The sequence below is a fragment of the Microbacterium dextranolyticum genome (assembly GCF_016907295.1).
In the GTDB taxonomy this organism is placed as follows: Bacteria; Actinomycetota; Actinomycetes; order Actinomycetales; family Microbacteriaceae; genus Microbacterium; species Microbacterium dextranolyticum.
Map to the genome: position 1 here is coordinate 2,109,281 of NZ_JAFBBR010000001.1, position 57,671 is coordinate 2,166,951.

The 57,671-nt window shown below is 66.7% G+C and carries 45 protein-coding genes and 1 tRNA gene (2 of these 46 running past the window's edge); 17 read left to right on the top strand and 29 right to left on the bottom strand.

Features of this window, described 5'->3' with window-relative positions:
- A protein-coding gene (locus tag JOE64_RS09785; protein WP_204964077.1) for an AAA family ATPase crosses the window boundary here: on the bottom strand, positions 1-1,296 show its start. Its footprint begins 2,397 nt before the window's first position; only the first 1,296 of its 3,693 coding nucleotides appear in the window; the start codon lies at positions 1,294-1,296; its stop codon lies beyond the left edge, outside the window.
- A gap of 237 nt (positions 1,297-1,533) precedes the next feature.
- On the opposite strand from JOE64_RS09785, the gene JOE64_RS09790 reads away from it, so the two are divergent.
- Positions 1,534-2,106, top strand: a complete 573-nt coding sequence (locus JOE64_RS09790) for a methylated-DNA--[protein]-cysteine S-methyltransferase (protein ID WP_204964078.1) — start codon at positions 1,534-1,536, stop codon at positions 2,104-2,106.
- A 59-nt stretch (positions 2,107-2,165) separates the two neighbouring features.
- Here the strand turns inward: JOE64_RS09790 and JOE64_RS09795 are convergent, their stop codons facing one another.
- On the bottom strand, positions 2,166-3,788 hold the full coding sequence (locus JOE64_RS09795; RefSeq protein WP_204964079.1) for a monocarboxylic acid transporter: 1,623 nt from the start codon (positions 3,786-3,788) through the stop codon (positions 2,166-2,168).
- Positions 3,785-4,135, bottom strand: a complete 351-nt coding sequence (locus JOE64_RS09800) for a DUF485 domain-containing protein (RefSeq protein WP_204964080.1) — start codon at positions 4,133-4,135, stop codon at positions 3,785-3,787. The genes JOE64_RS09795 and JOE64_RS09800 overlap by 4 nt, the downstream gene beginning before the upstream one ends.
- A gap of 131 nt (positions 4,136-4,266) precedes the next feature.
- Between JOE64_RS09800 and JOE64_RS09805 the strand changes: the two genes are divergently transcribed.
- On the top strand, positions 4,267-5,124 hold the full coding sequence (locus tag JOE64_RS09805; protein ID WP_204964081.1) for a LuxR C-terminal-related transcriptional regulator: 858 nt from the start codon (positions 4,267-4,269) through the stop codon (positions 5,122-5,124).
- 40 nt (positions 5,125-5,164) lie between these two features.
- On the opposite strand, the gene JOE64_RS09810 is transcribed toward JOE64_RS09805, so the two are convergent.
- On the bottom strand, positions 5,165-5,392 hold the full coding sequence (locus tag JOE64_RS09810; protein WP_204964082.1) for an RNA-binding S4 domain-containing protein: 228 nt from the start codon (positions 5,390-5,392) through the stop codon (positions 5,165-5,167).
- Positions 5,393-5,539: 147 nt separating this feature from the next.
- On the opposite strand from JOE64_RS09810, the gene JOE64_RS09815 reads away from it, so the two are divergent.
- Positions 5,540-5,899, top strand: a complete 360-nt coding sequence (locus tag JOE64_RS09815) for a histone-like nucleoid-structuring protein Lsr2 (RefSeq protein WP_204964083.1) — start codon at positions 5,540-5,542, stop codon at positions 5,897-5,899.
- A gap of 270 nt (positions 5,900-6,169) precedes the next feature.
- On the top strand, positions 6,170-7,759 hold the full coding sequence (locus JOE64_RS09820) for a catalase (RefSeq protein WP_204964084.1): 1,590 nt from the start codon (positions 6,170-6,172) through the stop codon (positions 7,757-7,759).
- Between the two features lie 4 nt (positions 7,760-7,763).
- Here JOE64_RS09820 and JOE64_RS14700 read toward each other — a convergent pair whose 3' ends face one another.
- The 4 genes from JOE64_RS14700 to JOE64_RS09840 all read right to left on the bottom strand — a co-directional run bounded on the left by JOE64_RS14700 (position 7,764) and on the right by JOE64_RS09840 (position 12,415).
- Positions 7,764-9,176: an excalibur calcium-binding domain-containing protein gene (locus JOE64_RS14700; RefSeq protein WP_204964085.1), complete on the bottom strand. Its 1,413-nt coding sequence runs from the start codon at positions 9,174-9,176 to the stop codon at positions 7,764-7,766.
- A gap of 152 nt (positions 9,177-9,328) precedes the next feature.
- On the bottom strand, positions 9,329-9,652 hold the full coding sequence (locus tag JOE64_RS09830) for a hypothetical protein (protein ID WP_204964086.1): 324 nt from the start codon (positions 9,650-9,652) through the stop codon (positions 9,329-9,331).
- A 621-nt stretch (positions 9,653-10,273) separates the two neighbouring features.
- Positions 10,274-11,526, bottom strand: a protein-coding gene (locus tag JOE64_RS09835) for an IS3 family transposase (protein ID WP_204964087.1) whose coding sequence is annotated in 2 segments (ribosomal slippage) — positions 10,274-11,244 and positions 11,244-11,526 — 1,254 coding nt in all. Because the reading frame shifts where the segments join, the coding sequence is not laid out codon by codon here.
- A gap of 52 nt (positions 11,527-11,578) precedes the next feature.
- On the bottom strand, positions 11,579-12,415 hold the full coding sequence (locus JOE64_RS09840) for an NAD(P)H-binding protein (RefSeq protein ID WP_204964088.1): 837 nt from the start codon (positions 12,413-12,415) through the stop codon (positions 11,579-11,581).
- Positions 12,416-12,498: 83 nt separating this feature from the next.
- On the opposite strand from JOE64_RS09840, the gene JOE64_RS09845 reads away from it, so the two are divergent.
- Complete coding sequence (locus JOE64_RS09845; protein ID WP_239531741.1) at positions 12,499-13,179, top strand: TetR/AcrR family transcriptional regulator; 681 nt, start codon at positions 12,499-12,501, stop codon at positions 13,177-13,179.
- 185 nt (positions 13,180-13,364) lie between these two features.
- Here the strand turns inward: JOE64_RS09845 and JOE64_RS09850 are convergent, their stop codons facing one another.
- The 3 genes from JOE64_RS09850 to JOE64_RS09860 form a co-directional block, all read right to left on the bottom strand.
- The gene (locus tag JOE64_RS09850; protein WP_307821518.1) at positions 13,365-14,981 is read right to left on the bottom strand and encodes a DNA/RNA helicase domain-containing protein; all 1,617 of its coding nucleotides are present in this window, start codon (positions 14,979-14,981) and stop codon (positions 13,365-13,367) included.
- Between the two features lie 112 nt (positions 14,982-15,093).
- Positions 15,094-15,414, bottom strand: coding sequence for a nucleotide pyrophosphohydrolase (locus JOE64_RS09855; protein ID WP_204964090.1), 321 nt, complete (start codon positions 15,412-15,414; stop codon positions 15,094-15,096).
- 52 nt (positions 15,415-15,466) lie between these two features.
- Complete coding sequence (locus tag JOE64_RS09860; protein WP_204964091.1) at positions 15,467-16,357, bottom strand: hypothetical protein; 891 nt, start codon at positions 16,355-16,357, stop codon at positions 15,467-15,469.
- A 148-nt stretch (positions 16,358-16,505) separates the two neighbouring features.
- On the opposite strand from JOE64_RS09860, the gene JOE64_RS09865 reads away from it, so the two are divergent.
- Entirely contained in the window at positions 16,506-17,507 is a 1,002-nt protein-coding gene (locus tag JOE64_RS09865) for an IS481 family transposase (RefSeq protein WP_204964092.1), read from the top strand.
- A 9-nt stretch (positions 17,508-17,516) separates the two neighbouring features.
- Here JOE64_RS09865 and JOE64_RS09870 read toward each other — a convergent pair.
- Positions 17,517-18,381, bottom strand: a protein-coding gene (locus tag JOE64_RS09870) for an IS5 family transposase (protein WP_204964308.1) whose coding sequence is annotated in 2 segments (ribosomal slippage) — positions 17,517-18,035 and positions 18,037-18,381 — 864 coding nt in all. Because the reading frame shifts where the segments join, the coding sequence is not laid out codon by codon here.
- 413 nt (positions 18,382-18,794) lie between these two features.
- Between JOE64_RS09870 and JOE64_RS09875 the strand changes: the two genes are divergently transcribed.
- The 4 genes from JOE64_RS09875 (at position 18,795) to JOE64_RS09890 (ending at position 22,910) form a co-directional block, all read left to right on the top strand.
- Entirely contained in the window at positions 18,795-19,871 is a 1,077-nt protein-coding gene (locus JOE64_RS09875) for a type I restriction endonuclease (protein ID WP_204964093.1), read from the top strand.
- 135 nt (positions 19,872-20,006) lie between these two features.
- Positions 20,007-20,153, top strand: a complete 147-nt coding sequence (locus JOE64_RS09880; RefSeq protein WP_204964094.1) for a hypothetical protein — start codon at positions 20,007-20,009, stop codon at positions 20,151-20,153.
- Between the two features lie 160 nt (positions 20,154-20,313).
- Positions 20,314-21,615 (top strand): ISL3 family transposase, encoded by a 1,302-nt coding sequence (locus JOE64_RS09885; RefSeq protein WP_204962472.1) that lies wholly within the window; start codon positions 20,314-20,316, stop codon positions 21,613-21,615.
- Between the two features lie 107 nt (positions 21,616-21,722).
- A complete protein-coding gene (locus JOE64_RS09890; RefSeq protein WP_204964095.1) occupies positions 21,723-22,910 on the top strand; it encodes an IS481 family transposase in 1,188 nt (395 codons plus the stop codon).
- Positions 22,911-23,281: 371 nt separating this feature from the next.
- Here the strand turns inward: JOE64_RS09890 and JOE64_RS09895 are convergent, their stop codons facing one another.
- Positions 23,282-23,893, bottom strand: a complete 612-nt coding sequence (locus tag JOE64_RS09895; RefSeq protein ID WP_204964096.1) for a hypothetical protein — start codon at positions 23,891-23,893, stop codon at positions 23,282-23,284.
- A 113-nt stretch (positions 23,894-24,006) separates the two neighbouring features.
- On the opposite strand from JOE64_RS09895, the gene JOE64_RS09900 reads away from it, so the two are divergent.
- On the top strand, positions 24,007-24,186 hold the full coding sequence (locus JOE64_RS09900; RefSeq protein WP_239531742.1) for a MerR family transcriptional regulator: 180 nt from the start codon (positions 24,007-24,009) through the stop codon (positions 24,184-24,186).
- A gap of 276 nt (positions 24,187-24,462) precedes the next feature.
- On the opposite strand, the gene JOE64_RS09905 is transcribed toward JOE64_RS09900, so the two are convergent.
- The 8 genes from JOE64_RS09905 to JOE64_RS09940 form a co-directional block, all read right to left on the bottom strand.
- Positions 24,463-26,577 carry a hypothetical protein gene (locus JOE64_RS09905; protein ID WP_204964097.1) on the bottom strand — a complete coding sequence of 705 codons (2,115 nt, stop codon included), beginning with the start codon at positions 26,575-26,577 and terminating at the stop codon, positions 24,463-24,465.
- Positions 26,574-27,590: a hypothetical protein gene (locus JOE64_RS09910; protein ID WP_204964098.1), complete on the bottom strand. Its 1,017-nt coding sequence runs from the start codon at positions 27,588-27,590 to the stop codon at positions 26,574-26,576. Before JOE64_RS09910 ends, JOE64_RS09905 begins: the two co-directional genes overlap by 4 nt.
- A gap of 349 nt (positions 27,591-27,939) precedes the next feature.
- Complete coding sequence (locus tag JOE64_RS09915; protein ID WP_204964099.1) at positions 27,940-30,681, bottom strand: AAA family ATPase; 2,742 nt, start codon at positions 30,679-30,681, stop codon at positions 27,940-27,942.
- A gap of 464 nt (positions 30,682-31,145) precedes the next feature.
- Complete coding sequence (gene drmB, locus JOE64_RS09920; RefSeq protein ID WP_204964100.1) at positions 31,146-33,056, bottom strand: MrfA Zn-binding domain-containing protein; 1,911 nt, start codon at positions 33,054-33,056, stop codon at positions 31,146-31,148.
- Positions 33,053-36,574: a helicase-related protein gene (locus JOE64_RS09925; protein WP_204964101.1), complete on the bottom strand. Its 3,522-nt coding sequence runs from the start codon at positions 36,572-36,574 to the stop codon at positions 33,053-33,055. The genes drmB and JOE64_RS09925 overlap by 4 nt, the downstream gene beginning before the upstream one ends.
- Positions 36,571-38,268 carry a nuclease-related domain-containing DEAD/DEAH box helicase gene (locus JOE64_RS09930; protein ID WP_204964102.1) on the bottom strand — a complete coding sequence of 566 codons (1,698 nt, stop codon included), beginning with the start codon at positions 38,266-38,268 and terminating at the stop codon, positions 36,571-36,573. The genes JOE64_RS09925 and JOE64_RS09930 overlap by 4 nt, the downstream gene beginning before the upstream one ends.
- On the bottom strand, positions 38,265-39,773 hold the full coding sequence (locus JOE64_RS09935) for a hypothetical protein (protein ID WP_204964103.1): 1,509 nt from the start codon (positions 39,771-39,773) through the stop codon (positions 38,265-38,267). Before JOE64_RS09935 ends, JOE64_RS09930 begins: the two co-directional genes overlap by 4 nt.
- Positions 39,774-39,778: 5 nt before the next feature.
- Positions 39,779-40,762, bottom strand: a complete 984-nt coding sequence (locus JOE64_RS09940) for a hypothetical protein (RefSeq protein WP_204964104.1) — start codon at positions 40,760-40,762, stop codon at positions 39,779-39,781.
- 70 nt (positions 40,763-40,832) lie between these two features.
- On the opposite strand from JOE64_RS09940, the gene JOE64_RS09945 reads away from it, so the two are divergent.
- Positions 40,833-41,264, top strand: coding sequence for a very short patch repair endonuclease (locus tag JOE64_RS09945; RefSeq protein WP_204964105.1), 432 nt, complete (start codon positions 40,833-40,835; stop codon positions 41,262-41,264).
- A gap of 100 nt (positions 41,265-41,364) precedes the next feature.
- The gene (locus JOE64_RS09950) at positions 41,365-42,345 is read left to right on the top strand and encodes a DNA cytosine methyltransferase (RefSeq protein ID WP_204964106.1); all 981 of its coding nucleotides are present in this window, start codon (positions 41,365-41,367) and stop codon (positions 42,343-42,345) included.
- A 2-nt stretch (positions 42,346-42,347) separates the two neighbouring features.
- Here the strand turns inward: JOE64_RS09950 and JOE64_RS09955 are convergent, their stop codons facing one another.
- Entirely contained in the window at positions 42,348-43,343 is a 996-nt protein-coding gene (locus tag JOE64_RS09955; RefSeq protein WP_271202453.1) for a NaeI family type II restriction endonuclease, read from the bottom strand.
- A 231-nt stretch (positions 43,344-43,574) separates the two neighbouring features.
- Between JOE64_RS09955 and JOE64_RS09960 the strand changes: the two genes are divergently transcribed.
- Positions 43,575-44,705, top strand: a complete 1,131-nt coding sequence (locus tag JOE64_RS09960) for a tyrosine-type recombinase/integrase (protein ID WP_204964107.1) — start codon at positions 43,575-43,577, stop codon at positions 44,703-44,705.
- Between the two features lie 206 nt (positions 44,706-44,911).
- Here JOE64_RS09960 and JOE64_RS09965 read toward each other — a convergent pair.
- A tRNA-Arg gene (locus tag JOE64_RS09965) sits at positions 44,912-44,986 on the bottom strand.
- A gap of 76 nt (positions 44,987-45,062) precedes the next feature.
- A complete protein-coding gene (locus tag JOE64_RS09970; RefSeq protein WP_204964108.1) occupies positions 45,063-45,863 on the bottom strand; it encodes a phosphatase PAP2 family protein in 801 nt (266 codons plus the stop codon).
- 98 nt (positions 45,864-45,961) lie between these two features.
- Here JOE64_RS09970 and JOE64_RS09975 point away from each other — a divergent pair, with 98 nt between their 5' ends.
- Positions 45,962-46,843, top strand: a complete 882-nt coding sequence (locus JOE64_RS09975) for an endo alpha-1,4 polygalactosaminidase (RefSeq protein ID WP_204964109.1) — start codon at positions 45,962-45,964, stop codon at positions 46,841-46,843.
- 7 nt (positions 46,844-46,850) lie between these two features.
- On the opposite strand, the gene poxB is transcribed toward JOE64_RS09975, so the two are convergent.
- Both poxB and JOE64_RS09985 read right to left on the bottom strand, forming a co-directional pair.
- On the bottom strand, positions 46,851-48,599 hold the full coding sequence (poxB, locus tag JOE64_RS09980) for a ubiquinone-dependent pyruvate dehydrogenase (RefSeq protein ID WP_204964110.1): 1,749 nt from the start codon (positions 48,597-48,599) through the stop codon (positions 46,851-46,853).
- 126 nt (positions 48,600-48,725) lie between these two features.
- A complete protein-coding gene (locus tag JOE64_RS09985; RefSeq protein WP_204964111.1) occupies positions 48,726-49,622 on the bottom strand; it encodes a LysR family transcriptional regulator in 897 nt (298 codons plus the stop codon).
- Positions 49,623-49,785: 163 nt separating this feature from the next.
- Here JOE64_RS09985 and alsS point away from each other — a divergent pair, with 163 nt between their 5' ends.
- On the top strand, positions 49,786-51,561 hold the full coding sequence (gene alsS, locus JOE64_RS09990) for an acetolactate synthase AlsS (protein ID WP_204964112.1): 1,776 nt from the start codon (positions 49,786-49,788) through the stop codon (positions 51,559-51,561).
- A gap of 105 nt (positions 51,562-51,666) precedes the next feature.
- On the top strand, positions 51,667-52,401 hold the full coding sequence (budA, locus tag JOE64_RS09995; protein ID WP_204964113.1) for an acetolactate decarboxylase: 735 nt from the start codon (positions 51,667-51,669) through the stop codon (positions 52,399-52,401).
- Positions 52,402-52,442: 41 nt separating this feature from the next.
- Here budA and JOE64_RS10000 read toward each other — a convergent pair whose 3' ends face one another.
- The 3 genes in view from JOE64_RS10000 to imuA' are tightly spaced (at most 2 nt apart) and all read right to left on the bottom strand, a layout consistent with a single transcriptional unit that may run on beyond the window.
- The gene (locus JOE64_RS10000; protein WP_204964114.1) at positions 52,443-55,928 is read right to left on the bottom strand and encodes an error-prone DNA polymerase; all 3,486 of its coding nucleotides are present in this window, start codon (positions 55,926-55,928) and stop codon (positions 52,443-52,445) included.
- Positions 55,928-57,568, bottom strand: coding sequence for a DNA polymerase Y family protein (locus tag JOE64_RS10005; RefSeq protein WP_204964115.1), 1,641 nt, complete (start codon positions 57,566-57,568; stop codon positions 55,928-55,930). Before JOE64_RS10005 ends, JOE64_RS10000 begins: the two co-directional genes overlap by 1 nt.
- Before the next feature lie 2 nt (positions 57,569-57,570).
- A protein-coding gene (imuA', locus tag JOE64_RS10010) for a DnaE2-dependent mutagenesis accessory factor ImuA' (protein WP_307821708.1) crosses the window boundary here: on the bottom strand, positions 57,571-57,671 show its 3' end. It continues 616 nt past the right edge of the window; only the last 101 of its 717 coding nucleotides appear in the window; its start codon lies off the right edge, out of view; its stop codon occupies positions 57,571-57,573.

Here is a 57,671-nt window from a genome sequence, read left to right on the forward strand (position 1 = left end):
GCGCGTCTGCGCAGACGGCTGGGGGTCGGCACCGGCGATCGTCGTGAGGGTCCGCAGGGCTTCGAGCGGCGAAACCCCCAGCTGCGCGTGGCGCTGCGTGAGGGCGTCGCGGTAGTCGCGCAGCACCGTGCGCAGCCGCACGAGCGCGTCGTCGACTTCGGCGACCTTGGGCTGCTCGGCCTTCTCGTTGCGGCCGATCGCACGGATGAGGTCACGGTGCAGCTGCGTGGGCGAGACGGCCAGAGCGGGCAGGCCGATCCCCGCGAGCCGGTGGCGGACACCCTCGAGGGTCGAGCGGCGGGCGCTGACGACGAGGACGCGCTTGCCGGCGCGGACGAACTCGCCGATCGCGTTGATGACGGTCTGCGTGCCACCCGTCCCTGGCAGGGTCTGCACGGTGAGCGACTGACCGGCGAGGATGCGCGCGAGCACGGCCTCCTGCTCGCTGTCGGCGTCGAGCAGCAGTCGGTCGGATGCCGGTGGGCGCTCATCGGGGCCTGCGGTCTCGGGGCGAGGACGCGGCAGGACCAGCTCGTCGCGGTCGGCGGCGTGGCCGGCGATCGCGTTGAGCACGGGGTGGTCGAGGTCGGCGGCGTCGCGCACCATGGCGGAGGCGACGTCGGCGAAGGTCGACACCACGAGGCGCGGAAGGACCGTGAACGTGTCGATGTGCGCGGTGAGCGCGCGCAGGTGGTCGATGACCGGCTGCGGTTTGAAGACGCCGTTGTCGTGAGCGAGGGCGGCGAGCGCGCGGCCGTCGAGGTCGATGCCGAACTGCGTGCGCACGGCGTGCACCAGCTCGGGGTTGATCGTGAACGAACCTCGCAGCTTCAGGTCGAAGTCGAGGTGATGGCGGCGGATGACGAGCGGGCGCAGCAGCACGGGGGCGGCGAAGGTCTCGTCGCCGAAGCGCCACGAGGCGATCGCGACCGCGAGGTGGACGGTGTCGAGACCGCGGGCGGTGCGCAGCTCCACATCTTTCGCCGCGATCCGCTCGGCGGCCAGCCGCGCAGTGCGCAGCGCCACTTCGTCGCGGAAGAGGTTCGACAGGAGCGTCGAGCGCCCCGTGATGAACTGCGGCAGGCTGCCCGGGTGGGCTTTCGTGATGTCGATGCCGGCGTCACCGGCATCCGTGTAGTGCAGCAGCGTCGAGCGGCCGCCGAGGTCGGCGGCCTCGTCGCGCAGCCGGGCGCGCAGGGTCTGGGCGACGTGGGTCACGACGACTCCGGGCTCCGACAGGTCGAGGTCCGTCGGGGTCACCGAACGCTCGTGCTCGGCGTCGTCTGCACCGGGCACGGGACCACCGTCTGATCGCCACACATTCGACACCCTATGCGCGCTCCCGTCCGGAAAACCTCCATCGGGCCGGGTTTCGCGGGATTCGGAGCATCGGGAGACCGCTTTTCGACCTCATGAGGAGGCGTTTCCCCTCCCGCGCACGGCTTCCCCTCCCCAGACGAGCGCAACGCGGATCGCCCCACAGATACGCCGGAGAGGAGTGACGGATGCCGCCGCGCGGCCATCATGAATGTCATGACCGCATCCGCCGCATCTCGGCCCGCCTCATACTCGGTGCACCCGACACCGATCGGCGAGGCCCTCGTCATCGTGACCGACGAGGGCCTCGCTCTGCTCGACGTGCTCGAGGTGCGCGTGGGCGCTGTGGACGATGCGCTGTCGGCGGCCACGGAGCACCTGCGCACCGTGCCCCGCCTCGACCCGGGAGCCACGGCGACGGTGACTCGTCAGCTCGACGACTACTTCGCCGGCAGCCGTCGCGAGTTCGACCTCGCACTCGACCTGCGCGGAATCGGCGGTTTCGTGCGGGCAGCGCTCGAGGCGGTGTGCTCGATCCCCTACGGCGAGGTCGCCTCGTACGCCGAGGTGGCGATCCTCGCCGGCTCGCCCGGTGCGAACCGCGCCGTGGGCACGGCGTGCGCGCGCACGCCGGTTTCGATCGTGATCCCCGCCCACCGCGTGGTGCGCAGCGACGGTTCGATCGGCGAATACGGCGGCCACCCCGAGCGCAAACGATTCCTGCTCGACCTCGAGGCCCGTATCTCGGGCCTGAAGGCCCAGCCGGTGCGAGACTCCGCGGGCGTGTAGGCCGCCCCGGACGACGACCGGCACCGGGCGCACGCTGCGCCCGGTGCCGGTGCGGCCGGTCAGTGGTCGACGGCCTTCTCGGCGCCGTACCCGGTGAGCGAGCGGACCTCCATCTCGGCGGCCTTGCCCGGGTCCTCGGCGCGGGTGGAGGTCACCGAACCCAACCATCCGAGGAAGAACCCGAGCGGGATCGAGACGATGCCCGGGTTGTTCAACGGCCAGATCGCCACGCCCACATCCTTGAAGACGCTCGTCGGCGTCCCCCAGAAGACGGGCGAGAGCGCGATCAGGATGATGGCCGAGGCGAGCCCTCCGTACATGCTCCACACGGCGCCCCGGGTCGTGAAGCGACGCCAGAACAGCGAGTACAGGATCGTCGGCAGGTTCGCCGATGCGGCGACCGCGAACGCGAGCGCGACGAGGAAGGCGACGTTCTGGCCCTGCACGCCGATGCCGCCGAGGATCGCGAGCACGCCGATCACGATGACGGTGCGCCGCGCGACCTTCACCTCGCCGTCGGGGGCGACCTTGCCCTTCTTCACGACATTGGCGTAGATGTCGTGCGCGAACGACGCCGCGGCGGTGATCGTGAGTCCGGCGACGACCGCGAGGATCGTGGCGAAGGCGACGGCCGAGATGAAGCCGAGCAGCAGCGGTCCGCCGAGCGCCTGTGCCAGCAGCGGCGCGGCGGAGTTCACTCCGCCCGGGGCCGCCTTGATGACCTCGGGCCCGACCATCGCGCCCGCGCCGTAGCCGAGCACGAGCGTCAGCAGGTAGAACAGCCCGATCAGCCAGATCGCCCAGACGACCGAGCGACGCGCCTCTTTCGCGGTGGGCACCGTGTAGAAGCGCATCAGCACGTGCGGCAGGCCCGCGGTGCCGAGCACGAGCGCGACCGCGAGCGAGATGAAGTCCCACGGATTCTTGCCGTACTGCAGGCCCGGGCCGAGGATCGCGTCTTTCGGGTCGGTGATGGATGCCGCCACCGCCGACTCGAGCAGGGTGTTGAGGTTGAAGCCGTTGATCGCGAGCACCCAGATCGTCATGACGATCGCGCCGCCGATGAGCAGGAACGCCTTCACGATCTGCACCCAGGTCGTGCCCTTCATGCCGCCGATGAGCACGTACACGATCATCAGCACACCGACGACGGCGACGACCACGGACTGCCCGACCTTGTCGTTGATGCCGAGCAGCAGCGAGACCAGTCCCCCGGCTCCCGCCATCTGGGCGAGCAGGTAGAAGAAGCAGACGGCGAGCGTCGTGATCGCCGCCGCCATCCGCACCGGTCCCTGCCGCAGGCGGAACGAGAGCACGTCGGCCATCGTGAACTTGCCGGTGTTGCGCATCAGTTCGGCGACCAGCAGCAGCGCGACGAGCCACGCCACCAGGAAGCCGATCGAATACAGGAATCCGTCGTAGCCGTTGATCGCGATGGCACCGACGATTCCGAGGAAGGATGCCGCGGACAGGTAGTCGCCGGCGATCGCGAATCCGTTCTGCGGCCCCGTGAACGAGCGCCCCGCGGCGTAGTAGTCCGCCGCCGTCTTGTTGTTGCGGCTGGCGCGGATCACGATGAACAGCGTCACGGCGACGAACGCGCCGAAGATCGAGATGTTGAGGACCGGATTGTTCTCGGCGGCGGCGGGAGCGGCGGCAGAGACGACGAGCGCGACGCTCACGAGCCGGACTCCTGCTTCTCGAGCGCCCCACGGATCTCGGCCGAGACCGGATCGAGTCGGCGATTGGCGAACGACACGTAGGTCATCGTGATGGCGAAAGTCGTGACGAACTGGCCGAGTCCGAGCAGCAGACCGACGGTGATGTCGCCCCAGACCCGCGTGGCCATGAACTCCGTCGCGAACGACGAGAGCAGCACGTACGCGAAGTACCAGACGAGAAAGGCCACCGTGAGGGGCCAGACGAAGCTGCGGTGACGGCGTTTGAGTTCGACGAAGGGCGGTGATCCCTCGACGGCGATGTAGTCGACGCCGCCGGGTGGGCGCGCATCGGTGGACGATCCGGACATGTGGCCTCCTTGCCTCATGAGGGAGTGAAGCGTGTCGCTTCGGCGCCGATCGTCGTCGATCGGGCGCATGGTATCGTCGACGCTACGAAACGGGTGACGCGGTCGTCACCCCCGGAAGTGGGTACAGAACCGTGTCAGCGATCGACCTCAAGTCCGAGGACGATCTTCTGTCGGACGCGGTCGGTGACCTCGCGTCACGCACCGGTCTGCCGGTCGCTTTCGGCGGTTTCGAACGCGAGGGTGCCATCGATGTGACGGCGGTCGTCGGCAACCGCACACCCCATCTCGCGAGTCTCGTCGTCAAGCCGACCCGCGGCCTCGGCGGTCGCGCGTTCGTCGAACGACGCCCGCGTCTCGCGCTGGACTACCGCTCGTCGCGAAACATCACCCACGATTACGATCGCGCGGTGCTGGGCGAAGGCATCTCGACGCTGTTCGCCGTCCCGATCCTGGTCGCCGGCAAGGCGCGCGGGGTCATCTACTGCGGCGCGTGGTCGCGATCGCCCTTCGGCGAGTCGGCGGCGCGCAGCGCGCTGCAGATCGCCGCCGACCTCGCGACAGAGCTGCGGGTCCGCGACGAGGTGGGGCGCCGGCTTCAGCTGGCGTCGACGCCCGAAGCTGCTGCGCCCGTGCTCGACGTGGTGATCCGCGAGGAACTGCGCGAAGCGTACGCCGAGCTGCGCCGCATCGGCGCCGAGGTCGCCGACGCGGGCATCCGTCGCCGCCTCGCCGACATCGAGCAACGCCTTGCGACGCTCTCGCGCGACGGCAGCGCGCCGATCGAGCACCTCGACGTGCGACTCTCGCGTCGCGAGACCGACGTGCTCGCCTGCGCGGCGCTGGGCCAGACCAACGCCGAGATCGCAGCGACGCTGTCGCTGCGCGAAGGCACGGTCAAGTCGTACCTGCAGGCGGCGATGGCGAAGCTGGATGCCGGTACGCGACACGCGGCGGTGACGAAGGCGCGGCGCGCCGGGCTGCTCCCCTGACGCGATTCGATGTGCGCGATCTGCGGCGCCACCCGGGAATTCAGGGGCGCACGCGCACGCGTCGACCGTCGTACTCGACGACATCGCCGTCGTGCAGCTGACGCCCGCGGCGGCGTTCGATCTGTCCATTCACGGTGACGAGTCCGTCGATGACCGCCTCTTTTCCGTCGCCACCCGAATCGAGCAACCCCGCGAATTTGAGCAGTTGTCCCAATCGAATGCTGTCGCTGCCGAGAGATATATCGGCAATCCGGCTTTCATCTGTCATGTCGACAATGATAATCGGGCAGCGACGGATTCTCGCTCTCATCGGCGTCTCTTCGCCATTGCTCCACCCCTGCGATGCCGGGGAGAATATCGATGCACGCCGGTGACATGCACCCTTTTTCGCAGAAGCGTGATTATGCTCGCTGTCATGGCTCGCAGAATTGTGCATCAACTCGTCGACGATCTGGATGGCACCGTCCTCGAAATCGGCGAAGGCGAAACCGTCCTGTTCTCTCTCGACGGCACCGCCTATGAAATCGACATCACCGAAGAGAACGCCGCGGCGCTGCGCGACCTCCTCGCTCCCTACATCGCCGCCGCGCGCCCCGTTTCGGCACGCTCCGGCGGATCGTCGCGCGGATCGAGCGCCGGCTCGCGTCGCCAGAAGCGCTCCGGCCAGCGCGATTACGCGCCGGTGCGCGAATGGGCGGCGAAGAACGGCTATACCGTCTCGGAGCGGGGTCGCGTGCCGGCATCCGTCATCGAGGCATACGACGCCGCGCACTGACGCTTCTCCGCACTCCATTCCCCGCGAAACCTCACTTGTGTACGCCTTTTCGGCGTTTTCAGGTACACAAGAGAGGTTTCGCAGGGTTTTGTGTGCGTGCTCGGCGAATTCCGACGGGCGCATGGCGTGCTCGTCGGCTGACATTCCGCACTGCGGTCCGCGTCGCGATCCGCATGGCGGGCTCGTCGGCTGACGTTCCGCACTGCGGTCCGCGTCGAGGCCGCCGTCAAGGGGGTGGATGCCACGGCGCGCGCGACGTACCGTGGCGCCATGCCTGAACTCCCCCAGCCCCATGACGGCACATCCATCCGCACCGCCCCGTCTGCCGAGGCGGAACTCGGTTCGACCACCGACACCGGTGCTCCTGCACCGAGCGACCGCAATGCCCTGACGATCGGCGCCGACGGCCCGATCGTGTTGCACGACGTGCACTTTCTGAATCAGATGGCGCACTTCAACCGCGAGCGCGTGCCCGAGCGGAACGTACATGCCAAGGGATCCGGGGCGTTCGGTGTCTTCGAGACGACCGACGACGTATCGGCCTATACCAAGGCATCCCTCTTTCAACCGGGGGCGACGACGCCGATGCTCGCGCGCTTCTCGACCGTCGCCGGCGAACAGGGCTCGCCCGACACCTGGCGCGACCCGCGCGGGTTCGCGCTGAAGTTCTACACCGATGAGGGCAACTACGACCTCGTCGGCAACAACACCCCGGTCTTCTTCATCCGCGACGCGATGAAGTTCCCGCACTTCATCCGCTCGCAGAAGCGCCGGGGCGGCAATGGCCTCCGCGACAACAACATGCAGTGGGACTTCTGGAGCCTCAACCCCGAGTCCGCGCACCAGGTCACGTACCTGATGGGCGATCGAGGCATCCCCCGGTCGTACCGTCACATGAACGGGTACGGCTCGCACACGTATATGTGGGTGAACGCCGCGGGCGAGAAGTTCTGGGTGAAGTACCACTTCCACGCCGACCAGGGCGTCGAGGGCCTCACCGATACGGATGCCACGCGCATTGCCGGCGAAGACGCCGACTTCCACCGGCGCGACCTCTTCGAGGCCATCGAGCGCGGCGAGCACCCCTCGTGGACGCTGTCGGTGCAGATCATGCCGTATGAGGATGCCCGGACCTACCGCATCAACCCGTTCGACCTCACCAAGATCTGGCCGCATGCGGACTATCCGCTGATCCGGGTGGGCACGATGACCCTGAACCGCAATCCGGAGAACTTCTTCGCCGAGATCGAGCAGGCTGCGTTCGAGCCTTCTGCGCTCGTGCCGGGCATCGGATTCTCGCCCGACAAGATGCTGCTCGGTCGCGCGTTCGCCTACGCCGATACGCACCGCCACCGCATCGGCGCGAATTACCTGCAGCTGCCGGTCAATCGGCCGCACGTCGACGTGAACACCTACACGCAGGACGGGCCGATGGCGTACGACCACAACGGGGATGCCCCGGTGTACGCCCCGAATTCGTTCGGCCGCGGCTACGCCGACGAGGTCGGCGAGGTCGACCCCGGGTGGGAGGCCGACGGGGCGATGGTGCGCCAGGCCTACACGCTTCGCGCGGACGACGACGACTTCTCGCAGGCGGGAGCGCTCGTGCGCGACGTGTGGAACGACGAGCAGCGCGCCGCGTTCGTGAAGACCGTCGCGGGCCACCTGCTCGGCGGGGTGACCGGCGACGTCCTCGAGCGGGCCTTCGCGTACTGGAAGGCCGTGGACGCGGCGACCGGCGCCGAGATCGAACGACTCGTCCGCGCCGACGCCGACCTCGGTGCACCGGGAGCGCAGCCGGATGCCGCTGTCGACGATGCGGAGAATCCGATCGTCGAGAGCGACACCCACGCGGGGTGAGGGGCTACTCGCAGGCGATGCCGTCGCCGTCGCGGTCCAGCTTGCGGGAGTACCCCGGCTCGCCGACACGGATAGGCGCAGCGCCCGCAGCCCGGGCCTCCTTGCAGTTGGCGTAGTACGCGTTCGCCGGCGGCGCCGGAGCCGGCTCCGCGGGGGCTTCGGGCTCGGCCTCTTGCACCGGCGCTTCGACGAACGGGGCGGGGTCGGCCGGCGCCGGCTCGGCGGGGGCGGGTGCTGCGGGCGGCGGAACCACGGCCTTCAACGCGTACTGCGAGGTGACACTCCCCTGGTCGGCGCACCCATCGAGGACGCGCGCCATGGCATCCCGCTCGTTCTGCGTGACCGACAGCCCGTACATCGCCTTGACCGACACCTGGCGCGCGACGTAGGCGCACTGGTACCCGGCGTTGGCGGGGAGCCATGCCGACGCGTCTCGGCCGTTCTTCGCGCCGTACGCGTCGGAGCCGACGGCGAGCACGTTGATCGCATCGTTCGCGAAGGTCGCCCGCTGGTCGGCGGAGAGGTGCTGCGCACCGCTCTGCCACGCGTTCGACAACGACACCACGTGATCGATCTGCACGAGCTTCGATGTACCCGGCCCTCGGGTGAAGGCGACCGTCGTGCCCGTGTACGGGTCGGCGAGTTGCCCCGAGGTCACCTTGCACGATCCGGAGCGCACCGGGTTCTTCAGGTCGCGCCCGAGCGTGTCGTTGCGGGTGTCGCATCCATTGCGGTCGACGTCCAGCCACGATTGGCCGAACTGTGCACGGCTGAAGCCGCTGTCGGATGCCGCGGCCCGAACGGTCAGGGTGTCGAGGATGGCTCGTGCCGAGCGCCCGTCGGTCGCGGCCGTGTCCGCGACGGTCGCAGTGGTTCCTGTGAACGAGGCCGCAGCTGCGACATCCACGTCATCGGGTGTCGGCGATGGCGTCGGCGTCGGCGAGGCCACGGCCGCACGAGAGGCGGGCTGCTCGCTCTGTGCGGCCACCGGTGTCTTCGGCGAGGGATAGATGACCCCGCTCAGCATTCCCGCAACGACGAAGACCACTGCGGATGCCGCAATCGCAGCTGCTGCGATTCCGTTGCTGCGGAAGCGCAGCCACGTCGGGGTCTTGCGCGATACGGCCACGATCGCCGTGATCAGGACGACCAGAGCGAACAGGGCGACGAGCGGCGCCAGGAAGACAAGTATGACGACGGCCACCAGGCCGCCGACGATCCATGCCCATTTCGGCAGCCGGCGAAGCCATGACGCCTTCTCACCGTCAGCATGCGGCGGCGGCGTCGGCGATGACCCGGGTGGCACCGACGCGGGCATCAGGTGTTCCGTCCACTGGGCGCCGTCCCACCACCGCGTCCGGGTGGGATCTTCAGGATCCGTGAACCATCCCGGCGGCGGCGACGTCGGCGACGTCATCGCTCGTTCCCCGTTATCCGTTCACGTGTCAGCTTTGTCGTCAGCATTCGAGTCCCCCGAACTCATCGTCGACTTCGCGCGAAGTCTGTGAGGATTATACGGATTCAATGAGAGTTCTCTCATTCCGCGGGGTGTGACAAAGCTGTCGGCAGCTATCCCCCCTGCGACGCCAGCGCTCCCAAGATGATGGGGGTTCCGTTCGCCGTGCAGGCGGAGTTGATCTTGTCGACGACGGCCTCGAAGCTCGGGTCGTCGGGCATGACACCCTCGCGGGCCAGGCTGACGGCTTCTCGCACGAGCGGGGTGATGCTCGACGTGCCCTGAGGGAACACCGACCACATCTGCTGCGCGGCTTCTCGGCGCGCGTCATGCGACGACTGGTCGATCAGCCCTTTCGCCAGCAGACCGTCCGCGTGGAACGTCACGGTCCGGACGGCACTGACGTAGCCGCATTCCCACGCCGCATCTGGCTGCACGGCGGTGGGATCATTTGCCGGGGCGGCATCGCTCGAGGTCGATGTGGAGAGAACCGGCTCAGGCGCCACGGCGGAGTGAGACGAGGTTGCGCACCCCGCAAGGAATGCGGCTATCGCCGCCGCGGATACCGCCACGATGCTGACTTTCACGAGCCGAATACGATGCGGTGCCATGCCCGAGAGCTTGGCGGAGGCAGACGCACGGCGTCAAACCGAGGTCGACGACGATTCAGCGCAGGCGCGGGTCGTCGGGGGTCGGATACGTCGGGGAGAAATTGCCCGACAGATTCGCCGGTTGCATAACGTCGGCCATGCCGCCCTTTTTTCCTCCCCACAGCGAAGGACCGCGGAGAGCGGGCAGCTGCGTGAGAACGCTGCCGGTGAAACGACCTTCGGGCGGAATGTACGGAGCCCTCGTGCGGCGCCTGGCACACCATTTCCGTATTCTCGTCCGCAGGCTCATGTCGATTCCTTTCCGCGGAACACCGGGCGCCCGTGTCGCACTGACCCCGATTTCACCGCTTCTGCTTCGAGAATTCTCTTTCGCAGAGGTGCTGTCAAGGCGATTCGCACGGGCTGGTCTGACTCGCCCCGGCGTGTCCGGAGAGCGTTTTACTGGTGTCAGCCGGCTTTTCCGACCGGTTCGTTGCGAGCGTAGTCGAGCTGCTCGACCTCAAGGGGTGTGAGGTCGTCGATGGAGCCGTGGGTGCGCTCCGTGTTGAACCACAGCACCCAGGACGCGGTTGCCGCCTCGACCTGGTCGATGTCGCGCCAGGGCCCGTCGTGGTGGATGAGCTCGGACTTGTAGAGCCCGATCTGCGATTCCGCGAGGGAGTTGTCGTAGGCGTCGCCGACGGACCCGACCGAGGGGTCGATGCCTTCGTCGACGAGCCGGTCCGTGAAGGCAATCGAGGTGTAGACGCTGCCGGCGTCGGTGTGGTGCGTGAGCCCGGCGAACCCGGTGACGCCTTCGCGGCGGCGGGTGAACAGAGCCATGTCGAGGCAGTCGAGCACGAGCGGAGTTGTCATCGAGGTCGCCGCTCTCCACCCGATGATGCGGCGGGAGTGCGCGTCGAACACGAACGCGACGTAGACCCATCCGGACCACGTCCAGACGTAGGTGAAGTCGGCGACCCAGAGCTGGTTCGTGCGGAACCGGGCGAAGTGCCGGTCGACGAGGTCGGCGGGCCTGGTCTCCCGCAGATCCGCATCCACGGGACGCTTCCGTTTCCCGCGGACGACACCGGCGATCCCGAGCTCGCGCATGAGGCGTTCGACCGTGCAGCGGGCGATGTCGTGCCCGTCGCGACGCAACCGCAGCCAGAGCTTCCGGGCCCCGAGCACCTTCCGGTGCGTCTGCCACGTGGTCAGGATGATCGGCTTCCACCTCTCGTCCGACACGATCCGCGGTGACGGACCGCGATCTCTCGCGTCGTAGTAGGTCGATGGGGCGATCTTCACGCCGTGCTGGGTGAGCACGGCGCAGATCGACTCGACACCCCATCGGAGCCCTCCGTCGGCGCGGTCCTTGTGCGCGTCGATGAAGCCGACTATCGCTTGTGTGGCCGGTCGAGTTCGGCCGCGAAGAAAGCCGAGGCCGCCTTCAAGATCTCGTTCGCCCGCCGCAGTTCCGCGTTCTCCCGCTTTAGTCGCTTGATCTCCACCGCGGCGTCGGTCGTGACTCCGGGCCGGTCGCCCGCGTCGACCTGCTGCCTGCGGATCCAGGTGCGGATCGTTTCTGGCGACCCGACGCCGAGCATCTGCGCGACAGCGGTCATCGCGGCGTACTCGCTCGGATAGTCGGATCGCACCTCGGCGACCATACGGACAGCGCGCTCACGAAGCTCGCGCGGGTACTTACTGGGACGTCCCATGAGACAGATCCTTCCAAGGAATCCTGTCTCCGGACACGCCGGGGCGAGTCAGTCAGCGGAAAAGCTCGGCGTGGTCTTCAACCCACGTCCGGAAAGTGCGCGGCGGCTTTCCGGTAATGCGTTCGTAGTCGTGAGAAACGGCCGGGGTGGCGCCGACAGCCTCTCGCCAGTCCTTGATGATCTGCCGCACCCACACGTCCGGCACATACTGAGACAGCATCGTGCTGGACTCGGCCTCGGTCTGTTCGATCACTTCCACCGGGCGCCCGATCACCGCGGCGATCGTGTCGACCTGCTGTCGAAGGGTCAGGCGCTCCGGACCGGTCAGAATCGGCGCTTTTCCGATCAGAGCGTCGCCGGTCAGAGCGACGACGGCGACGTCGGCGATATCGCGCTCGTGGACGGGCACCTGAACCGCCTCCGGGTACGGCAGCGGTACGGCGCTGTCGCCCCGCACTCCCCAGCTCCACCGGGCGGCGTTGCTGGCGAAACCACCCGGTCGAAGGAAGGTGTGGGCCACCCCGGAGCTCTCGATGGCACGTTCGACGCGGATGAAACGGGAGCCGTTGAAGTCGTCGGAGGCACCGGGGAACGTGACGGACGACGATGACAGCAGCACGACGTGCCGCACGCCGGCCTCGACGAACGCCGCGCTCAGCGCTTCGGGTTCGTCGAGGTCTGCGTAGATGAAGACCCGGTCGACGCCATCGAGCGCGGCGCCGAAGGATGCCGGCCGATTCAGATCAGCCGCGAACACCTGCACCTCACCCGGCAGCACCAGCTTCTGCGGCGTTCGACTCGTGGCGCGCACGGCGACGCCGTGCTCTCGCAGCCCCGCGACCACCGCGCCACCCACCGCACCGCTTGCCCCGACGACAAGAACCGACATGACGACCTCCTCCACAAAACGAACAGCGTTCGCGAACAGTATTCGTCACGAACACAGTTCGTGTCAACTGGTAGCCTGCTGACATGTCAGCGCAGGAAAAGCACCCGATCACGCGACGCGGACGCTCCGCGAAGCCTCCCCTCACGCCGCGGTCGATCATCGAGGCGACGATGGTGCTCATTCAGGAGCACGGAGTCGAGAAGACGACGCTGCGACAGGTGGCAGAGCGCGTCGAGACCGGACCGGCCTCGCTCTACGCGTACTTCGCCAACCGCGATGCCCTACTCGAGCACGCACTGGACGCTGCCTACGCTCAGGTGCAGCTCGTCGACGCGGACGGCGACGAACGCGGATGGCGTGAAGCGCTCGCCGGCACCATCGTCAACACGATCACGACCTTGGCGCAGTATCCGGGGCTCGGTTCCGTCGCGCTCGGCACAATCCCCGTGCTGTCCGGGGCACTCCGGCTCGCGGAACATGAGTTGATGCTCATGGACGACGGCGGAATCGCACCCGAGCGCGCCGCGCTGGGTGTCGACCTCATCGCCCAGTTCGCCGCCTCGTCCGCAATCGAACGGACCGTTCGCCGGACCGGCAACCGAGGCGACGGCGAACGACAGCACGTCCTCTCGGCCTACGAGAACGCCGACCCCGAGCGCTTTCCGCAGGTTCGGCGGCAGGCCGCGCTCCTGACCGGCCCCGACGAACGGACGAGACGCGACTTCGCGATCCGCGTGCTGATCGACGGAATCGAGGGGGCATAGGGATGGGATGAACGGCAGGTGATGCTGCCATCTGCCCTCTCCTCACGCCCACACCCTGACGGACGCGCAAACGCCCACCGTGCGGTTGGCAGGAGGATTCACGCGCCGACTGCAGCGCACGGCGGAGAATGCCCTCGACTCCGCCGAGAATGGGATTTAGCGCGGTGAGATGACGCGCCCCGCCACTACCTCAGGGCGAGCGCCCGGCCGATGTACGCACGTAGCTGCGGGTCGCACACGTAGATGTACGTCCCTCGGATCCCGCGCGTGAGAAGCACGCCGTAGATGTTGCGGACGAACCCGAGAAGGTCATCGTCCGAGTAGACGATCCCCCGCTGCTTGTTGTTCTCTTTACCCTTCGCGTCTCGGTAGGAGTCTCGATCGACGAAGAGTCGACCGGAGGCGGCGTCGTAGCGGAGGTCGCTGCCGATGATGACTCCGGCGAAGTTGAGATCGTAGCCCTGCACGGTGTGGATCGACCCGACCTCCTGGACGGAATTCGGACTGTTGATCCAGTCTTTCGCCTGACTGTTCCAGCGCAGGCTTACGCCGTCGAGTTCGATATCGAAGGCACTGTGGTCACGATTGCTCTTCCAGTCCCAGGCATAGCCGGCAACAAGACGAGCGAGCCCGTGCTCTGCGTTCCTGGCAAAGATTTGCTGACGCATCTCCGACAGATCGTCGAAGAACCGAAGGTCGTACTCGCCAAGATCAGGACGCTCGAGCGCCGAGACTTCACCGCGCAGCATCGCCCGAACGAACTCGACGTAATCCGCACCCGCGCGCACGCGCATCTGCGTTGCGAGCGGGTACCACCGGTGTGAAGCTCGAGCGCCCGCGACGAGTGCCCGCACGGTCGCCTGGGTTAGGTCTGCTGGTCGCACGGTCTGCTCGGCGTCGAGGAGATAGATCTGGTGCGCGCTCTGCGCGCGGATCCAGTCCAGCTGGGTCATCGACAAATCATCCGCGCCGAAGAGCTTCTCGTTGATGGTGATGAAGCGCTTGTTGTTGACACCGGATGACTGGTTCGCTCGCTGACTCAGCCGATGCGTCTCATCCACGATGAGAATGTCCCAGCGCTGCTCCGACACGCCAACGTCAAAGGCACTGAGGATCTGCTCCCCAGAGAGCTTCGGGGTCTTCTTGAACACTCGTTTGATCGACTCGCGGAGCGACTGCTGTGGGACGACGAATCCGATGCGGAGGCCTTTGAGTAGGTCTCGGCTCTCCGGAACGAAGAACTCAGCGAACATCGAGTCGGGCTCGATCTCGTCAGCGTCGCCGTAGTCACGGATGTCTGCGAGCAACTTCATCAAGAAGATGGCGACGATCGTCTTGCCCGTCCCGGGCTGGCCTTCGATGACGGTCGATGACGGGAGTCCGGCCTTAAGGTCCTCGAGCAGCCCTTCCACGATATCTTCCACGGCGATCGCCTGTTCAGGCGTAAGCACTTTGAACGGAGAGAGCTTGAAAAGGTCGCTGTTCTCGATCTCGGGAATCGAACGCTGGAAGATCCCCTCGTCGCGGAGTTGCTCGAAGATGTCTCGGAAGCTCTCGCGGTACACCTCACGCTCGTAGTAACGAGCGTCGATGATTCCCTCGTTCCCGTTCATGACGGTGAACTGCCCGTCCCCGGCGAGCCAGCGGATGAGGTGAGACTCGAGGTCGAGGCAGACGGACTTGTTGTATGTCTCGTCAAAGACCACACGGACGGTGCGAAGCCCGTCCTTCGCAGGGTTGGCGAGATGCTGGCGCATGCGTGACGCTGCATTGACGGTCTCACCGACGTACACGGATGCCATGCTCCGCGATTCTCCACCGTCGAGCACATAGACGACGGGCCAGTTGGTCCGTCGCTCGTCTCCGTTCGCCCACGTTACGACCGCAGGAACGGAGAACTCGAGCCGCTCGATCTCAAAGGACGTCATACTTGGCGCTCCGGCCCTTCGCTCGATCCACGGGATACTTCTCGGCCGTGACCTCGAGCTTGTCGAGCACGATGTCATCGAGGTCTAACCCCAGCCGCATGGCCAGCAACGTGCAGTAGGTCACCACGTCGGCGAGCTCACCACGCACCCGCGCAACGTCGCCCTCGTCATCCCACTGGAAGCACTCAAGCAGTTCGCCGGCCTCGATCGAGATACTCTTTGCGAGATTCGCGGGCGTGTGGAACTGCGACCAATCACGTTCGCGCACGAACTTCTCCAATGCCTGGCGTACGCGCTCACTCGTCACAATTGCGACCGTATCAGGGCTGCGAAGAGGCGCCGACCTGCTCCGAGCGGCGTCACAATGCGTGAGTGCTCACGGTGGCTCCTTCCAGCGCGCCGACTTCGACCCGGTACCAGCCGTCGAGGATCTCGACGAGAGCATCGGCGAGCAGTTCGACCCTTTCGAGCGGCATGCGCTGTGATGCGGGGCCGACGATCCAGTCGATGTAGCCGGTGGTCAACCACCGCTCGCTGTCCGCGAAGTGGCGGTCGACGGTCGCAAGCTTGCGTGCGTGCGCTCGGCCGTTCTCGGTCTTCGGGTTGACGTGAGCGGAGCTCGGGCGACGCGTGCTGAGGTGGAGTTGCTCGACGCGGTCGCCGATGACGTCGTCCCGCAGCCGCTGCACCGCGTTCACCCACGTCGGCGTCGCCGAAGGGTCGCGCGGGTAGCTCGTCGTATCTGCCTTCACGCTGATGCCGACACTGAAACGAAGAGGCACGGGCTCACCCGCCGGTGGCATGGCCCGCTGCGCGACCTGGAGCACAGCGCGCAGCTGGGCATCACCGAACTTCGGTGAATAGAAGTTGATCGCAGGCATTCCCGAACCACCGCGCCTGCTGTCGACAGTCCACCCAGACCCCAGCCTCTGCTGCGCCGGCTCGATCAGTTGACGAAGCCGAGCCTCGACGGCACTCTTTCCCGAGCGCGCCGCGCGTACTTCGGCAAGCGTGAGTCGCGACTCCGGAAAGCAGTCGAGCGCTTCTTCCCAGGTCATCACAGTGACTCGCGCCTTGCGTGGGAGCCACTCGGGTGCGTGTTCTCTCTCGAGCAAGAGCACGACCAGGTGGTCGGCGACCGTCAACTCCCGATCGACTTGGTCTTCCGTCAGCGTGTGGTCGAACTTCGCCTCAATGCCGAGGACGAAGTCTGGCTCATTGAAGATGAGGGCGATGTCGACTTTCTGCACCCCGTACTCCGCCCTGACATCGACGAAGCATCCGAGACCGGCGCCCGCTAGGTGTACTTCCCCGGGAGGTTGTGAACGGGTGAGGTAGGCGAAGACCTCCGGGCAGGATGTGGGTTACCACACTCGCATCCTGACCACGGAGGTCTTCGTGTCTCACGCTAACGCGCCTTTGACGCCGGAAGGGCGTCGTCGTCTTGCTGTCCTCGTCGTGGATCGGGGCTGGTCGTTGCGGCGGGCAGCGGAACGGTTCCAGTGCTCGCCCGCGACGGCGAAACGGTGGGTCGACCGGTATCGGGCCGGGCTGCCGTTGACGGACCGCAGCTTCAGGCCGCAGACCTCGCCGAACCGGCTCCCGCGGAAGACGGAGCGGAGGATCGTGTCGTTGCGGTTCACCCGCCGGTGGGGTCCGCACCGGATCGCGTATCACCTGGGCCTTGCCCGCTCGACGGTCGGCCGGGTGCTGGCCAGGTATGGGATGCCGAAGCTCGTGAACATCGATCAGGCCACCGGGCTCCCAGTCCGCAAGCCGACGCCGAAGCGGTACGAGGTCGCAAGACCGGGCCAGCTGATCCACGTCGACATCAAGAAGCAGGGCCGGATCCCTGATGGCGGCGGCTGGCGCGCCTTCGGCCGCGGATCGGCGCAGGACCGTGCCGCGGGATCCGTCCGTGACAAGGCCGCACGGTCAGGAGCGGCCGGCTCCCGCGGCTACCGGTATCTGCACCACGCCGTCGACGACAACTCGAGAGTCGCGTACTCGGAGATCCTCGACGACGAACGCAAGGAGACCGCGGCAGGGTTCTGGACCCGCGCGAACGCGTTCTTCGCGAGCCTCGGAGTCACGGTCACCGCCGTGATGACAGACAACGGCGCGTGCTACCGGTCACACGCGTTCGCGGACGCGCTCGGCGACGGTGTGAAGCACAAGTGGACAAAGCCGTATCGGCCGCAGACCAACGGGAAGGTCGAACGCTTCAACCGCACCCTCGCCGCCGAATGGGCCTACGCCAAGCCCTACGCCAGCGAAGCAGAGCGAGCCGCGGCATACGAGACCTGGCTGCATCACTACAATCACCACAGACCCCACACCGGGATCGGCGGCCAGACCCCCTCAGCCCGCGTTCACAACGTCACGGGGAAGTACAGCTAGGGCGTGTTGCTAAATCCATTGAAGGGCGGCTGAGAGGCAGATCCCGGCTGCGTACGAGTTGGCGGTCTTGTCGTATCGGGATGCGAGTCCTCGCCACTGCTTGATGAAGTTGAAGGAGCGCTCAATGACATTGCGGCCCTTGTAGCGTTCCTTCTGCTCATGACCGAAATCGATAGGGCGGCCCGCTCGCTTTCGGCGGTGGGCGATCTGGTCGTCGCGTTCGGGGATCGTGGCCTTGATGCCGCGCTCGCGCAACCACGCCCGGTTCTTCTTCGAGGGGTATCCCTTGTCTGCGAGCACCCGCTCGGGCCTGGTACGCGCGGGCCCTCGCCCCGCGACGTGGATCTCGTCGAGAACGTCGGTGAACATGCTCGTGTCCGCGACCTGCCCGCCAGTGAGGACGAACGCGAGCGTCCGGGCCTGCCCATCGCACACGAGATGGATCTTCGTCGTCAATCCGCCGCGTGACCGGCCGATCGCGTGATCAGGCGGCTCCGGCCCGGATTTCTTGTAACTCGATCCAGCCCCCTGTGCTGCGGGGAAGGGTTGCGCCGTGCTGGTGGACGCGAGCGATCGAGGAGTCAACGGACACGACCCACTCGATCTCGCCCTGAAGCGATGCGCGACGCTGCACGTGAGCGAGCAGATCTTCCCAGACCCCCTCGGCCGCCCATCGACGGAAGTTCTTATAGATCGTGTTCCAGCTCCCGAAGCGCTCGGGCAGATCCCTCCATGCAGAACCCGTCCGGAACCGCCACGCAGTCGCCTCGACCACCACGCGTCGATCCACGGGGGGACGCCCCCGTGAATTCGCCGGCGGGAACACCTCCCGGATCAATTCCCAAGCCTCGTCCGTGATGACATCTCGCGACACGATCCCAGCATCACCCACGCACCCCGGAACCACATTTAGCAACACGGCCTAGGTGAGTCGAGAGCTTCTCGACAAACGGGCTGTGGTCATAGCGAATCTCAGCGGCGAGCGCGCGCGTAGCGAGCGGCTCGGTCGTGTAGATGAGCGAAGTGGTCACCGGCTTCTCCTCGGGCAATCTTCGTGACGCAGCTTATCGATGCGGCCCAGAGCGAGGAGTTTGCGCGTAGCGCATCCGCTCTCACCGCTATGTCGGGCCTCCACGCAATCGCTAACAAGCGACACAGCGCCTCTCTCGGCCGTCCAATCCCATACTCCGTCGGTAGTAGACACGGCGCTCGCTGCGAAAGTGGTATCCAATTGTCCGATACGCTCGCTCGTATTCGCGCACATCAGCTTGACCATGAGGGAGAACGATGGAGTTCACGGACCGTCTCAGTGCACTGGCAACGAAGGTCAAGAATCAGGCCGATGCGATAGCTACGGAAGAGGCCACGAAGAATGCCTTCGTCATGCCGTTCATCTCGACAATCCTCGGATACGACGTCTTCGACCCGCTCGAAGTCATCCCGGAGTACACCGCCGACGTCGGTGTCAAAAAGGGCGAGAAGGTCGACTATGCGATCGTCCGTGACGGTGAGGTGCAAATCCTCATCGAGTGCAAAGCGTCTCTCGGACAACTCAAGATCGAGCATGCCTCGCAGTTGTTCCGTTACTTCTCAGTCACGAACGCACGCCTCGCCGTTCTAACGAATGGCGTCGTATGGAAGTTCTACACCGACTTAGACGCCCCGAACCGGATGGACGCGAAACCGTTCCTCGTGCTCGATCTGATGGATATCGACGAGACGCTGATTCCAGAGATCCAGAAGCTCAGCAAGGACAGCTTCGACCTGCACTCGATCATCAGCGCCGCGGAGGAACTCAAGTACGTCGGCGCGCTCAAGCGTGAGATCGCTGCCCAGTTCCGCGATCCGTCGGACGAATGGATCAAGTTCTTCACCAGCCGCGTGTACGAGGGTGCGTTCACCCAGCGCGTCCGGGAGCAGTTCACCTCGCTTGTCGGGAAGGCCTCTCGACAGTTCCTCACCGAAAGCGTCAACGACCGCCTGAAAACTGCCCTGGGCGCAACGACACTCGTTTCCAACGAGGCCCCTGTCACCAGCGAGCCGGTGGTCGAGCTTGACCTCGACCGTGACACCGAAATCGAGACGACGCTGGAGGAGCTTGAGGGCTACCAGATCGTGAAGGCGATTGCCTGCGGCGAGGTCAAGCCCAACAGGATCACTCAGCGCGATGCGAAAAGCTACTTCGCCGTTCTACTCGATGACAACAACCGCAAACCGGTCGCGCGCCTCCACTTCAACTCGAAACAAAAGTACCTTGGGCTACTCGACGCGGACAAAAACGAGACACGACATGCGATCGAGTCGCTCGACGAGATCTATCAGTATGCCGACGAGATTCGCGAGGCAGTTCGCAGATACAGCTGAATCGTCTGCCGCTCACGCAGAGGGATCGCCCCTCACTGCCGCATCCGCCACGACCATGTCGGTAACAATGGGAAGGTCAGCTTCCGCCGCGTTGTGCGCATGCACCACCTCGGCGCCGAACACCGAGGCACACCCGTGCTCCTGCTTGCCGACGACACCACCGTCACCGTCATCCACCTCGACACCGGCGAAATCGTTGCGACCAACACCATCGACCCCGCCAGAACCTACTGGCGAAACAACGAGAGAGAGCCCGGCCGATGGCCGGGCTCTCTCTCGTGAATGTCACCTATGTCGCGACTCAGATGTCTCCCATGTCGCGACTTATCAGGCTCTTCGCAGTTGAGGGTGTAGTCGAGGGTCGGCGGCTGGTTCGCGGATAGACGTCGAGGTCTTCCAGGATGGAAGTTCTCACACTGCCCATCTGCCGGAAGACCTCGACTTGCACCACCCTACGTTCGCGACCCCTGACCTCACCACGTTCTGCCGTCTCGATGAGCTCGGCCTCGAAGCCATCGGCCAGTTGATCGAGCCCGACCGGGCGGTACTCGAGTGCCGCGTCGTTGACGATGACCCGTGGTGTCGGAAGTGTGGCGCCGAGGGCGTGCCGCGCGACACCGTGACGCGTCCGCTCGCGCACGAGCCGTTCGGTCACCGGCCCACGACGCTGCTGGTGCGGGTGCGCCGCTACCGGTGCGGCCACTGCCGCCGCACCTGGCGGCAGGACACGACGAACGCGGCGGCGCGGCGGGCGAAGATCTCCCGCGGCGGGGTCGGGTGGGCGCTGAAGGCGATCGTGGTCGACCACCTCACCGTCTCCCGCGCCGCGGCAGGCCTGGGGGTGTCGTGGCACACCGCGAACACCGCGATCCTCGCCGAGGGCAAGCGGCGGCTGATCGACGATCCGGCCAGGTTCGACGGCGTCACCACGATCGGCGTCGACGAGCACGTCTGGCGTCACACCCGGTTCGGTGACAAGTACGTGACCGTGATCATCGACCTCACGCCCGCCCGCAACAAGACAGGTCCCGCACGGCTGCTGGACATGGTCGAGGGCCGGTCGAAGCAGGTATTCAAGGAGTGGCTCGCCGCCCGGCCTGCGGAGTGGTCGAGCCGGATCGAGGTGGTCGCGATGGACGGGTTCTCCGGGTTCAAGACGGCCGCGGCCGAAGAGCTCCCCGACGCGGTTCCGGTGATGGACCCGTTCCACGTCGTCCGCCTGGCCGGCGACGCGCTCGACCGGACCCGGCAGCGCGTCCAGCAAGACACCCTCGGGCACCGCGGTCACGCCGGCGACCCGCTCTACGGGGTCCGCCGCACCCTCCACACCGGCGCGAGCTTCCTCACCGAGAAGCAGACCGCGCGGCTCGACGCGGTGTTCGCCGCCGAGGAGCACGTCGAGGTCGAAGCGACCTGGGGCATCTACCAGCGCATCGTCGCCGCCTACCGCGAACCCGACAAGAACAAGGCGAAGGAGATGATGCGGGCGGTGATCGATTCCGTCAGCAGTGGCGTCCCCGCGATGCTGGCCGAGATTTGCCGGCTCGGTCGGACGTTGAAGCAGCGCGCCGCGGACGTCCTCGCGTTCTTCGACCTGGCCGGCACGAGCAACGGTCCGACAGAGGCGATCAACGGCCGACTCGAGCATCTCCGCGGCTCCGCGCTCGGCTTCCGCAACCTCGCGAACTACACAGCCAGGAGCCTGCTCGAGGCCGGAGGTTTCAGACCCTCCCTACACCCTTGATTCCGAAGAGCCACTTATCACACGGTGCCCCTGGAGGTGTCTGGGTTCACGACATAGGCGACAGGTGATCGGCGACACGTGAGTCGGTTCATAGGCGACAGTGGTGGATGTCGTCGAAGCATCGGGTCGTGGTGTTGAAGGTCGTCGCCGGGGAGCTGTCGGTCACGGCGGCCGCCGCCGACTATGGGGTGTCGCGGCAGTATCTGCACAAGCTCCTCGCCCGCTACCGGGACGAGGGCTTGGACGGGTTGGACGCCCGGTCGCGGGCACCGTTGAGTAGCCCGCACGCGGTCACCGACCGGGTCCGTGACCGGGTGGTCCAGCTACGCCGTGCACTGACGGCGGCGGGGACGGATGCCGGCCCGGTCACGATCGCCTGGCACCTGCGACAGGAAGGACCTACCGCCCCCTCGACGTCCACGATCCGCCGCATCCTGCACACGGCCGGGCTGATCACTCCCGAACCCCGCAAACGCCCGAGATCGTCCTACGTTCGGTTCGAAGCCGCGCAGCCGAACGAGACATGGCAATCCGACTTCACCCACTGGCGCCTCGCCGACGGCACCGACATCGAAATCCTGAACTGGCTCGACGACCACTCCCGGCTCCTCCTCAGTTGCACCGCCCACCGCCCGGTGACTGGACGCGATGTGGTCGACACCTTCCTCGCCACCGTCGACACCTACGGACCGCCCGCCTCGACCCTGACCGACAACGGCCGCGTCTACACCGCCCGCCACGGCGGCGGCCGCAACGAGTTCGAGTACCTCCTCGCCGCCCTCGGTATCCGGCAGAAGAACGGCACCCCCAACCACCCGCAAACCCAGGGGAAGATCGAACGGTTTCATCAGACCCTGAAGCGATGGCTGAGCGCCCGCCCCCGCGCCGCCACAGTCCTCGAGCTGCAAGCTCAGCTCGACACATTCCGGGAGCACTACAACACCGCCCGCCCGCACCGCGCACGCGACGGACAGACGCCGGCCACCGCCTACGCCACATCACCGAAAACCGCCCCAGCCGGCAACCGGCCTGATGCCACCCACTACCGGATCCGATACGACCACGTCGGCAGCAACGGGAAGATCAGCTTCAGAAGAGCCGCCCGCATGCACCACCTCGGCATCGGCGTCGAACACCGCGGGAAACGCTGCATCCTCATCGCCGACGAACACACCGTCACCGTCATCCACCTCGACACCGGCGAAATCGTTGCGACCAACACCATCGACCCCGCCAGAACCTACTGGCGAAACAACGAAAAAGAGCCCGGCCGATGGCCGGGCTCCCTCTCATGAATGTCACCTATGTCGCGACTCAGATGTCTCCTATGTCGCGACTCATCACACGGTGCCCCTGGAGGGATTCGAACACGTTTTGAGCATTCTGCATAGCGACGCAAAACGACGAAATCCGCGGAATTACGCGGATTTTTCGAAGCGCTGCAGCATCCAGCGACGTCCGAAAACAGCCAGTTGGAAATGGAATGCGGGCAAAAAGCGGGCAAGAGTCACCAGTGCTGGTGCGGTGATCAGGCGTATGCCGAAAACGAATGCGGGCAAGAACGAATTCGGCCTGCGCACAACTCGCCTCATCTGAGCAGTTTGCTCGCTCTGACGCGATCCGTCGAGCAGAGTGCGGAAATAGCTCTCGTTGCTTCAGATTGTCGTCAGCGCCCGATCGAGGGGCCAGACGGCGACGTCGGGCCGAGGTGCGGACGGGTCAGTTCCTCTTCGTCCGCCCGCATGCGGTTGTACGTCTCGCGCGCGATCAGATCGTCAGCGAGGCCGGATTCGCGTGCGCGAGCCATCATGCGCGTCGCCGTGCTGACGCTCACACTGAGCTGTTCCGAGACGAGTTTGAGGGGAGCCAGGTTCACGGACGTTGCGATTCGGTAGAGCCGCACCGCCTCGCGAACCGTCTCTTCGTAGGTGCGATCGGTACGCGACCTCACCTCCGCGAGGTACTGGCTGAGGGACTCGGCCTTGCCGCTCTCACGGGTCACGGTGACCACGCGCATCGACGAGTACGCGACGAGGTACTGCACACGCACTTCGCGCAGCGCCGCGGCGGTCGCCTCGTCGCCCTCCCCCGCGCGGTCGAGGCGGACGGATGCGGCCGCGGTGCGCCGGAGCTGCTTGTCGAACACCACATGAAGCCGGATGACTCCCGCGACGTTCGGCTCACCGGTGGCGACAGCATCCCACGCCGTGGGGATGCACACTCCGTCGCCGACGTCGATCCGCTCGCTGTCGGTGACCTCGATCTCAACGTCGCTCATGCCACGAGCCTGGCACGGTTCCCGGCTGGTGAGCAATACATGTCGCGGATTGCTCACGACAAGAGTACGGTGTGGGCAAGTGATGACACGCATTGCTCACCGAGGAGAAGGACATGAACAATTCAAGCAACTCACTCGCCCTGACGATGAAGGATGCCGCCAAGCTCGTCGGCGTGGACTACCGCACCATCAGGCTCGGCATCGAGAGCGGAACCATCCCCACGATCCAGCTCGGCCCGCGCCGGATGATCCCCCGCATCCCCCTGCTTCGAGTGTTCGGGATCAACCCCTGAAGCTGGTGACGCGGTCCCGCTGGCCGACCATTCTGGGACTTGAGCGCGGCGCTGAGTTGTGCTGCCGCGATCCTGCACGGAGAGACGGTCACGCCCGCGCGTGGATGTGGAAGACACTCTGAACGACGGAGAGAGCCGGCTGACACTAGAAACGCTCCCGGATATCCCGGGGCGAGTCAGGTTGAGCTGCTCGGTCAGTGGTGGACGTGTTGCTGCTTCGCGAATCGATCGAAGCACGCGGCGAGCGTGAAGCGTCGCTACGGCAGGCGTCCTGCGTTACAACGAGATGCCCTTCTGCTCTGCCCAGATCGCGAACTCCTCTACGAAGGCACGGTAGCCCACATTCTCGAGGTTAAGGTCCACGATGTCCCGGACGGAAAAGTCGGCAAGGTGTAGAAAGTAGACCCCGTCCTCCTTCGCGATGATATTCCGCTCGACCCCGAAATCATGGGCGGCACGGCTCGCCCGGCCCTTGGCGAGAATCGTGTCCATCACATCGGCGGGGTAGTTGGGATCGCCCTTGACCATCGATTGCCTGATGAACCAACGCGCGTTGGACTGAAACGCACCAGCGGCTGCCCAAATCTGCGGTGTCACCGTTCCATCTGAGGGTCTCGAAGCCCGGAACGATGTCCATGGGTACGCAGTCTCTGATGCAATTAGCTTGAGCAGAGAAGCGCTCGGAGGCGCGACCCGCCGGGTTACACCGCTGACTCGTTGCGTCTCAATGAACGAGGGCTGCTCGTCGGGGCTGGGTCGCAGCCGCAACTCCGGCGCCTCCGAAGCGAATTCCCCACAAGTGATATCCGCGAGGGGCCCTACGGAGAACTCTTGTGCTCCTTCCCCAGCAACTACCCGAAGCGACGGAACATTGAGGTCCGTTCGAGCGATCCCCTGAGCGAGGTAAAGCGCCTCGCCCGGACTGAACTGCGAGGTGACGGCGTGAACGTCAATTCCGGCCTCCACGAGTCGCGCCTCGACGAGAACGCCCATACCTCGCTGGTCCGGGGTTTGCTCTTCAACAGAAAGCTGGACATCATCGCGAAATTCAGCGGCATGTGACGCCACGAGGAGCGTTAGGGCTGTCGAATTTACTGCATCGAGACCCATCTCCTTCGACAACGCAAGACGCATGAGGATTGGGGAAGGAGCGACGGCGGGATCGCACCAGCTGTCACGAATCACCCTCGCGCGGATGGGATCCGTCTCCCCCAGCGTTGACGCCACCACGTAGTCTCGAAATGCCGCATTGGTGAATCGCAAGAGCGGATTGTCCAGTGTTTCGAGCCCTCCCGCAACGAACGGATGAACTCGGAACTGCTCGCGGATCTGAGTCTCAATCTCGACCCACCACGCTTCATCGGCGGGTTCCACTTCCGGCGTGATGGGAACGTCGAGGGGACGGTCGGCCATCAACAGTGAAAGTTGAAGGTCTCGCGTGTAGCTAAGACGTCCGTAGTCAGCCTTATCGGCGTCTCCGGCCCCGAAGCTCTTCGCGAACTTCTCCGTCTCGCGGTCGAGTACCTTCTGGATGATCTGTATCAGGAGGCCCCAGACGTGCTCGGTCGTACCGGCCCGCTTGATTTCGTTCAGGACTCGCATCATATTTACTTCTGGGTCGTAGAACGTTGCGAGCGCGTCCAGCACAGGAGCGTAACCGACAAACGAGTTCGCCTGAAACCAATCGCGTGCCCCAAGCGCATCCATAACCAGATCGAAGAACGCACCCAGAAAATCCTGGAGTTCTTGGGCGGGGCCAGAACCACTTGACCCGAGAGCTTTTAGCCGAACGAACGCCCTCGCCTGATCCTCCGTGAAGAACGCCACGTCGATGCGAGACACTGGAGTTCCGGTTTGCTCAAGAACTCGCGCCGTCTCGTCGATCGTATCCGGACGGCCAAGAATCACCGCTGCCGGCCGCCCGAGACCACCAGCTCCGATCAGGTCGGCCAGGTCATTGATCGCGACTCCATAATCTTGAGGGCCGTTCCCGACAAGAGCCTCATCGGCAGAATCTATGATGAGCGTCGCTCGACCAGCATGAAGTTCGGCGATCAACTCCAACGCCTGTTGGCCGCCCAGCCGACGTCCGAGGGCTCCGGTAAAGAACGCTTCACCGATCCTTCGTCCGGCCAGGTCCACGAGAGGATTCCTCGTGCGCAGCCCCAACTCGCGGGCCAGCACAGACTTTCCTACGGCGGCAGGCGCCGCAATAAGGAGGACACGTCCCTTAGATAAGTCGTCGATGGAATTACTTGCAAGAAAGTTCGGCTCGATGAACCCCGCAAGCCCGCTACGGATGACCAGTGGATCTGCGAGTGTAGTCGTCCGTGTACTTGCCGAGCCGACCATTTCGACCAGCTGGTCGAACGTCATCGGGGTTTCGATCACGACTTCTCCTCTTTGGGTCCGACTCGATTTGTAAGCCACGCCGCAGCCCGCCAACCTACCAACGCAAGCACTAGGCCCAGAACAGCCACCACGATAGCAACCCACCACTTTTGAAGCGGGACGCCCCAGACAGCCGTCGGCAACAAATTCATGCCCAAGTAGGAGAACCAAATGGACGGAAGGAGCAACGCCGCGCCGATTCTGGCGAGGAGGCGGTCGCGCGCTTGGGCGCGTTCGTCTTCGGCGAGTTGGTTCCGGTTGGCCTGTTGAATCTGCTCGCTCAAGCGAATATTGGTGACACTCGCCATGGCCGCGACCGCGGCATCGGTGCTCGCAATTGCCGCCTCCAATTGTGCAGTCGCCGTATCCCGCACGCCCTCCTGTCGTAGCAGAAAGAGCGCCCGCTGTAGCCGTGCTCTACTAGCGATCGCATGAAGGAAGCCCGCCCCGTGATCGCCTGGCTCGTACGCCCCAGGCCTCGAACCAGCATCAGCCAGCGCTTGTACTACCGCATCCAATGCGGCGTCAACGACGTGGACGCTGGACTCCTCAAGTGCCGACGCCACGGCATCGGGAACACGTTCCCAATCCAAGGGATCACGCATGGCCCGGACGAGTCGAAGAACGATCGATCGAATGGAAGAATCACCGAGGGCCGGGGTGGAGCCGTCCCACGGGCTAGGCAACGCGCCGATTGGCGCGACGCCGACGAATAGTAGCTCCGGACGGCTGACGACGTGCGTCACGTGCAGTGCGTTGCGCGAGGAGCCCATCAAGCCAATTGTCGATACCTCGGCATGCTTCCTGGTGGCGCTTCCCAGTTGGAGTTGTAGTTCGAGGGCTAGAACATGCGTGTCTATGTCCTTGCGGCTCGGCGCATCGGGGAAGTAGCGGAGGACGATCGCACGACCGTCGGGCTGAAGGAGGTCGGCGCCGACTGCGCCCGGCGCCACCTCTCGTACACCTGCCCCGGACACGACGTATGCGCTGTTGAGGCCAGCGGCGGGATTCATGCTTTAACCACGGCGGCGCCGGCGCAAATACCGACCGCGTCAAGCGAGATCCAGTGAATAAAGCGCCGGACGGGAAGAACGTCAGACACGCGTTGGATCCACGCCCTCAGGCGTCGCGAAGCGGCAGAGCTGAACCTCTCGAACACACGATCTCCAGGGATGCTAGATGCGCGTCTATCATGCCATCTTCCCGCCTACCCGAGGAGCCCGACCCTCCTGCGCAAAGCTCAGCATCGCCTCAAGTCATGTAGGGCGGTCGCTAATGCGAAGCGCGCATCTCACGTCGTCGGCGGCCCTGTGTAGCTGGTCATTCTGCGTGCTATCGAGCACCCTCCATCGCGGGTAAGCTTCACATCCCCATCCCCCACCCCGCACTCGGCGTCCCAACCACCGGTCCGGTCTCGATCACCGCATCGCGCTCCCTCGCGGCTCGCTGCAGCTCCGCCACCGCCGCGCGCACCGCATCCTGCATCGTCAACTCGGGCGTGCCGCGCTGCATCGAGTCAGCGAGGCAGTCGCGAGCCTCGGCATCGGTCCGCGCAACGACGATCGCGGCGTTGTGCACCCGCCCGCGGGTGAGGCCGACGTAGAGCCCCGCGGCATCCACACCGGGACCGACCACCGACGCGTCGGCCGTGTCACCCTGCACGCCATGCACGGTGGACGCGTACGCGAGCTGCAGGTGCTCGCGCGCGTAGTCGGCAGACACACGCGCCAGCTCGCCACTGTCGCCCACCGACACGAGGTCGACGGACTCGTCGCGGATCTCGCGAACGATCCACTGTGCACGGTTCTCGACGCCGGTGCGCCGGTCGTTGCGGCGGGTCTGAACGGTGTCGCCCACGAGGAGGCGCTGCTCCCCCATCCCCCAAGCGACTGTGCCGGAGTCGAGTTCGCCTTCCTCGACGCGCCGCTGCTGGATGGCGTCGTTGATGGCATCCGCTTCGGCATTCGTGCCGGACACGAGCGTCACTCGCTTGCCGCGCGCATGCCACTCGAAGTACGCCTCGATCATCTGGTCGCGTGCTGCGTCGAGATGATCGACCCGGTCGACGTGACCACTCCCCGCGAGCTCGCGCGCCACCGACAGCGCCTGCTCGCGTTCGCCCGCGTTCCGCAGCCGTAGCGTGAGCGCCGCGTAGTCAGGATCGCGGAACCGGTGCACCGTGTCGAGCTCGACGGCGGCGTTCGCGTGCCGGATCGCGGAACCCATCGCGCCCGCGTGCCCGACCGGCACCGCCTGATGCGTATCCCCCACGAATGCCAAGCCGACACCGTTCTCGATCGCGAGCTCGACGAGAACGTTCGCCGCCTGCAGGTCGACCATGCCGGCTTCGTCGACGACGATCCGATCGCGTGGGCGCAGGGGGTATCGAGTCGGGCCGCCGTAGACGGCGCCCGTCGCGACGTCGACATCCCCCGGGCGAAGCCGCGTCCAGACCATCGCGCCCGCCTCATCGCGGCCCCATCGATAGCCATGGTCCAAGAGAAGTGCGTGCAGGCTGGATGCCGCGGCCCCGACCTCACTGGACGCCACCGACGCCGCCTTGCGCGTGGGAGCAACGACGAGCATCCGCCGGCGCTGCGCCGCGAGCGCGGCGAATGTGACGCGGAGCATTGTCGTCTTGCCTGTGCCGGCGGGTCCGGTCACCGTTACGAGACCGTCGGTGCCGGCGATGGCGCACGCCGCGACAGCTTGCGATGCATCCAGAGCCGAAACATCTTCGTCGTGCGCGAGCTCGCGCAACTCGTGCGGCAGCAGCGAGCGCCCCGGTCGGGCGATCACGTCCAGACGCCCAGCGAGGCGTACTTTGGCGCGCACGGTCGCGGTAGCCATGAAGGCTTTCACGTGCGCGGGTGGAGCATCGGCGATGACGCGGTGCGCGGCACGAGTGGCGCGCTCGGTGACGTCGGAGATGACTCCGTCGACCCGGTCACGATCGGCAACGACGCCCGTGCGTGAGAGTGCGCGGACCGCGCCCGCGCGGAGGTCGAAAACGCTGAACCGCCCACCGCTCGAGGTGGAACGTTGGTCCGCGTCGACAACGGCCTGCGCAGCGAGCAGATCGAGGTCGACGTCCTCCAGGCCGCTGGCAGCGAGGGGAACGGCCGCGCGCGGCGCGATCAGACTCGGATCGACCGCCGCGATCTCGTCGCGGACCGTCGCCTCCCACGACTCCTCATCGATGTCGGCGGGCTTGTTCGGACGCGCCACGGCCCAGGCGCGGCGGTCGATCTGCTGCAGGGTCTCGATGCTCGGCGCCGATCCTCCGTGCTCGGCCGACCATTCCGCGATCAGGCGCGCACGGTTGGACTCGATCTGCGCCGATCGACGCGACAGTGGACGCACAGCGCCGGCGAGTTCGGCGATCTCTCCCTGGTCGTTGAGCGTGTACCCGTGTCGGGCGAGCGCGGCGATCCATGCGGGGTCGGTGCGGGCTGCGAGTTCGCCTTCGGCGTTGATGACGGTGTGCAGCTTCATCGCGACACGGGAGTCGAGGTTCGACCATTTGCCATCGGCACCGAGCACCTTGATGTTCAACCACAGGTGGCGGTGGATGTGCGGGTCGAGGGCGCGGGAGCGGCGGTGCTGCAGCTCGACGACTTCGATGCGGGTGATGTCCTCGCGGATGAGTCCGTTGTGTCCGCGCCGCGCGTTGAGCTCGGTCTGCCAAGTGAGCAAGATGCGGTCGCGGAGGCGGTCCTGCAGCGCCTCGAACTCAGTAGCGAGATCCGAGTGCAGGAGCGCGGCGATGCTGTAGGTCTTGGGGTGATTGATCGTCCCGTCCAGGAGCAGATCGGCGTCAGGGCATAGCCGCTGGTGGCCGCGCTCCTCCCCCGTGATCGGGTCGTGACCGGTGATCCAGACACGCAGCCCGCCGGCGGTGAGCTGATCGCTACCGATCCGGCCGCTCGCGACGATGAACCTCGTGACGGTCGACTCGGATGCCTCGGCGTACGCCTCGAGCGCCTCCGCGCCGCTCGTTTGCGATCGATAAGCGTCGCAGGTTCCCTCGAGCGCGTAGGCGATCGCCTGCCGAACTCCGCGGGAGTCTACGCCCCGCTTCCATCGCTCCAATCCTCCGCGCATGGCGTCAGGTTAGGCTCCCGATTTGGCGATTATCCAGGTATTTTTCGCGGATGCAGGCAAGTGGAGCGAGATGGCTCTACTTGACGTCGGCCATCACGGATGCCTGCGTGCATCGCTGACGTTGACTTGATCGATGATGTTGACTTGCTTCGCTGACACTTCGTCTGGCCGTTGTGCACCTGGCGTCCGCTTGATAGTCCCGCCCTCGTGCGCCTTACTTTCACGGTCGGTCGGCAAGAGGGCGACCCCGTCTTCGAAGCGGCACGTGTGACTCTTTCGAGCGGGCTGTGGCGACGCAGGAATGGCTCACCCAACCTTGTGTCGGCGGCGCTCGAACTCTGAACGTTTTCGGCGCGCCGCTATCGATCAGTTCTCAAGCGCCGTCGACCGTCGACGCCTCGAATGCCGCACGCGGCCTGACTTGTGCGCGTGCGGTCCATCCAGAGGAACGTCGTACGCGCCGATCAGAGGGAAGAATAGTATCCGAGGTCTGGCTGATCAAAAGTTCCGATTAGAAGTCCTCGGTCGAGGAACTGGTTGTATTCCTCGCAGCTCGTCTCGGGGAGGAGGGCACATCCATGGCACGCGGCGCCATTGCAGGAGTTAACGCCTTGACCCTTCTCGCCCGTGTCCATGCAGACTGGATCGGTGGAGCACCATCGCGCGTCGGAGATCGCGGACTGCACGACCGGGACGAGGTTCTCTGGGCGCGCCATCCGGACGAGTCCGCCCATAGTTCCCTCGGAATCGCCTGCCGCCGTGTAGATCAGCACGGCGGCCATCTCCGCCCCTGCCGCGTGGGACACGTAGAGCCGCTCACGCAGCGACGCGGAACTGTACCCGCAGGTGAAAATCAATTCGTTGATCAGGACATGCGCGAAGGTATGGAGCATGACGAAGCGCGGTGAGATGTCGCGCGACTGCAACCCACGAGTCTGCGCCGCGACCCGCTGCCTGGCCTGGATCAAGCCCGCCCGGGCCTGCACCTCGGGACGCTGTTCCCAGGCCCCGATGGCGTTCGGTTCGAACTCGAGATAGATGCCCTCACCCTTCACCACGTAGGCAGGAAGCCAGTCCTGCTCCGGCAACAGAGCCGAACGGCGCAGCAACGCCTTGCCAGAAGAAATCCTTAGCGAGTCATCGCGCACTCTAGTAAAGCCGTAGAGCGCCCTCGTCTCCCGAAGCACGTCGACGCTCCGCACCCTCGCAACGAACGGGGCAAGAGCGGGATCCAGCCCAGGGTCGCTGGCCGCGAGACGCGAGTCCGAGGGAGTTTCTCGCATGGCGCGGAACTCCGGAAGCCGCCAGATCTCGTCGGCTGATGGAGCTTCCGCGGCAGCATCTTCTGACGGCGGTTGGATCTCCTCGCCGCCAATACCGAAACGATCACGGTAGGCCGCGAGCAATTCGTCGTCGCTGACGGGAAGTATCCGCTCGGGCGGAACACTCCGGGTAAGTACCTTCCGAAGCGTCGCGGCATCGAGGTCCGGACCGTACGCGACGTGGAGAGCATTGAGCGCGCCGGCAACTGAGGGATGGCCGAGCAACTCGTGGACTTCAGTGCTGACGGCTCCCTCCTCGATCGGAATGTAGATCGACGACTGGACCTTGGGGAAATACACGTTGCCGGACCCCCGGAGCGCGCCCCGGATCGGCAGTCCGCACGGGCTGGACTCCACCGCGAGCCACGGCTTCGCTCCGGGACACTCGTAGACGTCGCCGCCGCCGGCGAGCCGATCCGAAAGCGTGGTGCGCTCCTCACCGTTCTCGGTCCGGGAGTCGGTGATGCCCCGGAGTGACCGGCTCTGGCCGCACTCGCAGCTGACGGTCTGCCCCTCGAGGCCTCCGCCGCCCGACGCCTTCAGGCGGAGAACCCCGCCACACGTCGGATTGATTGACCGGTGCACCCACTCGGAGAACGGGAAGTCGTCGAGGTGGCCGTCCGCGCAGATCGCGACGAACGGAACCTGGGTCATGCGCGGCTTGTACTTCGCGTCGTCGTGCGCCTTGTCTTTGCAACGCTCGATCTGGCGCATCGTTAGAGTGCTCATTTCGATGCGCTTGCAGTAGGGGCAGAAGTTCCACCGCGGAAACCGGAGGACCGGGACTTTGAGCCCGCGGTTGCGCTGGTCCCCTTGGCCCGAGTTCCTGCGGTAGTCCGGCGGCAGTCTGAATGCCGCGACCGCGAGACGCTCTTGCAAGCGCCAGTCATGCTCTTCGTACTCCGAGAGTTCGAAGTTCGGGTTCTCCCCCGGGCCCGGATACCAATGGTCAATGCCAGCGGTAATCACGGAAGTGCCGTTCACGAGCACGCTCATCGCCCCGACCCCAAACGGGGTGACGAGCTGGGCTCGCCGCATGTTTCCGGTGCTCATGGGGCCTCTCCGTTCGCCAGTCCATCCGCGATTGCATACGCGGTCGAGATCTCGATCGAGCACTCGGCGTCGACGTTCCGCATGCTCATGGGAACGTCCCACATCGTCGCCTTGCTTCCGAGGTCCGGAAGCTCGCCCGCCGACCGCATAAGCCCTTGTAGCGGATCTCCGCCGCCGAAGGCGTTCGCCGACCACTCCGTTCGCTGCCACGCGCTCCACTGCCGTCGGCGCTCACCGACGAGCGCATCGAACGCGGGAAGCTCCTCCGCGTTCACCGACTCGGCGCGCTTCCGGAGAAGCTCAACAGCCTCGTCGAACTCCGCCTGGGGAAACGGGTTCGGCGGCAGCGCGGGCGAGGTCTGCCGGATGCGGGCAATGACCGCGGCGTGCAGGGCGCGCCGAAGCACGGGATTGGCAAATGGCGTGACCGAGGTCGGCTCCACCTGCGCGTAGAGCTGCTGGTGGTAGGTCCTGAACCGTTCGTAGTGGCTGCGATCACGCGGTTTGGCCGCGCCATAGACGGTGAGCACGAGACCCGGCGACACCTCTGGCTTGCGGCCGACGCGGCCGCTGACCTGGATGTATTGAGCCGTGGTCTTGGGCTGTCCCACGATCGTCATCAGCGCGAGCCGGTCGATGTCGACGCCGACCTCGATGATGTTCGATGCCAGGCAGATGTCGATGCAGCCCTTCTCGCCGTACTGCTTCTTGAGGAGATCGATCGCCTCGGGAATCTCGTCGCTGCGACGTCGCGATGTCAGTTCCATCACGATCCGCGGCCAGCGTGGGCGCTCGAGGCCGTCGCGGAAGCGCAGCCCTGTCAGGTAGTCCGGCACGTCGGACTCGAGAAGGTAGACGGTGTTGCCGAGTTCACGAAGCGAGTTCAGGAAGTTCAGGTTCGTCCAGTAACCGTCGCGGTCCGCATCGTTCGGGATGCTCGCCGCGCCATTGAGGGTGGCCGCGGTGACGCGCACCTGCACCGTCTGCATCGAGCCGAGGGAGCCGCTCATAATGCCGAGGTAACGACGGCCCGGCGCCCGCGAGCCGTCGTCGAGCATCTCCGGCTCGGCGAAAAAGGAATGACCCTCCTCCAGTCCATGTGGAGGGAACAGTGCCACGTCACCCCGCCCGAACACGCCGAGAACTTGGTCTTCGTATCGTCGGATCGTCGCCGTCGACGCGATGATCTTCGGAGGGATCGCTTCGTCCCCTCGACGGTCGGTACAGAGATCGTCGATCACGGGCTCGTACAGGCCGACCATCGACCCGAGCGGACCGGAAATGAGATGCAGCTCGTCCTGGATGATCAGGCTGGGCGGAGACACGACGCGTCCGCCGTCGGGGCCAAGCCCGAACAGCGATCGCGCGTCCGGCGTCCACGCCAACATGGCAAACTTGTCGACGGTCCCGATCACGAGGCTCGGTCGCTTCTCGTAGATGTCCTGGTCGACTACGTGAACGGGCAATGTCCGGGTGCGGCCCCCGAACCGACAATCGGGGTCCGGACAGCGGAACACGACTCGGTCATGGAGCTCGATGTACCCCACAACGTCCGTGCTGTCATTGTCGGGCGTCCGCCCCATGCGAGTGCCGCACCAGGGACATCGTGACAGCAGGAACGGATTCTCCTGTCGGGCATCGGTCTTCATCTTCCGGAGGCCGGCGATTGCCTGCTTCCAATTGTTGGGCGTCGAGGAGCGCCCGAGCCAGATGCCGATGCCGAACGGGGAGCCGCCGAGTTCGCCTTCCGCGCGAGACCGAATGTCTTCAAGGACGCAGATGAGCGCGGCGGCCCGAAGGAACTGCTGCGCGGTGAGAAGCCGGAGCGTGTACCGCATCAGCGTGTCCGTACCAATGTCATCGGGGTCGCGCAGCCGTCGCGCGAGTAGCGAAACGGCTGCGGCACCGAGATACGCCTCCGTCTTGCCGCCGCCGGTCGGGAAGAAGATCAGGTCGACGACCGACCGGTGCGCCTCGGACGGCAAGATGAGCTCGGGCAGGGTCGCCAACACGAAGGCGATCTGAAACGGGCGCCACTGCCCCTGCTGCGGAGTCGGGACAACCTCCGGAGCCGGGCTATCGATGATAGGCCCACGCTTGGTCGGCTTGACCGTGCGATCAGGCAGGCGCGAGCGAAGCTGCTGGTAGAGCATCGCCTCGTTGGCGAGCGCGAACGCTCGCGCGGCAAGCGGGTCGGATTGCACAAGCTGCCAGCCCGCCTCCATCCGCCCCAGCGCTTCGTCGCACAGATCCATGTGCCGGGCGGCCGCTTGGTGGAAGCGCTCGGGAAGATCCGGGATGAGCGCCCGCTGATCCTCGATCCACTGCCCGTACAGGCGAAGGACGAGGTCGACCTGCTGACGTCCACTGTCGCTTCCCGCTGCCAGTTCCTGCATGGAAACCGTTACGGCGCGGCGTTTGCCGCTGGCATCCGTTAGGTACGCGCCGTGCTGATCGCGGAGATAGACATTGGGCGTGAGACTCACGACCTCGTACGAAGGCATCGGGTCAGTCCGGACCCACCCTGCCGCACGTCCGGCGCCTTCGTCCCACAGCGCCGCGCAGCCGTGACCGATCGCGAACGTCGACTTGTTGCGGTACAGGAGATTGATCGAGCGCTCTTCGTCGTCGCGCTCTGTCAGATGCACAGAAGGGTACGGCTGGATCGAGGCCCCGCTGGCGGCCCGGACCTCAAATCCGCTTTGGAAAAGCGCGTGAGCGTTGCCCGAGCCGGGATCAACGTTGACGAGCGCGACTGTCACGAGGCGGCTCTGCGGGTCAGATTCCCCCGGCACCGGTCGGGCGTACAGCTGCACCTGCGGAAGCAGCCGATGGAGCGTCGCATCCTCCGAGCCGTCCTCGCTGACCGGGCGAACCGGCACCACGAGCCGTTCGAACGTCCCTGACCTCAGACTCGCGCTAGCGACCGTTCCCGCGAGCGCGAACGGCTGGCGAAGCCACCACTCCGCCTGATTGTGGACACCGGGGATAGTGACGCCGTAGCGCTTGTAGGAAGCTCCCCAGGCGCGCAGCTCCAGCGAACCCCCGTCCGGCACTCGCACCTTGAAAGAGACCGCCATCGCCGAAGGTTTGAGGCTGTTGGCATCGGTGAGATCGAAGTCGTCGTCGTCGGGACGATCCTGATGAACGGATCCGGTGAACGTGACGTCCGGGGAGTTCGGATCGATGTCGTTGACTTCGAGCCCGGACACCCACGTCGTGTCGATGTCGGGAGCATCCTCGGGATCCGACGCAGCCGCGCCGACGGCGGACAGTGCTGTGGCTCCGCCGCCGAAAAGCACGCCGACTCCGTACCGCCGGAGCGGATCCATCTTGGTCAGAAGCTCCTGCCCCGTCGCGGCGTCATGATAGACGAACGCCTTCGCCTGCTCGACGGACAGAACGATGTTCGCTCCCGCGCAATCGACGGGCGTGCCCAAGTGCAGCTCGTCGCCCGGCCCGAACAGCTCGCGTCGAACCGCCCGCTCGACGTGGTCCCTCGCTTCAACACCGCTCATGCCGCTCCCCCAAGTAGTAACCGCATCGTGCTTGTCTCGATAAGGGCCACCAGCCTGTCGGTGGCCCTGGTGATGCCGACGTACAGCAGCGCTTCGAATGGCGCCGCTCCGTCGCGGTCTAGATCGGTTAGGACCACTGCGGGCGCTTCTAGCCCTTTGAACGCATGGATCGTAGAGTAGACGACCTTGCCGGCCTGCCTGCGACGCCCGTCGGCGGGAACCAGGATCTGACGGAGCCAAGCGTCCGTGGACCTTGCGGCGACCGAATCTGCGCGCCGGGTACTCAGCACCGCGATCTCGCTCAACTCGTACCCCTCCTCGCGCAGCGATCTGATGGCGCCCGCGAGCTTGTCGGACTGGTCTCGCCCGCGCTCAAAACGGACGAATGTCGGGGCTACTCCGTCGTCGTGCCGTCGGTACCCCTGGTACCCGGGGAAGACATTGAAGGTCTCGGTCGCGTGAGCGATCCGGGGCAGATTGCGGCAGTTCACCTTCAACGTATAAGTGGTCAGATCGCCCACCCGCTCCCGAAGCAGCGGCCGGTTGTCCTCCAGATCGTAGATCGCTTGGCGGTCGAAGTCGCCGAACAGGAGCAGGCGTCCGCCGGCGACACCGTCTTTAAGGAGAAGATCAATCGCGTCGAAGACTGCAGGTTTCGCAAGGTCTTGAGCTTCGTCGATTACGACGAAATCGGCGCGCTTGTCGTCGTCCCACTCGAGCATGGCTTCTAGCGCCGAGTCGACGAGCTCACCGTCCCAAAAGTCCGGTCCAGCGTCGGCCGGCGCCGACTTGAGCCCGGCAATATCCAGCAGCTGAGCATGGAAAGTACCGGCAACGACGCCGTCGCTCTCGGCGAACGAGTCCTTGAGCTGCCGACCCAGATAGGCGTTGAAGCACATCAGCCTTCCGGTTCGCCCCTGCAACGCCTCGCGGCGCGCCGCTTCGGAGGCGAGGAGCGTCTTGCCGGTGCCGGCCGGACCGGTGAACAGAACCGCACGGTTGTCCGCCATAGCATCGAGCGCAAGATACTGCTCGTCTATGAACCGGATCAGCTCGCCTTCTCGCGACCGGCGCCGGTCTCCGAACGTCGTAGCGAACTCGAATCGAGGCCGCAGGGCGCTCGCGATCCTATCCGTCTGGTTCTGATCAGGACCCAAGTCGCCATGGAAAACGTGAAGAACCGAGTCAAGATGCGCCGAGCCGTCGCGCAGCGTTCGAAGGATTGCGCTCGCCGCTCCACGCTCCAGGTCGACCGAGTCCAGGATCTGCCAGTCGAGCCACTCTGGGCTCGAAGGGATGTGCGCTCGCGCACGTGTGTGCGTGAACCACGCCGCGCATACGATCGGCACCCCGTGGATATTCACCTGGTTCTTCGCGAGGTACTCGCGGATGGAATGCATGGCTTCGTCCGCTTGCTTGACAGGCCCCCGAGCAGTCGCCGGATTGTTACCCAACCGCCATCGTCCGTCGGCGAGCACCGCGACGCTCTGATGCGACTTGACTTCGATCACGAGCACACCATGGTTCGGGACGATCACGACGAAGTCCGCTTCGCCTTCGACCTGCCGGACATGTCTCGCTATGCCGAGCGAATGAAGGACGGTCCAATCCTCGGTCGCCGCGTCCGAGGCGAGTGCCGCGAAGAGATCCCTCTCTCCCGGCGGGGCGCTCTCGGCGCAGTAGCTGGGAATCATTCGAGCCATCGGCCACCTCCGTCAAGGAAAGGCTCCCGGGCATCGTGACGGGGAACTACGTTGGTGTGGGACGAGATCGCAAGCACGCGAGTTGCGATGATGTCGGCGAAACCCGCGCCATCGAGCTTCACGTGACCCCCAGCGCGTAACGCCTCGATGTCCGCGCTCGCCACGGCAAGCTCGAGCTGCTCTCGCATGCGGGAGGCTGCTCGGAAGCGCGCCCGCCGAAACTCAGTTGCGTTGGAGAAGGCTGGTTCGTCTGGTACCTCCAGCCATTGCAGCAACAGCTTGAAGTCCGAGTCGAGCTGAGGGCGCGCAACCGTCGGCCGCGTCCATGCCTCCGCTTGCTCGGCTGCTCTCACGCCGAGACGCCGAATCGTCGACTCAACGTGGGAACGCCCTGCACTCCGGAGCCGACCGAGCAGTGCCTGCTTCCACCGCTCCTGGGAAGACTCGACTACCGCGCGGCGGACGCCCATCGACGCCAAAGTCGCCTCATAGAGAACCGCCCGCTCGGTCACGCCGAGACGCAGCACGAGGTACGTTCCGGGTTCGACGGCCGCGACGTCGGTGTAGGTGACTCTCTCTCCGGCCGGCTGCGAGGGGTCCAGAGTGCGGATCCGCTCACCGTCATCCATCCAGATCGCGTAGCCGCCGCTAAGCAACACCTTCCGCACTACCACCTCGTCGACTCCCGGCTCCCGGTGAGCGCTAACCTGCGATCCCCACACTGGCGGCGGGGCGAAGTCCTCAATTGGCTCCCGCTCGGATGGCACCTCATCGACGGTCGGATTCAGGGTGCCGAGCTCGAAAACTCGAACGCGGGGGCGAATCGCTCCCTGCGCGTAGTCGGCAATTGCGGTCGCCGGCAGGCTCCGGTCGCCGAACCAGGACGGCACGAAGAAGGACACCTCGGGGGTCGGCGGGGCCGTGACGAGAGAGGTTCGCATCAGCCGGGGAGGTCCGACAACGTAGGCAATGTCCGCGATCAAGGTCGCGTCGGCGAGCATCCCCGGGGACACGACGCGGAATCCGAGAGGCCCAAGCCACGAGCCAATCTCGGCTCGCGAAAGGGTCCCGTCCGCCACTACTAAGCAGGCCGCCGGCCCTACTTCCAAGACGGACTCCCGCAGATAGGCGCCGACTGGTGGATCTTCCGCTGCGATGCGCTCGGCCGCCTCCGTGAGCGCGTTCAGCAGAGCGGTGCCGTCATCGCCGAGCGCGGGCCGGATAGCGTCGGCTTGGGCGACGACGGCGCGGGCAGCAGTTGTTACGGACGGGTTGAACTCGAGAGGTTGCGGCCGAAATGCGAGCCGCCAGCGGAGGGACTTCGCGGCGCCGAGGACATGCTCCCAGAGGTCGCTTCCGTCTTCCTCGGCCATGCGCGCTACGGCGCGTACGGCCGCGTTGAGTGCCGCGCCGTTCTCATCGGCGACGACGAAGAGGCTAACGCCGTCGCGGGCAACGGCCGTGGTCGCGCAGTACCGCTCGTTGACTGCGGCCACCCTGCTCACAGCCTCACCTCGAATCCCATGATCTCGATACCGACCAGCGGGCGCCAGCCCAGAAGCTCGGCAACGTCGACAGCGGTCCCCTCCGTACGGCGCATATTGACGAGGCTCTCGGCCTGAGTCTCGTCCGCCACCGAGCGGTCGATGACGCAAACAACGACCGGAGAGAATGTCTCGGCGATGTACTTGATCGCCCCTTGACCATCGAGCAGGACTGCCTTGTAGCCGCTCGGAGCCTCCTCGAGCGTGGCCGACGAATAGATCCGGCTGAACCAAGTGGCGGCCTCGCGGCTCCATGGCCTGAGAAGGGTATCCAGCCGGTCCCCGTCGGAATCTCCAAGCCTGCAGAGCACGGCCTCGAGATCGGCTCTCAGTCGCGACTCGATGCCGACGAGCGCGAGGTCCTGCGCTGGCGCGACGAGACGGTCATCCCAGCTCTCGATCGCCCGGGTATAGCGCACGATGCTCCCCGGCCGGACGCGCACCTCACGGCGCTCGCCGTCAACCGCGAGCGCGGGCGCCATCCTCAGGAAGCTGGTCACTTTGAAGTGAGATCCGGCGTATCGCATCCGAGCGGGGGTGACAGCCTCGTTGAGCTCGCGAAGCTCGCCAGCGTAGACGTAACTGGCGTTGAGGGCTCGATACCATGCCTGGGAACCGCCGTCCCGCGCAACCTGCAGCGGATTCCCGGCTCCGGTCGGAACGGGACGCGTCAGCGTCCACCCCGCCCCGACTAGGGCCGCGACGTAATCTCGCCGCGGCACGGAGAGGACGACGATCAGTTGCTTTCGATCGAGCGAGTCGGCGTGCCTCGCCAGCCGCGCTCCGAGGGCGAGATAGTTTCCCGCCCAGGCCACCTCGACGGGCTCTGTCTCGGAATTCTCGGCAAGCGAAAAAACTGGGCGAGCACTCCCCTGTGCCGTTGTCTCCGCCATCTGCGTCGCCTCCCAGCCGACATGAATGACGTTACCGAGCGCTTTCATCTCGAGGGGGAAACCCGACTACCGTGTCGCCTGGGTGGTTGCGAGGGCGGGCTCGTCCGATACTGGTGATATGCGTCGCTCGATCGAGGATCCTGGAGTTCCCGAGAACCCGCGTCGGCGAAACATGCAGGCCAACCGCCGAAAGGATACGAAGCCGGAGCTCGCGGTCCGATCGCTCCTTCTCGCGGCCGGACTCAGATACAGATGCGACCTCCGCCTGAGGGTTGGCCGACGCGGTGTTCGCCCCGACATCGTTTTCACACGTCGGAGGGTCGCCGTGTTCATCGACGGTTGCTTCTGGCACTGCTGTCCGGAGCACGGTGCCATACCGAAGAAGAACTGGGACTACTGGGATCCGAAGCTCGCTCGCAACCGGCAGCGGGACGCCGAGAACACCGCCGCCCTTCAGTCGGCGGGCTGGCTGGTGATCCGCGCCTGGGAGCACACTCCGCCGGAAGACATCGCCGCCGGAGTCGCGGCAGTCGTAGCCTCCCGGACGTAGTCCGACCCCGCGTGCCCGCGATGTCCGACCCCGATGTCAAGCTAGGTTTAATCGACCGTCAGGGTTTCACCCTATCCAGCGCTTCCGGAGGCAAGACACCATGACCACCTCGCAGCTAAGCACTCTGGAAATCTGCGCAGGAGCCGGCGGGCAGTCATACGGGTTAGAGCAGGCGGGCTTCGGACACGAGCTCGCTGTGGAGATCGACCGTGATGCAGCAGCGACACTTCGACTAAACCGGCCCGCCTGGAATGTCCACGAGGGTGATGTCCGAGAGATAGACGGGCGCGATTACCGAGGCATCGATCTCCTTGCCGGTGGTGTCCCGTGCCCGCCATTTAGCGTTGCAGGCAAGCAACTCGGCTCCGACGACGAGCGGGATTTGTTCCCGGAAGCGATCAGGTTGGTGCGTGAGGCTCGCCCTGCCGCGGTGTTGCTCGAGAACGTCAAGGGTTTAGCTTCAGCACGCTTTCAGCCCTATCGCGATTCCATCCGCAGCGAACTCGAGAAACTCGGATATCAGACGGACTGGCAGTTGCTGCTGAGCTCGGAGTTCGGCGTTCCGCAGCTTCGACCACGCTTCATCCTCGTTGCGGTCAAGGGCGCGAAGTTCAAGAAGTTCGAATGGCCCGGGGCAGTCGGAACGCCCCGCATGGTCGGAGAGACTTTGCTTCCGTTGATGAGCGCCAACGGCTGGGTAGGAGCAACGGCGTGGGCGAAGCGAGCCAACTCAATCGCGCCGACTATCGTCGGCGGCTCCAAGAAGCACGGGGGTGCGGATCTGGGCCCAACGCGGGCCAAGGCTGCGTGGTTGGCCCTCGGTGTGGACGGTAAAGGTGTTGCCGATGAGGCGCCTTCAGCCGAGCACCCCATCCGGCACTTGCCCCGACTTACGAACGAGATGGTGGCCCGCGTTCAGGGATTCGACGACTCGTGGAAGTTCTCCGGGCGGAAGACTTCCGTCTACCGTCAGATCGGCAACGCGTTCCCGCCCCCAGTCGCGGAGGGCGTAGGTGCGGCGATCAAACGCGCGATCGGCGCGGAGGCGACGAAGCGGCGCCCTCTCGCGGTCGTGGCGTGACCTCAGGATCGATTTTCCTCTGAGCGTCGTTTGCGTCGCTTTTCCTCGTCTGGCAGAAGCGGTGCGGGCAGACTCGACGCTTCTCCGCTCGCAGCAAGCCGCCATAGCTGCCCATCGAGGAGGGCCCCTTTGCCGTCGCGGCTTGGCACGACACGCGCCGCAACGTATTCCGCGCGGCTCGGCACGGGAAGGCCGAGTTCCGCCGCGACGTCAGCGTGATATACGCCGCTCATTATCAGATACCCGTCCGGACGCAGCAAATCACGGGCGCCGCCGTTACCTCGAGCGCGCTTCTGATGATCTAGCTGACGCGCAATCGTCGCGACGGTGGAACGATGTATCAGGAGACCCTCAGCTTCGAGGAACAGTCTCGCGACGCGCTCAGCCCCAGACCGACTGTCCAGAATGTGGTTGACGCTGGACTGGGAAAGGCGCAGCAACACGTTCTGAGGCATCGGCGCGTTCCGCCACAACCACCGGACGTGCTGTCGACCGAAGGCGCTCAGCCAGCTCTTCTGGTCTCGGTTTCCTTTGCTGCGAGTGGTGAGAAACTCCGGACGCACACGGATTAGGCCAATCGAGAACTCGGACCGTGGGTCACTGCCAGTGGCCACCAGCGCGATCTTTCCGAAGACCTCCGGAGGGAGCATCCATCGTCCATCGTCCTGGCTCCACTTCGCGTCTACATCGTGCCCCGCGATGTTGTAGTCGAGACCACGATCGAGGGGGTCGCCCGGATCACCAGAACCGTCTGCGAACTCAAACTCTCGCTGAGCATTGATCTCGAAAAGGGTGCCGAAATGAGTCTTCTCTGTCTTCGCGAGCTCTTCCCAACGGTAGCGTCCGGTCTCCGCTCCGTTGTAGATCATGTCGTAGGTGTGGCGAATGACGCTCGCCCATCTCCTACCTGTCGGATCAAGGCGCAGGAGGGAGCCAGCGACCTCATCAAGTGCCGGGTCATCTATCGGCTCAAACCCAGGGAGCACGGAATCAGTCACATTCGTGATCCTACTGAGAGTGTTCTGCGTAGCTCACGCAGACACCACGGACCGGAGCAGTGCGCTTTCGCCTCCGCCGAACGAGAACGACAATCCGCTCCGCGCCAACGACACGTGTCGACACCCACCCGCATAGCGAGACGTGCCGTCGCGGCGGCGTTGACGCGGCGGCTCGAGTGTCCGACACTGGCCCGGTACTGTCCGACGAGCCAGGCACGAACGGAGGTCGCGATGGGCAGCATCACCCCATACGAGTCGGCGAGAGGCCGCCGCTACCGCGTGCGCTACCGCAAGCCGGATCACAGCGAGGCGGAGAAGCGCGGCTTCACGACGATGCGCGAGGCGAAGCTCTACCTCTCGATGGTCACGGTGTCGAAGTCGAAGGGCGAGTACATCGATCCCGTTGCCTCGCGGGTGCCGGTCATGATGTTCGCCGACAGCTGGCTGCGTTCGAAGCAACCGCCGATGTCGAAGCCGTCGTACTACATGACGCTCGAGCGGGCGTGGAAGAATCACGTGGCTCCGGTGTGGGCGCACCGGGAGATCTGGTCCATCCGACGCTCGGAGGTCCAGGACTGGGTATCCGAGCTCGCGACGCAGAAGTCGAGCACCGTCGTAAAACGTGCCCTCGGGGTGCTCGCCGGTATCCTCGACGTCGCGATCGACGACCGTCGCCTCGCGAGCAATCCCGCGAGGCACATCCGCAATCTCCCGCGGAAGGGTCCCGGTAAGCGACGCGTCTATCTGTCGCATGACCAGGTGGCGACCCTGGCGGCATGCTCGGCGCACCCAACCATGGTTCTGACGCTGGCCTATACCGGCCTGCGTTGGGGTGAGGCGACCGGGTTGCGGGTGCGAAGTGTGAACCGGCTGCGCAAGCGCTTCGTCATCGAAGAGAACGCAGTGATGATCGGCTACGAGATCCACGTCGGCACACCGAAGACGCACGAGAAGCGCTCGGTCCCCTACCCCGATCGCCTCGCTCCGATGATCGAGCAAGCCTGCGCCGGCAAGGGGCCGGAGGGGCTGCTCTTCGGCGACGGCGTCAACCACATGCGCAACTCGGGCAGCCAGGGCTGGTTCGCGAACGCAGTGAAGCGCGCGCAAGCGATCGATCCGTCGATCCCTCGACTCACCCCTCACGACCTCCGCCACACCGCCGCGTCACTCGCGATCAGCTCCGGCGCCAACGTGAAGGCGGTGCAGCGGATGCTTGGCCACGCGTCCGCGGCAATGACCCTCGACACCTACGCCGACCTCTTCGACGACGATCTCGATGCCGTCGCATCTCGCCTGAACGACGCCATGCCTCTGATCGCTCTGCCGACGGGTCCTCAAACCCGCTACCGCCGTCCGCAGTGAAAGCCAAGAGCAGATTGCTCAGCTTCCCGAAGGTGCTCGACCCGGGAAATCGGCTCGGGTTGCGAGGCTTTGAGGATCCGATTGAAGCCCTCAGAAGCGCCTTGCTTTCGGCTCATAGGTTTCTCAAATGCGGGCAAAAAGCGGGCAAAACGCGATCCTGAGAGGTCTGACGACGGAAGAAATACCTGGTCAAGAGCAAAAAGATGTGGTGCCCCTGGAGGGATTCGAACCCCCGACCCGCTCCTTAGGACGGAGTGGCTCTTCCACTGAGCTACAGAGGCTGGCCCTTCGAGTTTAGCGTTGCGGCCAGTGCGATCCACCCGGACACCCACAAGACGAACCCGAGCACGACACGACTCAGCCGACGCGGCGGAACAGGCGCGCGGCGAGCAGCGACGTCGCCCCGATGGTCACGGCGATCGCGACCAGCCCCGCAAGCGTCGACACCTCGGGCGGCGCGTCTCCCCCGGCGACCGCGAGGTAGGCGACGCCGAAGGCGCAGGCCGAGACAATCGATGCCACGACGAGCAACCCGACCGTTCCGGCGATGCCGTGTCGTGGTGTGGCGGCGGCGGGGCGCAACGGCGCGAGCACAGCTCCCCCGAGAAAGACGAAGATCGCCACGACGAGGATGCCTCCGACGACATCACTGGGCCGGTGCCACTGGTTGCCGACCAGCAGTGCGCCGATCGCGATGAGCACCGCGGCTCCGACGGCGGCGATCAGAGGGCGCAGCCGTGGCGCACACACGAGGAACAGGGCGAACACCGCCGAGGCCGCCACCGTCGTATGCCCCGAGGGGAACGAGTTGTGCCACTCTCCGGTCGCGCCGTTGTCGGGCCGGCTCAGCAGCTCGTGCTTCAACAGCTGCGTCGTCAGGTTCGACGCCGTGACGACGGCGAGCGCGACGACGGTCGTCAGCACCTGGCGACGCAGCAAACCGATAACGACGGCCAGCACGACGATGCCGGCGCTGACGAGCGGCACCGCATCGAGGGCATCCGCGAATCGCGTCGCGGCGGCGAACTGCGCTCCGATCCGTGCCTGCTCATCGAGCAGCTGACCCATGTAGCCGTGCACGAAGAAGAGGTAGAACCCGACGAACGCCACCACGAGCCCGGCGGCGATCGCCAGAAAGTGCCAGGAACGAACGGTCATCCATCGATGCTCGCACGCGCACCCGGACGAACGCCCAGACACGCGGCGGAGCTTCCTGTGCGCTCCCTAGGGATCGACACTGGCGTTAGAGTCGCCGGATGAGACCGCCCGTGGCCCCGCGCCGCCGCTCACGATCGGTGACGGTCGCACTGGTGGGCATCTTCCTCGTCACCGGGTGCGCTGCCACGACCACGAACGGCGAGAGCGCGCCTCCCCCGGCGAGCGCCACCGCGACATCCCCGGCGACGTCTTCACCCGGCGACGTGACGCTCCCACCCGCCGGCGCCGGGTTCGACTACCAACTCGGGGGCGCCTACGCCCCGCCGCCCGGTGTGACCGTCGTCGCCCGTGACCGCACCGCGCCACCGGCCGCGGGTACGTATGGCATCTGCTACGTCAACGCGTTCCAGACCCAACCCGGCGAAGCATCCTCCTGGCCGTTTGACCTCTTGCTCACCGACGCCTCCAGCCACCCCGTCGTCGACCCGGGCTGGCCCGACGAGGTGATCGTCGACTCCCGCAAGAGCGACCGGGTCGCCGCGGTCGTCACCCCCTGGATCCACGGCTGCGCCGACGCGGGCTACCGGGCCGTCGAGTTCGACAACCTCGACACCTACACGCGCACCGGCGGCACCCTCACCCGCGACGACAACCTGCGCCTCGCTCGGCTGCTCGTCACGGCGGCACACCGTGCTGGCCTCGCTGCCGCGCAGAAGAACGCCGCCGAGGATGCCCCGCTGCTGCACGACCAGGCGGGCTTCGACTTCGCGGTTGCCGAAGAATGCGCGGCGCACGACGAGTGCGCCGCCTACACCGACGTGTACGGCGCGCACGTCCTCGCGATCGAGTACCCCGACACCCTCGACGCCCCGCTCGCGGAGGTCTGCGCGCGAGCAGACCGGCCCGCTTCGCTCATCCTCCGCGACCGGATGCTCGTGGCGCCGGGAACCCCCGGCTACCGCTACGAGACCTGCCGCTGAGCGCGGCTCAGTCCTCCGAGGTCGACCCGCCGAACAGACGGCGGAAGACGTTCGTGTCGGCGAGATCGATCAACTCATCACCGCGCCCCGACAGGATCGTCTTCAGCGCCCACACCGAGAAGCCCTTCATCTGCGCCGCCGTGATCGCCGGCGGCATCGACAGCTCTTCGCGCGCCGTGACGACGTCGACGAGCACCGGGCCATCGGTGGCGAGAGCCTCGGTCAGCGCTCCGCGGAGATCCGCCCCCTTCTCCACCCGGATGCCCTTGACGCCGAGAGACTCGGCGACCGCGGCGAAGTTCGGATTGTCGAGCTGCGTGCCGAAGTTGACGATGCCCGCCGCCTTCATCTCGAGCTCGACGAAGTTCAGCGACGCGTTGTTGAACACCACGATCTTGATCGGCAGGTCGTTCTGGCGGATCGACAGCAAATCGCCCATCAGCATCGCGAGGCCCCCGTCGCCGGCGAGCGCGATCACCTGCCGCGAACGGTCGGCCGCCTGCGCGCCGAGCGCCTGCGGCATCGCGTTCGCCATCGACCCGTGCAGGAACGAGCCGAGCAGCCGGCGCTGCCCGTTCATGGTCAGATACCGCGCCGCCCAGATGACCGGGCTTCCCACATCGGCGGTGAACACGGCATCCGGCGCCGACAGCTCGTCGAGCAGACGCGCCACGTACTGCGGGTGGATCGGGGCCTTGCCGTCGTCGACGGCCAGCTCGTCCAGGGTCTTCCGCGCCTTGCGGTAGTGCGCGACGGCATCGTCGACGTGCGTGGGGCTGCGCCCGTCATCGATGAGCGGAGTCAGTTCGATCGCGGTCTCACGCACCCCGCCGACGAGGCCGAGATCGATCGGCGTGCGCCGCCCCAACTGCTCGCCCCGAAGGTCCACCTGGATGATCGTCGCCTTCGCGGGGAAGAACTGCCGGTAGGGAAAATCGGTGCCGAGCATCAGCAGCACGTCGCACTTCTCCATCGCGCGGTACCCCGACGAGAAGCCGAGAAGTCCCGTCATCCCCACGTCGTAGGGGTTCTCCCACTCGATGTGCTCCTTGCCGCGCAGGGCGTGCACGATCGGCGCCTGCAGCTTTGCGGCGAGCGCGACCACCTGGTCGTGCGCGCCCGCGACACCCGCTCCGGCGAGGATCGTGACCTTCTTCGCGCCGTTGAGGATCTCGGCCGCCTTCTGCAGGTCGCCCGAGTCGGGCAGCACGCGCGAGCGGGTCGCCGTGATCGCCGCGGTGGGACGACGCTCCGGGGCATCCTGGAAGAACACGTCGCCGGGAACGACGACAACCGCGACGCCGCGCTTCTCGACCGCGGTGCGCATCGCGATCTCGAGCACCCAGGGCAGCTGCGCCGGGTCGCCGACGAGCTCGGAGTAGACGCTGCACTCGCGGAAGAGCTCCTGCGGGTGCGTCTCTTGGAAGTACGCGCTGCCGATCTCGGCCGACGGGATGTGCGAGGCGATCGCCAGCACCGGCACCCGGTTGCGGTTCGCGTCGAAGAGGCCGTTGATGAAGTGCAGGTTGCCGGGTCCGCACGACCCCGCGACGACGGCGAGTTCGCCGTTCAGCTCGGCATCCGCCCCCGCAGCGAACGCGGCCGCCTCTTCGTGCCGCATGTGCAGCCATCGGATGCCTCCGTCGCGCCGCAGCGCGTCGGTGAAGGCGTTCAGCGAGTCACCGGGAAGGCCCCACACCCGATCCACGCCGGCCCGCTTGAGAGTTTCGATGAAGAAGTCTGCAACGTTCGCCATGCCTCCACGCTAGCCCTGTGACGAGGTGGACGAGTGCGGGTGGCGCGGCGTGCTGGGCGTTCGCACAGGTGTCGGGCGCGGAACGGCGTGACCGCGCCGCGGCTCATACGGCGACCGCAGGGCGGCTCACACGGCCGGCAGCAGAGCGGTGCGAACCAGCTGCACGAGTGCTTCGGCCGCCGAGCTGAGGGGGCGCCGTCGCGCCCACGCGAGCGATAGGTCGAACGGCGGAACGGCGTCCGCCGCGGACACGACACGTGTGCCCGTGATCGCCCCCGCGACGGCGAACCGCGGCACGAGCGCGAGCCCGAGGCCCTGCGGCACGTACTGCGCCGCCGTGGAGATCTCCGCCACCTCGATCAGCACCCGGCGCGACACCCCGGCGTGCGCGAACGCATCGTCGACGATGCGCCGCGACCCGTACCCGGGCGGCAGATCGATGAACCGCTCACCTTCGAGCTCGTCGAGGCCGACGACGTCGCGACCGGCGAGCGGGTGAGCCTCGGGCACGACCAGCGCGTACGGCGACGAGGCGACGATCTCGCCCTGCAGCGTGGCCGGCAGCCCGTCCACGGCGGCGAGCAGCGCCAGGTCGATCTCTCCCCGCTCGAGCTGCGCGACGAGGCCAGACGAGCCCAGACCCGTCGCGCGCAGCTGCAACACGACGGCCGGATGCCTCGCGTGAAACGCACCGAGCAGGCTCGGCACGTCGACGAGGTCGACACCGGTCATGAGACCGACCGTCACGGTGCCGCGCAGCTCCGTCCCTGCGGCGGCGACGGCCTCGCCGATCTCGCGCATCCTCTCGAGCACGTCGCGCGAGCGCGCGAGCAGCTCCTCGCCCGCCCCCGTCAGCCTGATCTGCCGATGAGAACGGTCGAAGAGCGCGACGCCCAGCTCTCGTTCGAGCTCGCGCACCGTGGTCGACACCGCGGACTGCGCGAGCAGCAGCCGGTCGGCGGCGCGGGTGAAGCTCATCTCCTGCGCGACGGCGACGAAGACCGAGAGGTGGCGGACATCCATACCTCGATCATGCCCGCCTGGGCGCTCCGCAAGGAATCGTCGCCGGACATCGCCTGACGCGGCCGTCGCGCAGCGCATCGCCCGCGGACCCATCTGCGAATCAGAACAGTCACATCGTGATCGCCGTCTTCCTCGCCGACGGCGCCGGGCAGACCATGGAGGCATGAGCATCGCACCGGTCATCTCCCCCGCACCGTCGACCGCCCCGGCCGCGCCCTCCGCCGTGACCCCCAACGCGACGGCCCCCGTGCTCGACCGCGCCGCCGATCGAGTCGTTGAAGTGCTCCGCGCCCACGGCGTGCGCTGGGTGTTCGGCGTGCCCGGCGCCAAGATCGACCCGGTGTTCGACGCCCTCGCCGCCGTGCAGGGCGAGCCCGGAGCACCCCTGCTGGTCACCTGCCGCACCGAGCAGAACGCCGTCTTCATGGCCGCCGCGATCGGGCGCCTCACCGGCATCCCGGGCGTCGTCCTCGTCACGAGCGGCCCCGGCACCACGAACCTCGCGACGGGTCTTCTCACGGCCACGACCGAAGGCGACCCCGTCGTCGCGATCTGCGGGGCGGTCTCGCGGTCGCAGCACCTCAAGCGCGCCCACCAGGCGATGGATGCCGTCGGCATGCTCCAGACCGTCACCGTCTCGGCCTGCGAGGTGACTTCTCCCGACAACGTCGCCGAGGCGATCGTCAACGCGTTCCGCGCCGCGACGCGCGAGCCGCGCGGCGCCGCCGCGGTCGTCCTCCCCTACGACGTGTCGACCGCGCCGAGCGCGATCGGGTTCTCCGACCCGATCGTTCCGGCGGCCGTGGGCGGTGCCGCACGGGCATCCATCGCCGATGCCGCCGCGCTCCTGCGCGAGGCCCGCTTTCCCGTGATCCTCGCGGGTGCGCGCAGCGGCGCGCCCGAGGCGGTGGCCGCGCTCCACGAACTGCTGCGGGTCACCGACCTGCCCGTCGTCGAGACCTTCCAAGCGGCCGGCATCGTCTCGCGCGAACTCGAAGACCACTACCTCGGGCGCGTCGGCTTCGCCCGCAACCAGCCGGGCGACGTGCTCCTGCACCACGCCGACCTCGTCCTCACGCTCGGCTACGACCCGGTCGAGTTCGTCCCCGCCGAATGGAACCTGGGCAACGCGCGTCGGCTCATCCACCTCGACACCGCGTCGGCCGACATCGACAACGACTACCGGCCGACGGTCGAGCTCGTCGGCGATCTCGCCACGACGCTGCACGATCTGACGGCTGCGCTGCTCGCCGTCGGCGGGCTCCACCCGCGCGGCACCGACGCCGAGCACATCGTCGCCCGCGAGCGCACTCGCCTCGCCGAGAACACCGACCTGGGCGACCCCGACCACGACGATGCCTTCGGACTCGACCCCGTGGCTGTGGTCGCCGGCATCCAGAAAGCCCTTCCCGATTCGGCCACGGTCCTCTGCGACGTGGGCTCGAACTACCTGTACATGGCGCGTCACTTCCGCACGTATCGCGCGCGGTCGCTGATGTTCTCCAACGGCCAGCAAACCCTCGGCGTCGCCCTGCCGTGGGCGATCGCGGCGAGCCTGGCCGACGCGGGAGACCCCGTGCTGTCGGTATCGGGCGACGGAGGATTCCTGTACTCGGCCGTCGAGCTCGAAACCGCCGTCCGCCTCGGAACGCAGTTCACCCACGTCGTCTTCAACGACTCGGCCTACGACATGGTCGCCTTCCAGCAGGTCGAGAAGTACGGGCGCACCGCCGCCGTCGAGCTCGGTGCGTACGACGTGGTCGCCTTCGCCGAATCCTTCGGCGCGCACGGCCACCGCGTCACCCGCATCGAAGACCTCGTGCCGACGATCATCGCCGCCCTCGCCGAAGACGGACCGTCCGTCATCGACGTGCCGGTCGACTACCGTGACAATCTGCGGCGCCTCGGCGGCGACCTGCTCGCCGACGTGCTGCTGTAACACCGCCCGCCGGGCGGCGAGCGCACCCTGTCTCGTCGTCCGACCCGCCCGGGCACACCCTGCCCCACCCCTCGCACCCGCCCTCGCCTCACAAAGGAACGCGACATGCCCACCGACGAACGCCGCACCCTCTTCCAGACCAGCCTCATGGCTGCCCTGCTCGACGGCATCTACGAAGACGACATGACCACGGGAGAGCTCCTGCAGCACGGAGACTTCGGCATCGGCACCTTCAACGCCCTCGACGGCGAGATGGTCGTGATCGACGGCGTCGCCTACCGCCTGCGCGGCGACGGCACGGCCACGGCCGCGCCCGATGACGCCGCCACCCCGTACGCCGTGGTCACCGACTTCGTCCCCACGATCACCCGCGAGCTGCCCGACGGCGCGACCCGCGCCGAGGCGTCCGAAGCGATCGACGCCATCACCGCGTCGGCGAACTACATGTACGCCCTGCGCATTACCGGGCGCTTCCGCCGGATCACCGCGCGCACGGTCACGCGTCAAGAGCGCCCCTTCCGCCCCATGACCGAGGCGACCGACGACGACGCCGTGCTGCAGTTCGACGACGTCGACGGCACGGTCATCGCCTTCCGCACGCCGCTGTACGAGCAGGGCATCGGTGTTCCCGGATGCCACGCGCACTACATCGACGACAGCCGCACCCACGGCGGCCACGTGCTCGACTTCACCCTCGAGCACGGCAAGGTCGAGCTGTGCCTGTGCACCGACCTGCACCTGCGCCTGCCGCTGACCGCGGAGTTCCGCGAGGCGGCGCTCGCGCCCGACGACCTGCACGACCAGCTCGCGAAGACCGAGCTGCACGCCGGCCGCTCCTGACCTCTTTCGCTCTCGTCACCCTGGCCTCGCCGTCGCCGAGGTCATTGGAAGTCGCGGGAGCGGTGGCGAACGCCCACACGCAGGTCTTCGAAACCGTCGGCGACGAGGTTCGTGACTCCCTCGGGCGAGCGCTCCAGCATGCCGCGGGCGATGAGGGCGGGCGAGTCGCGCAGCACCCGCCGATATCTGTCCCAGACACCTGCGGAGCAGATGATGTTCATGAGGCCGTGCTCGTCTTCGAGGTTCAGGAACGTGATCCCGGATGCCGTGGCCGGCCGCTGCCGATGGGTGACGAGCCCTGCGACCTCGACCCGTCGGCCGACCTCGTGGGTGCGCAGCTCGCGCGAGGCGAGCACCCCCCGGGCATCCAACCCCGCACGGTAGTGGACCAGTGGGTGATCGTCGGTCGAGATGCCGGTCGCCCACAGGTCGGCCGCGAGCACGTCATAGCTCGACGGATCGGGGAACAGCGGCGGCTGCACCGACACGAGCGTGCCGGCCAGGAACTCGCTGCGGTCCTGCGCCGCATCGCCCGCGAGCCAGATGCCGGCGCGCCGCCCGAGGCCCATTCCCTCGAACGCGCCCGCCGTGGCGAGCGCCTCGACCTGCGCCTCGGTCGCGCCCGTCCGCCGGACGAGGTCGCGGAGGTCGCGAAAGGGACCGTCCTGCGTGCGGGTGGCGACGATGCGGGCAGCCAACCGCGCGCCGACGCCGGTGACGGCGGCAAGTCCCAGCCGCACGGCGAGTGCGCCGTCGCGTCGGTGGGCGGCCGACTCGTCGGGAGCGGACGCGTCGAACGGATCGACCGGAGGCTGCAGACGGTCAGCGCAGGATGCCCGTCCGGTCGGCGCGATCCGCGCGGCCGGCGCGGACGCCTCATCGGCGGACGGCGCCCCGGTCACACCACCGCCCCCGCCGTCCGCCCCGTCCGCCGCGAGCGGTTCGAGCCCGGCATCCACCCCCGACGCATGGATGTCGGGGCGACGGACGGTCACCCCGTGTCGACGCGCATCCGCGGTCAGGGTCGCGGGCGAATAGAACCCCATCGGCTGCGCGCGCAGGAGCGCGGCGAGGAACGCCGCCGGGTAGTGCAGCTTCAGCCACGATGAGGCGTAGACGAGCAGCGCGAACGAGAGGGAGTGGCTCTCGGCGAAGCCGAAGTTCGCGAACGCCTGGATCTTCGCGTAGATGTCGTCGGCGACGGCTCCGACGAGGCCGTTGCGCTCCATGCCCGCGTAGAGTTTCTCTTTGACCGACTCGATCCGCTCGATTCCGCGCTTCGATCCCATCGCGCGGCGGAGCACGTCGGCATCCTCGCCGGTGAGGTCTCCCACCGCCATCCCCATCTGCATGAGCTGCTCCTGGAAGATGGGGATCCCGAGGGTGCGCTCGAGCACCGGTCTCAGCTTCTCGTGCACATAGGTCACGGTCTCGCCCTGCACCTTGCGCCGCACGTACGGATGCACCGCACCGCCCTGGATCGGCCCGGGGCGGATCAGGGCGATCTCGATCACGAGGTCGTAGAAGCGCCGCGGCTGCAGACGCGGCAGCAGGCCCATCTGCGCGCGCGACTCGACCTGGAACACCCCGATCGAATCCGCCCGACACAGCATGTCGTAGACGGCCGCCTCCTCCTTCGGGATCGTGTCGAGGGTCCACTGCTCCCCCGTCGAGGCGGCGATGAGGTCGAAGCAGTACTGCAGCGCGGCGAGCATGCCGAGCCCCAGCAGATCGAACTTCACGAGCCCCATCCAGGCGGCGTCGTCCTTGTCCCACTGGATGACGGTGCGCCCTGCCATCCGCGCGTGCTCGATCGGCACGACCTCGCCCACGGGCCGCTCGGTCAGCACCATGCCCCCGGAATGGATGCCGAGGTGCCGCGGTGCCTTCATCAACGCCCCCGCGTACTCCAGCACCCGGTCGGGGATGTCGTGCATGCCCGGGATGATCTCGCCGCGCTCGACCTGCTTCGACCAGGCATCCTGCTGCCCGGGCGAATGCCCGAGCGCTTTCGCCATGTCGCGCACGGCGTTCTTCGGCCGGTACTGGATGACGTTCGCGACCTGCGCCGCCCGTTCACGCCCGTACTCGTCGAAGACCCACTGGATGATCTCCTCGCGCCGATCCGAGTCGAAGTCGACGTCGATGTCGGGCTCTTCCTCGCGCATCGCCGAGAGGAACCGCTCGAACGGCAGATTGAAGAAGATCGAGTCGATCGCCGTGATGTCCAGCAGATAGCAGACCGCGCTGTTGGCCGCCGAGCCCCGCCCCTGGCACAGGATGCCTCGGCGCCGAGCCTCGGCGACGATGCCGTGGACGATGAGGAAGTACCCCGGAAAGTCCTTCTGCTCGATGACGCCGAGCTCTTTCTCGATGCGTGTACGACCGTCGTCGTCGAGGTCGGGATACTTCCGCGGCACGGCCTGCCACACGAGATGGCGCAACCACGACATCGGGGTGTGCCCCTCGGGCACGGGGAGTTTCGGCAGTGCCGGCTTCGCCCGGCGGAGGGGGAAGGCGAGCTCGTCGGCCAGAGACACGGTGCGCGCGATCGCCCCCGGATAGCGCCGGAACCGCCGCGCCATCTCGGCCCCCGAGCGCAGATGCGCGCTCGCGTGCGAGGGCAGCCAGCCGTCGAGCTCATCGAGACCCCGGTTCGCGCGGACCGCGGCGACCGCCGCGGCCAGGTGCACCCGCTCGGGCACCGCGTAGTGGACGTTGTTCGTCGCGACGATCGGCAGGCCCCGCTCCGCAGCGAGAGCGGCGAGCACGTCGTTGTCGCGCGTATCGGTGGGACCGCCGTGGTCGATGAGCTCGACGGTGACCGCCGCCTGACCGAAACGCTCGACGAGACGGTCGAGCGCGCGAGAGGCGGCGTTCGCTCCCCCCGTCGCGAGGGCCTGGCGCACGGCACCCTTCCGACACCCGGTGAGGATCGCCCAATGCCCATCGGCATGCTCGGCGAGGTCGTCGAGGTCGTAGCGGGGCCGCCCCTTCTCGCCGCCCGCGAGCTGGGCGTGCGTGATCGCCGCGGCGAGGCGATGGTACCCCTCCTCCCCCCGGGCGAGGACGAGCAGGTGCTCGGCGTCGGGATCGGCGGCACCGGAGCGGGAGGGCGCGGCCCCCGCGCGGGGTGCGACCCCGGCCAGAGCCGCGTCGGGCGAGCTCGCGAGCGAGAGCTCGGCGCCGAAGACGGTGGCCAGGGCGAGCTGCTCGGCCGCCTCGGCGAAACGGACGATCCCGTAGAAGCCGTCGTGATCGGTGACGGCGAGGGCATGCAACCCCAGGCGCTCGGCCTCTTCTGCGAGCTCCGCAGGAGAGGAGGCGCCGTCGAGGAACGAATACGACGAGTGGGCGTGCAGCTCGGCGTAGGGCACGACGTCGTCGGGGCGCTCGATCTTCGGTGCCCGGTAGGGCCCGCGCTTGCGCGAGAACGCCGGGCCGTCGCCGCCGTCGGGTTCGGTGCCCTGGCTGCTGAGCAGGCGTTCCATCTCAGACCAGGTCACCGACGGATTGTTGAATCCCATCAGTCGTACACCCCCTCCGCCTGCCAGACCCCTGCCTCGCACACGAGCAGCCACGCCCCCTGCATGTGGTCGACGATCTGGAATCGATGAGCCCATCGCGCCCGCTCGGGATCCCACCCGCGCTCGATCACGGGCCACGGCCCCGCCCATTGCCGGATGCCACGACGCTGCCCCGGTCCGGAGGCGCCCGGTGTCACGAGCCACACCGGCTCGGCGGTCACCTCACCCCGGGCATCCACGGCGACCATGTCGCCCTCGCCGTCGAGCACGGCGACGCTCAGCGCTCGCGGGAACACGCTCGCCGGCAGCGGCCCCGGCACGCTCCCCGGCCAGGGCCGCGCCGCGGCATCCGACGACACCCGCGCATCGCCCCAGGGCACGAGCTGCTGCCGCTCCGCAAGCCAGCGGCCGCCCCCGATCTCGGGGATCAGCACTCCCTGATGCCCGAGCATGGCCTGCACCCGGGACAGCGCGTGATGCACCCGTTCTTCCGGCCCCGAGCCGAACAGCCGCGCCGTGTGGTGCGCCGCGGCATCCACCCCCTCGGGTTCGATCCGCACGCTCGTGACCGCACTGCGGAGCCCTCCCGTCGCCGCGCCGCGGGGCGGGCGTGCCGCCCTCGACCCCGTCGGCGCGGTCGAGGCTGCCTGCTCGGCGAGCTGCCAGCGCACCCGGTCGACGATCGCCGCCGCATCGAAGGCCCCGGGGTGCAGCCAGACCCGATCGCTGCGATCGCCGTGCTCGCCGGTGAGCACGACGCGCAGCTCGGTGCACACGAGTCCCTGCGCCCCGAGCCGTGAGGTGAACTCCTCGGCCGGAAGACGCAGCCCGAACGCGATCTGATCCGCGAGAGCGACGGGGGGCTCGAACACGACCTCGCGATGCAGCTCGGGAGGCGGCACACGCGCGGTCACCGGGCGCGGATCGCGGCCGGTGACGAGAGCGTGCAGCCGGATGCCGGGCGCCCCGAATCTCTCCCCCAGCCGGTCGGCCCCGAGATCGGCGACCTCGCCCAGTCGCTGGACACCGAGTCGGGCGAACAACCCCGCGATCCCCGGGGTCTCACCTTCGAGCACACCGACCGACAACGGCGCGAGGAAATCTGCTGCGCCCCCTTCGGGCACGATGCGCACGGGGTCGGCCGCACGCGTGCCGACGCGAGCGACCTGCTCGGCGGTGAACGCACCGTCGGCCACCCCGACGCGGACGTCGTCGATGCCGAGCGCGACCACGACCCCGGCGAGCACGGTCGCCGCGGCCGCTTCGGACCCGTAGTACCTGGCCGGCCCCTTCGCCTGCAGCGCGCACAGGCCGGGATGGATCAGCTGCACGCCGGGGGCCGCCTCTTCGATGCCCGCGATCACGGGGGCGAAGACCCGATGGTCGCGCACCGGGTCATCCGTCACCACGATCAGTTGCGGGCACCGCGCCTGCGCATCGCGTCGACGCTGCCCCCGGCGCACCCCCTCTGCGCGCGCCGCCGCAGAGCAGGCCATCACGACGCCCTTCGCGAAAACGGCGATCGGCGCGGCGGGATCGGGGGGATCGTCGCCGTCGCGCGCGAGCGCGACGATCGGCCAGTCCGGCACCCAGACGACGAGACTGCGCGGCGGGAGGTCCGGCGCGACGGCGACGCCCATGCTCACACCGCCCGGGCCATCGGAACGGATCCCGTGAACGGGACGGGGCGCGCCGCGGCATCCCACCCCCGCTCCACGGGGGCGACGGCGCCGTCGGCGTCCG

Coding starts and splice junctions, on each gene's coding strand:
- JOE64_RS09790 (WP_204964078.1), top strand. CDS start 1,534: ATGACCGCATCCGCCGCATCTCGGCCCGCCTCATACTCGGTGCACCCG.
- JOE64_RS09800 (WP_204964080.1), bottom strand. CDS start 4,135: ATGTCCGGATCGTCCACCGATGCGCGCCCACCCGGCGGCGTCGACTAC.
- JOE64_RS09810 (WP_204964082.1), bottom strand. CDS start 5,392: ATGACAGATGAAAGCCGGATTGCCGATATATCTCTCGGCAGCGACAGC.
- JOE64_RS09815 (WP_204964083.1), top strand. CDS start 5,540: ATGGCTCGCAGAATTGTGCATCAACTCGTCGACGATCTGGATGGCACC.
- JOE64_RS09820 (WP_204964084.1), top strand. CDS start 6,170: ATGCCTGAACTCCCCCAGCCCCATGACGGCACATCCATCCGCACCGCC.
- JOE64_RS14700 (WP_204964085.1), bottom strand. CDS start 9,176: ATGACGTCGCCGACGTCGCCGCCGCCGGGATGGTTCACGGATCCTGAA.
- JOE64_RS09840 (WP_204964088.1), bottom strand. CDS start 12,415: ATGTCGGTTCTTGTCGTCGGGGCAAGCGGTGCGGTGGGTGGCGCGGTG.
- JOE64_RS09845 (WP_239531741.1), top strand. CDS start 12,499: ATGTCAGCGCAGGAAAAGCACCCGATCACGCGACGCGGACGCTCCGCG.
- JOE64_RS09850 (WP_307821518.1), bottom strand. CDS start 14,981: ATGGCATCCGTGTACGTCGGTGAGACCGTCAATGCAGCGTCACGCATG.
- JOE64_RS09875 (WP_204964093.1), top strand. CDS start 18,795: ATGGAGTTCACGGACCGTCTCAGTGCACTGGCAACGAAGGTCAAGAAT.
- JOE64_RS09890 (WP_204964095.1), top strand. CDS start 21,723: ATGTCGTCGAAGCATCGGGTCGTGGTGTTGAAGGTCGTCGCCGGGGAG.
- JOE64_RS09895 (WP_204964096.1), bottom strand. CDS start 23,893: ATGAGCGACGTTGAGATCGAGGTCACCGACAGCGAGCGGATCGACGTC.
- JOE64_RS09900 (WP_239531742.1), top strand. CDS start 24,007: ATGAACAATTCAAGCAACTCACTCGCCCTGACGATGAAGGATGCCGCC.
- JOE64_RS09910 (WP_204964098.1), bottom strand. CDS start 27,590: ATGAATCCCGCCGCTGGCCTCAACAGCGCATACGTCGTGTCCGGGGCA.
- JOE64_RS09915 (WP_204964099.1), bottom strand. CDS start 30,681: ATGCGCGGAGGATTGGAGCGATGGAAGCGGGGCGTAGACTCCCGCGGA.
- drmB (WP_204964100.1), bottom strand. CDS start 33,056: ATGAGCACCGGAAACATGCGGCGAGCCCAGCTCGTCACCCCGTTTGGG.
- JOE64_RS09925 (WP_204964101.1), bottom strand. CDS start 36,574: ATGAGCGGTGTTGAAGCGAGGGACCACGTCGAGCGGGCGGTTCGACGC.
- JOE64_RS09930 (WP_204964102.1), bottom strand. CDS start 38,268: ATGATTCCCAGCTACTGCGCCGAGAGCGCCCCGCCGGGAGAGAGGGAT.
- JOE64_RS09940 (WP_204964104.1), bottom strand. CDS start 40,762: ATGAAAGCGCTCGGTAACGTCATTCATGTCGGCTGGGAGGCGACGCAG.
- JOE64_RS09945 (WP_204964105.1), top strand. CDS start 40,833: ATGCGTCGCTCGATCGAGGATCCTGGAGTTCCCGAGAACCCGCGTCGG.
- JOE64_RS09950 (WP_204964106.1), top strand. CDS start 41,365: ATGACCACCTCGCAGCTAAGCACTCTGGAAATCTGCGCAGGAGCCGGC.
- JOE64_RS09960 (WP_204964107.1), top strand. CDS start 43,575: ATGGGCAGCATCACCCCATACGAGTCGGCGAGAGGCCGCCGCTACCGC.
- JOE64_RS09970 (WP_204964108.1), bottom strand. CDS start 45,863: ATGACCGTTCGTTCCTGGCACTTTCTGGCGATCGCCGCCGGGCTCGTG.
- JOE64_RS09975 (WP_204964109.1), top strand. CDS start 45,962: ATGAGACCGCCCGTGGCCCCGCGCCGCCGCTCACGATCGGTGACGGTC.
- poxB (WP_204964110.1), bottom strand. CDS start 48,599: ATGGCGAACGTTGCAGACTTCTTCATCGAAACTCTCAAGCGGGCCGGC.
- JOE64_RS09985 (WP_204964111.1), bottom strand. CDS start 49,622: ATGGATGTCCGCCACCTCTCGGTCTTCGTCGCCGTCGCGCAGGAGATG.
- alsS (WP_204964112.1), top strand. CDS start 49,786: ATGAGCATCGCACCGGTCATCTCCCCCGCACCGTCGACCGCCCCGGCC.
- budA (WP_204964113.1), top strand. CDS start 51,667: ATGCCCACCGACGAACGCCGCACCCTCTTCCAGACCAGCCTCATGGCT.
- JOE64_RS10000 (WP_204964114.1), bottom strand. CDS start 55,928: ATGGGATTCAACAATCCGTCGGTGACCTGGTCTGAGATGGAACGCCTG.
- JOE64_RS10005 (WP_204964115.1), bottom strand. CDS start 57,568: ATGGGCGTCGCCGTCGCGCCGGACCTCCCGCCGCGCAGTCTCGTCGTC.